The following is a 57,671-nucleotide window of genomic DNA, read 5'->3' as shown; positions in this document are numbered from 1 at the left end:
CCCACCTGGGGCAACATCATGGCCGAGGGCCGCGACTTCATGCGCGATGCGCCCTGGATCATCACCATCCCCGGCATCGTGCTGATGATCACCGTGATGGGGCTGAACCTGCTGGGCGACGGTCTGCGCGACGTGCTCGACCCGCGGCTGCGGATCCAGCAGTGAGCCTGCTGGAGGTCCAGGGTCTCACCACCGCCTTCATGACCGGGCGCGGCGAGGTGAACGCCATCGAGGATGTGTCCTTCTCGCTGAAGGAGGGCGAGATCCTCGGCATCGTCGGCGAATCCGGCAGCGGCAAGTCGGTCACCGCGCTCAGCATCATGGGGCTGCTGCCGTCCCCGCCGGCGCGCATCGCGGCCGGGCAGGTGCGCTTCGAGGGGAAGATGCTCACCGGCCTGTCGGAGCGGCAGATGCGGCCCATCCGCGGCCCTGGGATCGGCATGATCTTCCAGGAGCCGATGACCTCGCTCAACCCGGTCTTCTCGATCGGCGAGCAGATCATGGAGACCATCCGCGCGCATGAGCGGCTGCCCCAGGCGCAGCTGCGGGCCCGCGCCGTCGCCATGCTGGACAAGGTGGGAATCCCCGCCGCCGCGCGCCGGCTGGACGACTATCCGCACCAGATGTCCGGCGGCCAGCGCCAGCGCGTGATGATCGCCATGGCGCTCGCCTGCCGGCCGAGACTGCTCATCGCCGACGAGCCCACCACCGCGCTTGACGTCACGATACAGGCGCAGATCCTCGACCTGCTGATGGATCTGCGCGACGAGTTCGGCATGGCCATCATGATCATTACCCACAACATGGGCGTGATCGCCGAGACGGCGGACCGCGTCCTGGTGATGTATGCCGGCCGCGTCATCGAGGAGGCGCCGGTTGCGCGCGTTTTCGACCACCCCCAGCATCCCTATACGCGGGGCCTGTTGGAATGCGTGCCCTCGCTCACCGAGGACAAGCCCCGGCTGGTGGCTATTCCCGGCACCCTGCCGGAGCCGTCGCGGCGCCCGCCCGGCTGCCGCTTCGCGCCCCGCTGCGCCTATGCTGAGCCGGCCTGCACCGAAGGCGTGCCGCTGCTGGAAGCCCTGGAGCCCGCCCACACCGTCGCCTGCTTTCGCGCGCGGGAGCTGTTCCCATGACCCGGCCGCTCGTCGAGGCCGTCGGCCTGGAGAAGGATTTTTTGATCGGCGGCCGTGGTTTCTTCGGCCTGTCGCCCGCCGTGAAGCTGCGCGCGGTGGATGCGGTCTCGCTCAGCATCCTGCCGGGTGAGACGCTCGGGCTGGTCGGCGAGTCCGGCTGCGGCAAGTCCACCCTCGGCCGGCTGCTGCTGCGGCTGATCGAGCCCACGGGCGGCGCGATCCGCTTCGACGGGCAGGACATCACCGCCCTCGGCCGCGGCCCCATGCGCGCGGTGCGCCGCGGCATGCAGATCGTCTTCCAGGACCCCTACGGCGCGCTGAACCCCCGCATGACCGTGGAGGATATCGTCGGCGAGCCGCTGGCCATCCACGGCACGCCATCGGGCGAGGCGACGCGGCGCGAGGTCCGCGCGATGCTGGAGCGCGTGGGCCTGCCGGCGCGCGCCATCGACCGCTTCCCGCATGAATTCTCCGGCGGTCAGCGCCAGCGCATCGGCATCGCCCGCGCGCTGATCCTGAAGCCGAAGCTGATCGTCTGCGACGAGGCCGTCTCCGCGCTCGACGTGTCCGTGCAGGCGCAGATCGTGAACCTGCTGCAGGACCTCCAGCGCGAGATGGGGCTGACCTACCTCTTCATCGCGCACGACCTCTCCGTCGTCCGGCACATCTCGGACCGCGTGGCGGTGATGTACCTCGGCCGCGTGGTGGAGGTGGCCTCGAAGCACGCCATCTACGGCGCGCCGCTGCACCCCTACACCCAGGCGCTGATCGCGGCCGTGCCGGCCAGCCACCCCTCCATGCGCTCGCGCGGGCGGCGGACGCGCATCGCCGGCGACATCCCCAGCGCCATCAACCCGCCCTCCGGCTGCCGCTTCCACACGCGCTGCCCGCATGTGATGCCGGTCTGCCGCGAGCGCTCGCCCGCGCTGCTCGAGGCCGCGCCCGGCCACCAGGTGGCCTGCCATCTCATGGAAACCCCATCCAGCCATGCCTGAAACGCCCCGCCCCTCGCGCCTCGTCCCGGAAGTCGACTTCACCCGGGACGGCAAGCAGACCGGCTACATCCGGCTGTTCCACTCCACGCATGACAGCGCGTACGGCTTCCTGCCCATCCCCATCGTCGTCGTGAAGAACGGCGAGGGCCCGACCGCCCTCTTCACCTCCGGCAACCATGGCGACGAGTACGAGGGCCAGGTCGCGCTGACCAACCTGGCGCAATGGCTGGAGCCCGGGATGATCCAGGGCCGCGTCATCCTCCTGCCCATGGTGAACTACCCGGCGGCGCTGATCGGCCGGCGGGTCTCGCCCATCGACGACCTGAACCTCAACCGCATCTTCCCCGGCGACCCCGATGGCACGGTGACGCGGCAGATCGCGCATTTCATCGACAGCGAGCTGATCCCGCTGGCCGACCTCGTGATCGACCTGCATTCGGGCGGCTCCTCGCTGAACTACATCCCCTGCGCGCTGGCCCGGCAGTCGGAGGATCCCGCGCTGTACCAGAAGCAACTGGCGGCGCTGCGGGCCTTCGGCGCGCCCTTCACCTACATCCAGGGCGGCGCGCAGGGGCAGGGCGGCGACCAGACGCTGGGCAGCGGCGCCGACCGGCGCGGCCGCATCGCGCTCGGCACGGAGTTAGGCGGCAGCGGCACGGTGAATCCATCGGGGCTGGCGATCGCCGAGCGAGGGCTGCGCAACCTGCTGGTCCATCTCGGCATCCTGCCCTCCGAGCATTGGCAGGAACCGCCGGTGCCCACGCGTTTCCTGGATGTCCGGGGCCAGGACTACTACGTCTACGCTCCGGAGAATGGCGTGTTCGAGCCGCTGGTGGCGCTGGGCGACACCGTCGTGGTCGGGCAGCCGGCGGCGCGCATCCACACGCCCGAGACACCTTGGCGGGCGCCCCTGGAGCTCGCCTTCAACGCCGCCGGCATCGTGATGTGCCAGCGCATCCCGGCGCGGACGAAGCGCGGCGATTGCCTGTTCCACCTGGCAAGCGATCTGGAAGTGGAATGAAGGATTTCCGCAGCCTCTGCTGAGGCTATCCCGGGTTCTGCAGGTTCCCGCGGAGGGTGGCGCTCGTGTATTCGGTGCGGAACAGGCCGCGGCGCTGCAGCTCCGGCACCACCATCCGGCCGAACTCCTCGAACATGCCGGGGAAGACCGTGGCCCAGAGGATGAAGCCGTCGCAGGCGCCCGACCTGAACCAGTCCTCCATCTGATCCGCCACCGACTTCGCGGTCCCCACGACGAGGCCCCGCGGCCGGCGCAGCGCCTCGAAGAAGCTGATGCCCTCGGCACGCGCCAGCTGGGAAACGCGCTCGCGCGAGCCCTGGATGCCGCCGTTGCCCGCCGCCGCGATGACCTCCTCCTCGGTCTTCATGTCCGTGAGGTCCACGCCGAGCGTGCTGGAGGCCCAGGCGAGCACCAGATCCTGGTCGACCAGTGAGGTCAGATAGGCCGCCTTCTCCCGCGCGATGGAATCCGTCTCGCCCAGCACGACGCCGATGGAAGGCAGGACCTTGCAGGCCTCCGGCGGCCGATCGAAGCCGTCCATCAGCGCGCTGACGTCGTTGCGGTAGGCCGCGGCATCCGCCTTGCCGTGCGCCGAGCAGAAGATCATCTCGGCCCAGCGCGCGGCGAAGAGCTTGCCCCGCGGCGAGGATCCGGCCTGCAGCAGCACCGGCCGCCCCTGCGGCGAGCGCGGGATGGAAAGCGGGCCGCGCGTGCGGACGTACTTCCCCTCGTAGTTGGCGTAGCGGACCTTGGAGGGGTCGGCGAAGACGCCGCTCTCGCGGTCCATGACCAGCGCGTCCGCGTCCCACCCGTCCCAGAGGGCGTCGCAGGCCTCCAGCACCTCGTCGCCGCGGTCGTACCGCTCCTCCTTGGGCGGCAGGCCGTCGAGGCCGAAGTTCTGCGCCTCGAACTCGGTGGCCGAGGTGACGACGTTCCAGCAGGCGCGCCCGCCGCTCACATGGTCGAGCGAGGCCATGGTCCGGGCCAGGTGGTAGGGCGTCTGGAAGGTGGTCGAGAGCGTGGTCCCCCAGCCGATGTGCCGCGTCACGCGCATCATCTGCGGGAGGATGGCGAGCGGATCGAGATAGGTGATCTGGCCGCCGCGGCCGAGATGGGTCCCGAAGCCGTCGCGGTGCGTGTCCGCGATGCCGAAGGTGTCGGCGTAGAAGCCCGCGTCGAAGCGGGCGGCCTCGAGCACGCGGGCGAGGTGCTCGTAGCGCTCCGGCGTGAAGATGTCGTGCAGGTCGGATTCAGGATGCCGCCAGGAGCCGGGGAGGTTCGCGGTCGGTCCCGTCTTCAGATAGGCGACGAGATGCATCTTGCGGCTGGTCATCGGGCGTTCGGATCCTCGCGCCGAAGACGGGGCCCACAGAGGTCCGCGTGATGGCGGGCCGATCAAAGCAACGGTCATGCTTCGAACAAAGCGGCCCTCGCGGATCGCCTGGGACGTGGCAGCATCTCCTGCCGCCTTCATGGGCACAGGCCGCGCGGCGCTGCCCGCCGTCACGGCATGTCGTCGCCGGCCGCGGCGGGAGGGGCGCGGCCGGGCCTCTGCCCGCGCTGTGCCGGCGTGCATGATCGGCTCCACACCCGCTCAAGGATGGCCGTCCATGCAGCCCACCCGCCGCTCCGTCCTCGCCGCGGCCGCCCTGGCATCGGGCATGGACAATGCGCTCGCGCAAGGCCAGCCGCGCCGCGGCGGCACGCTGCGCGTCTCCATCAACCAGCGGGTGACGACGCTCAATCCGCTCAAGCACATCATCAACCCGGACTATGTCGCGGGAGAGCTGCTCCATGCGGGCCTGACCGCGCTCAGGCCCGATATGTCGGCCGAGCCGGACCTCGCGGAGAGCTGGGAGGCCAGCGCGGACGCCAGGACCTGGCGCTTCACCCTGCGCGACGACGTCTTCTTCCATCATGGCCCGAAGGTGACGGCGGCGGATGTCGTGGCCACCTTCCGCGCCATCCTCGACCCCGCGACCGCGAGCCCCGGCCTGCGCAATGTCGGCCCGATCACGAAGGTGGAAGCGGTGGACGAGCGCACCGCCGTCTTCACCCTGTCGGGCCCCTTCGCCGACTTCCCGGTGAACCTCGCGCAGTTCAACGCGCGCATCCTGCCGGCCGAGATCCTCGCGCGCGGCATGGCGGAGCTCGACGCCGGCGATTTCGGCGCGGGCCCCTTCCGCCTCGCGCGCTACGAGCCGGGCCGCATCCTGCGCGTCGAGCGGTACGACCGCTATCACCGGCCGGGCCAGCCCTATCTCGATGCGGTCGAGGAGGTGCTCTTCCCCGACCTCGCCGGCGAGGCCGCGGCGCTCGTCAACGGCGAGACCGACATCATCAACCAGGTGCAGACGGCGGAGTACGCGCGGCTCTCCGCGACGCGTGGCATCATGGGCCTGCGTGAGCCCTCGGGGCGCTTCTACAACTTCATCCTGCGGATGGATCAGAAGCCCTTCGACGACGTGCGGGTGCGCCGCGCCCTGCAGCTCTGCATCGACCGCCAGGCGATGCTCGATCTCGTGGCCGAGGGCTATGGGCGCATCGCGCAGGACACCCCGCTGAGCCCCGAATACCGCTTCGCGACCGGCGCCGCCGCGCCGGCGCGGGATCCGCGCGCGGCGCGGCGGCTCCTGGCGGAGGCCGGTTACCCCCGCGGGCTGCGCGTCACGCTGCCCGTCGCCAACCGCCCGGCGGCGCGCACGCAGCTCGCCGTCGCGCTGAAGGAGATGGCGCGCGAGGGCGGCTTCGAGATCGAGGTGCAGACGGTCGCCTGGGAGACCTACCTCGCCAATGTCTGGCGCAAGGCGCATTTCACCGTCGGCAGCTTCAACATGCAGCCGCACGAGGATTCCATCCTGACGCTGCTGCTGACCTCCGATGCGCCCTGGGCCGACACGGCCTGGAACAACGCCGAGTTCGACCGCGCCGTCTACGGCGCGCGCGAGACCCTCGACGAGAACCGCCGCCGCGAGCTCTACGCCGAGGCGCAGCGGCTGATGGCGCGCGACCTGCCCTACCTGATCCCCTTCTACGAGGATCTCCTGGCCGCCCGGCGCAGCTGGGTGCAGGGCTACCGCCTGCATCCGCGCGGCGGGCTGATGATGCTCCACCAGGTCTGGCTCTCCGAAGACTCGCCGCGCCGCGGCTGAGATGGATCTTTCCTCCCTGGCGCGGCGCCTCGGTGGCGTGCTGCTGACCTTGCTGCTGACCAGCTTCGTCATCTTCGCCGTCACCGAGATCCTGCCGGGCGATGCCGCGCAGATGATGCTGGGCGAGTTCGCGACCGAGGATCAGCTGGGCGCGCTGCGCGCCCAGCTCGGCCTCGATGCGCCCTGGTGGAGCCGGTACCTGTCCTGGCTCGCCGGCGTGCTGCGCGGCGATTGGGGCCGGTCGATCAGCCTGCACCAGCCCGTGGCCGCCCTGGTCTGGGAGGCGACCTCGCGCTCGCTGATCCTCGCCGCCGCAGCGCTGACGACGGTCACGGTGATCGCGGTGCCGCTCGGGGTGCTGGCGGCCCTCAAGCGGGGGAAGAAGACGGACCTCGCGGTCGGCACGATCTCCGTGCTCGGCATCTCCGTGCCGGAATTCGTGACGGCCACGCTGCTCCTGGTGCTTCTGGCGCGGCCGGAGATCGGCCTCTTTCCCGCGAGCGGCTGGCCGCAGGGCGAAGGGGCCTCGATCGGGGAATATGCGCGGCACATGATCCTGCCGGTGCTGGCGCTGGCGATCGTGCTGACCGCGCATATCGTCCGCCAGACGCGCAGCGAGATGGTGGATGTGCTGACCGCCGATTTCGTCCGCACCGCGGAGCTGAAGGGACTGCCGCGCCGGCGCGTGCTGTTCCGCCACGCCCTGCCCAACGCGCTGGTGCCGACGGTGACGGTGATCGCGCTCGACGTCGGATACCTGATCGGCGGCATCCTCGTGGTGGAGGAGATCTTCGCCTTTCCCGGCGCGGGGCGGCTGATGCTCGTCGCCATCCAGAACCGGGACCTGCCACTGATGCAGGGAACGGTGCTGGCGCTGGCGATGGTCTACGCGGTCTCCAACATTCTCGCGGATGTCGCGCATGTGGCGCTCGACCCGAGGATCCGCGATGCGCGGTGAGTTCTGGTCGGGCCTGGTGGCGCGGCCGCCCGGCGCGGTGGGCGCGCTGCTCCTGCTCCTCATCGTCGCCATGGCGGCGGCCGGCCCCTTCCTGGCCCCCTACGACCCCGCGCAGTTCCATGCGAGCGCACGGCTGGCCGGCCCGAGTGCCCAGTTCTGGCTCGGCACCGACCAGTTCGGGCGGGACCTGCTGTCGCGGCTGCTGCATGGGGCGCCGTCCACCATCCTCTTCGGCGTCGCGGCCACCGCGATCGCGACGGTGCTCGGCACGGCGCTCGGGCTTGTCTCGGGCCATTTCGGGGGCTGGGCGGACGCCGTGCTGATGCGGGCCAATGATTCGCTGCTGGCCCTGCCGACGTTGGTCTTCGCCCTGCTCGTCGTGACGGTGCTGGGCCCCTCCGCGACCCATGCGGTGCTGGCCATCGCCGTCGCGACCACACCGCACATGGCGCGCATCGCGCGCGGCGTCACGCTCTCGGTCACGCGGCGAGACTATGTCAGGGCCGCGGTCGCGCGCGGCGAGCGATGGTGGTTCCTGCTGCTGCGGGAGATCCTGCCCAATGTGGGCGCCGCCGTCATCGTCGAGGCGACGATCCGCGTCGCCTTCGCCATCATGGCCGGCGCGACGCTCTCCTTCCTCGGCCTCGGCGCGCAGCCGCCGGCGAGCGACTGGGGCCTCATGGTCGCCGAGGCGCGGCAATACATGTTCCGCAATCCCTGGATGGTCGCGGTGCCCGGCGGGGCGATCGCGCTGGTCGCGGTCGGCTTCAACCTGTTCGGCGACGCCCTGCGCGACGCGCTCAACCCGAAGGCCGGCGGATGAACGGACGGCCCGGCCTCTCCGTGGAGGGCCTCTCGCTCGACTACGCGATGCCGCGCGGCCCCCTGCAGGTGCTGCGGGACGTCTCCATCGCCGTGGCGCCGGGCGAGCTGCTGGCCCTGGTGGGCGAGAGCGGCTCCGGCAAGTCCACCATCGGCTATGCCTGCGCCGGCTGGATGGCCCCGAACGCGCGGCGCATCGCCGGGCACATCCTGATCGACGGGCAGGAGGTCCGCACGGCCGATCGCGGCCGCCGCGTCGCCATGGTGTTCCAGGACCCCGGTGCTTCCCTGAACCCCGCCATGCGGCTGATCGCGCAGGTCACCGAGGTCCTGACGGAACTGCAGGGCATGAGCCAGGGCGACGCCGAACGGGAGGCGATGGCCCTGCTCGCGCGCGTGCGCCTGCCGGACCCCGCGAACCTCGCCCGGCGCTATCCGCACGAGGTCTCCGGCGGTGAGAAGCAGCGCGTGCTCATCGCCATGGCGCTGGCGGCGCGGCCGCTCCTGCTGGTCTGCGACGAGCCGACCACCGCGCTGGATTCGACCACGGCGGCCGGCATCCTAGATCTCATCGCCGCGCTGCGGCGCGAGGAGGGGCTCGCCGTCCTCTACATCACCCACGATCTCGGCATCGCGGCGCAGGTCGCCGACCGCGCGGCGGTGCTCTATGCCGGGCGCGTGGTGGAGCGCGGCCTGGCGGCGCGGGTGCTGCGCGCGCCGACGCATCCCTACACCCGCCTGCTGCTGAACAGCCTGCCCGACCCGCATGGGGAGGAGCGGCGCCTGCCCGCGCCGCTGCCCGGCAGCCCGCCGGACCTGCGCTCGCGCCCCGAGGGCTGCGTCTTCGCGCCGCGCTGCCCGCTGGCGGCCGAGGCCTGCGCGGCACCGCCGCCCGTCGTGGCCGCGGAGGGACATGAGGTCGCGTGCTGGCGGGCGGTGGAGGCCGGGCGCCTCGTGCCGCCGCGGGGGCTGGCGGCGGTGCGGGCCGCGGCGGGGGCGCCCCTGCTGGAGGTGCGCGACCTCGTGGTCATGCACGGCCGGCGGCGGCTGTTGGGGCCCGACCGGCGCGTGCGGGCGGTGGCGGGAATCTCCTTCGGGATCGGCGAGGGCGAGTGCTTCGCGCTGATCGGGGAATCCGGCTGCGGGAAATCCTCCGCACTGCGCGCGCTGGCCGGGCTTTCCCCCTTTTCCGGCCATGTGACCTTCGGCGGCGAGACGCTGGACGGCGGCGCGCGCTTTCCGGCCTCCTGGCGCCAGGCGATCCAGCTGATCTTCCAGCAGCCGGACCAGTCGCTCAACCCGCGCATGCGCATCGGCACGATCCTCGGCCGTCCCCTGGCGCTGTACGGCGGCCTGTCGGGCGCGGCGCTGCGGCGGGAGACGGCGGCCTGGCTCGAGCGGGTGCGGCTGCCGGCCGCCTATGCCGCGCGCTTCCCGCACGAGCTCTCGGGCGGCGAGAAGCAGCGCGTGGCCATCGCCCGCGCCTTCGCCGCGCGCCCCAGGCTGGTGCTCTGCGACGAGGTGACGAGCGGTCTGGACGTCTCGGTGCAGGCCGCCATCCTCGACCTGCTGGCCCGGCTCCGGCAGGAGACGGGCGTGGCGCTGCTGATGGTCGCGCACGACCTCAACATGGTGCAGCAATTCAGCGATCGCCTGGCCGTGATGTATCTCGGCCGCCTCATGGAGATGCGCGAGCTGCGGGAGCGCCTTGCCCCGCCCATGCATCCCTACACCGAGGCGCTGCTCGCGGCGGCCCCGATCGCAGACCCGGCGGTGCAGGTGCGTCGGGTGCGGCTGGAGGGACCGCTGCCGAGCCCGGTGAGCCCACCGCCAGGTTGCGCCTTCGCGACGCGTTGCCCGCGATGCCTCGGTGCGACCTGCGACGAGCCAGCGCCATGGCGCGATCGAGGTGGCAGGGATGGCCTGTCGTGCCACATCGCCCTGGAGGAGCTCGCCCGCGTTCCGCCGATCTGGCGCCGGGAATGATGACGAAGCCGAGGGCTGCCTGGAAAACGCCAAAGGCCCGCCGTTGGTGCGGCGGGCCGATTGCAAGTTAAGCTGGATGCGGGGACACGCACCCGACGATCCCAATACATCGAGGTGCCCATTTGACCCCCAGTCCGTTTGATGAAACTGACGACGAACCTGGCGGGTCGTGGCCGAAAGTGGAATGGCGGCTTCAAACCGCCGCACCCATGGAAGCAGACGTGGTGCCAACGTAGCGAAGCCAGCCCTTGCCCTCCGGCGGCGATATTAAGTTTGGAGGCAGCAACTCATGGCGGACGAAATTGCGACTGAACGCTCTGCTCGAAGCACGGCAAATAGCGGCATGACCTAAACCAGATCGCCGCCGGTGAATCCGGGGCGGTTCTCGGCCGACTGCGCCGGCACCGCAGGCTTCCAGCCGCTTCCTCCCAGCCATTCCATCGTGCGCTCGACAGCGTCGTCCGTGTCCGGTGCATCCCATGCCGGACCGGCGAAGACGGAGGGCTCGACGCGCAGGAAATGCCCGCCCAGAAGCTGGCTGCACTGGGCAGTGGCCGCTGCCGCGCCGGCCTGGAGGAAGAGATCGATCAGCACCAGCGGATTGAACGGGTCGAGCATCCACTGGCGATAGCCCCAGCTGGCCGAGCCGTCCTGCAAGCGGGGCTCAAGGTAATGGGTTTTGCCCGCCAGATTGCGGGGCGCGCCGATGGACAGAAGGCGAAGGTCGTCGAGTTCCTTCCTGTCGGCGAGCGCGGCGGTCACGGCGAGCATGGCGGGGTTGTTGCAGGCCACCGCGCCATCGACATAGGCCGGCCCGATGCCTGCGCGGCTCTGGTGGATGGGATATTGCAGCGGCATCGCCATGCTGCGCAGGACGACGTCGGCAATCGGCTCGACTCGCCCCACGTCGCCGGGGAAATTGGTGAAGGCCTGCGGCTTCCATTGGCGCCCTGTCTCCTCGGAGCCGCTGTCGAGCTGGACCGTCGAGACGAGGACGGGCCGGCCGATGTCGGCCAGCGTGGCGCCAGGGCCGAAGATCTCGTCGCAGAAGGCAGCGATGTTCCTGGTCGCAAGGGCTGCGTTGTTGCCGAGCACCGTGCCGGCGAGCGACCACGGCGTCCGGTCCTCATGCGCCTCGTCGTCGAAGCGCAGGATCGCCTCGAAGGCGCGGACCGGATCGTCGAACCAGGCCAGCAGCAGCGCGCCGACAGCCCCGCTCCCCGTGCCGACGAAGAGGTCGATGTTGCGGATGACGCTGTAGTCGGCGATCTCGCCGCGCCGCTCCAGCGCGGAGAGAAACACGCCGGCCTTGTCGCCATGGCCGCCGTCCAGAGACAGGATGCGATATGTCATGCGCGTATGTCCTCTCGATAGGCCGCAAAATTCGAGGCGGGACATCCCGCCATTCGCCGGGCGCACGGGCCGGGGAACGAGTCATCCGCGCCGTGTCTTCTGCCCTTCATGCCGCCTTCGCGGCCGGGCTTCCAGCTTTTCCCGCCTCCATGGCCGTGTCGAGGCAGGGCCTCAGCCGCGTCGCCAGGGCGCGGGCGCCTTCCGGATCCAGCATGATCGACATGTGGTTCCCATCGAGATCGATCCGGAGCGGCGGCGGCGTGACGTGGCGGCTGAGCTCGCTCTCCAGCGGATCGTCGGCGCCGAGCCGCGATCCCGCCCGGAACAGCACGGCCTTGGCGCCGATCGTCCCCGGCCGGTAGCGGTAGCCCATCACCGTGTTGAGGTTGAACATGCGCAGGGAGCGGGCGACGTTCCTCCAGAAATCGAGCCCGAGCCTGAGATCCCGCATCTCCGCCGGCAGGCTGATGCCGATCAGCCGCGCGAGCATCACGAGCTCCCGGTAGGAGCGCGGCATGCGCACCTGGCTGACATAGGTGCCGATGCGCCACAGCCCCCTGGCATGGTTCCAGGGATTGCGCGAGCGGATGAAGTTGTCGCTCTCCATCGCCGCGCAGTCGAAGAAGGCGAGCAGGGCCACGCTCTCCCCGGCTTCCTCGACGAGCCGCGCCATCTCGAACGCCACCGGCCCGCCCGAGGACCAGGCGCCGATGCGATAGGGGCCCGCGGGCTGGCAGGAGCGCATCGCCTCGACATAGAGGCGGGCCAGCTCCTCCACCGAGCGGACCGGGTCGCGCTCGCCGAGCAGGCCTGGAGCCTGGAAGCCGTAGAACGGCTGGTCCCGGCCGAGGCTTCCCGCCAGGTGGAGGTAGCACCAGGGGCTGCCGCCGGCGGGATGGACGCAGAACAGCGGCGGGCGTGATCCTTCGGCCTGGATCGGCACGAGGCAGTCGGGAAGCGGGGGAAGCCCCTCCCCGCGCAGCGCCTGCCGTCCGATCCAGCGGGCCATGGCGGCGAGCGTGGGCGCCTCGAACAGCGCGGGCAAGGAGAGCTCGACGCCGAAGGCTTCCCGCACGCGATGCACCAGGCGCGCCGCGAGCAGGGAATGTCCGCCCACGGCGAAGAAATTGTCGGAGGGCCGCAGATGGGGCCGGTGGAGCAGCTCTCGCCAGATCGCCGCCAGAAGCTCTCCCACCTCATCCGCCATCCCCTCCTCCCGGCCTGCCGAGCCCGCCAGGATGTCCCGGTCCACGGCGCCGTCGGCGACGCGGGGCAAGGCCTCGAGAACGCTCACACGGCACGGCACCTCGGTGCCGAAGCGGTCGAGGATCGGGCGGCCAGGCTCCCCGCCGCCGCGCGGCGCCACGAAGCCCGCGAGCTGCATGAGCCCGGCCGGCGGCGTGCCGAGGCGCGCCCGGATCCGCGGGTTGGCGCCGTCCAGCCCGATCGCCAGCGACGGCAGGCCGGCCGCCAGGGCGCCGTCGAGGCTGGCCAGCGCCTGGGCGGGCGGCAGGGCGCGATAGCCCCGGGCGGCCGCGAATTCGCCGTGCCCCATGGCGGCGCTCATGCCGAGATCCTGCCAGCGGCTCCAGTGCAGGGTGAGCATGCGGACCGGGCCGCTCACCCCCTCCAGTGCGGCGTTGCCGGCGGCATAGGCGCCGGCCGCCGTGGCGCCGAACATCGCGTTGACCGACGACCAGTTGACGATGAAGGCGTTGGGCCGTCCGGCCATGAGCCGTTGCAGGACGGCGCCGCCCACCGCCTTCGGGCGGAACGCGGCGAGGAGGCCTTCGGGGGTCTCCTCGGCCAGCGGGAGGGCGGAACCGATGCCGGCCAGATGGAAGGCCCCTTCGAGCGGCCCGCCGAAGGTGGCTTCCGCCTCGGACATCGCGGCCGCCATGGCGGCTTCGTCGGCGACGTCGGCACGGCGGTGCAGGATCCCCGCGCCGCCGGCGCCTTCGCCGCGGCCGACGATGAGGATCCTCGCCGCGCAACGTTCGGCGAGATGGCGGACGACCGCGCGGCCGAGGGCGCCCTGCCCGCCCGTGACCAGGTACCGGCCGCCGCGGCGCAGGGGCACGGCCTCGCCTTTCGCGGCGGCGGGATCGACGGCCTCCAGGCGCGGCACGAGCCGCCGGCCATCCCGGCGCCAGGCCGCCTCCCGCTCGCCGTCGTCGCGCAGGATCTCTTCCGCCATCCGCCGGAGGGCGGCTTCCGGCTCGAGATCGCCGAGGTCGATGTGCCGCGCCGCGAGGTCCGGCCACTCCAGCTCCGCCGTCCGCAGCAGGCCGCGCAGGCCGGCCGCGACCGGGTCGGAGAGCTCACCGCCGGGGAGCCCGCCCCGCGTCGCCACCGTCAGGCGGACGGGCCGCCCTGCCGCTCCGAGCGCCTGGACGAGCTCCAGCACCGGGCCGAAGGTCGCCGCCGCGCGCGTGCCCAGGGCCTCCGGCGTTTCGCCCTGCGGCGAGAAGCCGAGCCAGCGAAGATCGGCCACCACGTCGGCGGCAGGCAGCGCCTCTCCGGGCGCGGCGAGGAGGCTGGGCACGCCCGAGGCCGAAAGCAGGTTCCGCAGCGCGGACGCCGCCCCATCGGCGCCGCCGAGGACGAGCACGGCACGCGGCAGGATCTCGGGCGGCTCCAGCCGCGCCGGGACCCAGATCTCGCGGTGGAACCAGGCGGGCACGGCGCGGGACGCCGCCCGGGCCTCCAGCCGCGCCAGCAGGTCGTCCCGCAGGCGCGTCCGCTGGATCTTGCCGCTCGTCGTCTTGGGGAAGGCAGGCTCGGAGAGCGGCACCACATGGGCGGGGGCAAGGCCGGCGCGCGAGGCCACGTCGGCGCGGACGGCCTCGGCGACGGCGGCGGGATCGGCGCCGTCGCGCGGCACGAAGAAGACGGCTAGCGCCTCGCTTCCCGTCTCCGGGTCGGCGACGGAGCAGGCGGCGGAGAAGGTCGCGCGCACACCTTCCACCGCATTCACCACGTCCTCGATCTCGTGGCAGTAGAAGTTGGCGCCGTGGACGACGATCATCTCCTTCTCGCGACCGGTGAGGACCAGCCGGCCGTCACGCATGAAGCCGAGATCGCCGCTGTTGAACCAGCCGCCGCCCACGAAGGCGTCGCGGTCGGCGGCGGGATTGTTCAGATATCCTGGCGTGATGACGTCGCCCCGGATCTGGAAGCGGCCGATCACGTCCTCCGGGAGCTGGCGGCCGTGCTCGTCGGCGATGCGGATGGCGACGCCGGGCACCGGCGCCCCGAGCCGCACGAAGTCCACCGCCTCCGGATCCCCGGCGGCCGCGGAGCGGAGCCGGCCGCCCAGCGAGCCCTTGGCGACCCGGATGACCGAGCCTTCGGGGTCGAAGCCGGTCTCGTAGGTCATGCAGGTGCAGGCCTCGGCCATGCCGAAGGCCGGCTGCAGGACCTCCGGCGTCACGCCGAAGCGAGCGGTGGCGCCGAGGAACTCCCGGCTGACCGCGAGCGTCACCTGCTCTCCCGCGTTCATGAGGCTCTTCAGCGAGCCCAGGTCCCAGCGGCGCCCCCCCGCGCGCTTCACGGCGTCCGCCGCGAGCTTGAAGCCGAAATTGGGCGACCAGCCCCGCGTGACGCCGTGGCGCTCGATCAGGTCGAACCAGAGGAGCGGGTCGGCGAGCACATCGCCGGGCGCCGCCTGGACCTGGTCGCAGCCGAGATACACGTCGCGCAGATGCCAGGTCAGCATCGGCACCACATGGTCCATGGGCAGCCAGTTGAGCGAAACGTCCCGCCCGTCATACCCGACCGCCCGGACCGAGCCATGGATATGCGCCACGACGCCGCGATGGGTGATCTGGATGCACTTCGGAAGGCCTGTGCTGCCGGAGCTGAGCTGCAGGAACAGCACATCCTCGGGACGCGCGGCATGGACCTGCGTCGCCGGGACATGGGCCGCCGGGACATGGGCCGCCAGGCCTTCGAGGTCCAGCACGGCGAGCGGCGCGGCGGCGAAGCGCTCCAGCCCCGCCAGGTCGCCGTGCAGCGCCTGCGGCGCGAGCACCACGGGGCGCTCCAGCAGCTCCCAGGCATTGAGCAGCTTGGAGACAAGCGCGGTCCGCCCGGCGAAGGTGGTGCTGACGGCAATGGTGACCGGCCGCAGCCCGGCCAGCACGCAGCCCCAGAAGGCGGGCAGATGGCGGCGCAGCTGCGGGATCTGTAGGATCGCGGCGTCGCCCGGCTTCAGCCCTGCCGCGGCCAGCCCGCCGGCGATCCGCAGCGCCTCCGCCAGCAGGGCCGCATGGGTCAGCGTCTCCGGCGCGCCGCCGCCGGTGGCCGCGAAGGTGATGCCTTTGGCCGGGTGGCGCGCCGCGGTCCGCAGGAGCGCGTCGGTCAGCGTCCGCGGCGCGTCCTCCGGGAGGTCGAGCGGCCCGCCATCGGCGAAGGCCGGCGGGCCGTCCGGAGGCTGCACCCTGTCCGGCGGTGGATCGGCCGGTCTGGACATCGGAAGCGGCGGCAGCAGGACGGACGCCGCCATGTCCTGCGCCGCCGCCGTCTGTTCCAGCACCGCAGCTTCGCGCGCACCGGCAGGGCCGGCGAGCGCAGCCTCCCATTCCCGCGCCGCAAGGGCGTCGACGAGCGGGACGGCGAGCAGCGCCGCCTCGTCCACCTCCCCGGCCCCGGTGAAGGCCAGGTTCGACACGGCGACCCAGTCGTCCGGGCGCTGCCAGGGGGCGAGGCGCGCATCGGCAAAGGCCCGCCAGGCCGCCGGATCGGGCTCGCCGAGGGCGACCGCATAGGCGACCAGCCGCTCCTTCCCCTCGACGTCCCGGCGCGGGACCACCCGGCAGCGATCCACGCCGGGCAGGTCCGACAGGGCGGCCTCGATGGCCCGCAGGCCGATCCGCAGGCCGCCCCGCCCGGCCATCCGCCGCCCGCCCGGCCGGAACTCCAACCGACCATCGGCCCGTCGCCGCATCCGCTCGCCCGTCGCGACCGGGGAAGCCGTTCCGCCGGGGAGCAGATGAGCCTCTCCCACCGCCCCGGGCGGCACGGGGCGGCCCTGGGCGTCGAGAAGGCGCAGGTCGATGCCGAGGAGGGTCAGGCCGCCGTCGTCCGGCTGCAGCAGGATGGCTCCGCCGGCCTCGGGCAGCGACCAGAAAGCGCCCGGCGGCGGCGTCAGCCCGGGGCGCGGGGTCATGACGGCCGTCGCCCCGCAGGCCAGCGGGTGGAGCAGGAAGGCCACGAAGCCGGCATCGTGCAGGCTCCGGTCGGACAGGACGGCGTCCGCCGCCGTGAGCGGCCATGCGCCGGCGAGCCAGGCGAGGCGCTCCGCCATCGCCTGCCGCGGCATCGCCACGGGCCGCGCATCGGGCCACAGGATGGCGGCCGGCGGCGGCGCGCCCTCTGCCGGGGCGCCGCCATGCAGGGTCTCGATCCCGTTCCGGCCGATCACGGCGTCGAGCCCGGCCCGCATGCGCGCGAGGCGCAGCGGGGCGTCATCCGGTTCCAGCGGGCAGCAGACGGCGCCGGCCCTGAGGATGCCGATCAGCGCCGCCGCCTGCGCCGCGCCGCGCTCCAGCGCCAGGCCGACGCGCGCGCCCTCGGCCACGCCCCGGGCGGAAAGCTCCGCCGCCCAGCGGGCGGCCTCGGCATCGAGCGCGGCATAGGTCAGCACCGTCGCCCCGGCCTCGATCGCGGGATGGCCGGGCGCCTGCCGCACCTGCCGCCCGAACAGATCGAGGAAATCCTCCGCGCGCCCCTGCCCTCGCCCTTGCCCCTGGACCAGCAGCCGCGCCAGCAGCGCGCGCTTCTGCGCGGCGGAGAGCTCGGTGGCGGGGCCCGCGGTGCTCATGGGATGCGGTCGGCCTCCGCCTCGCCCATCCCGCGCAGCAGCGCCTCGACCTCCTCGTCGCTGAGGTTCTCGACGCTGCTGAGCGCCGCGGCAAGATCCGCGGACCAGGCGGGCGCGGACGCGGCGTCGCCCGGCAGGGCCAGGCGCGAGATCGGCGTGCCGGGAGCGTCGATCATCTCCTGGAGCAGATGGGCGAACTGCTTCTGGATCTGCTCGATCGTGGCGCGGTCGAACAGGTCGGCGTCGTAGATGAAGGACGTCGACAGGCCCTGCTCCAGCTCCCAGACATGCACCTCGAGGTCGAAGCGGACGGTGCCGTTGTCGAAGTCCCAGAGGGGGGCGATGCGGAGCCCGTCCGCGTCGAGGTCGGCGGCGGGCACGGCGCGCTGCAGCACGAGGATGATGTCGCAGAGCGGGTTGCGGCCCGGCGCGCGCGGAGGATTGAGCTCCTCGACGAGGCGGTCGAACGGGACGTCCTGATGGGCGAGGCCATCGCGCACCGTGGCCGCCACGCGCGCCAGGCCGTCGCGGACGGAGGGATCGCCGGAGAGGTCGCTGCGGAACACCACCATGTTGGCGAAGAAGCCGATCAGCCCCTCGATCTCGGGCCGGTCGCGGTTGGCGACCAGCGAGCCGACGCTGACGTCGTCGGCGCCGGTGAGCCGGTGCAGCAGGATCTGGAAGCCGCCCAGCAGCACGGCGAACAGGCCGGTGCCGAGGGAGTGTCCCAGCGCCTTGAGCCCCTCCGCCAGCTCCCGCGGGAGCAGCACGTTGAAGGACCCGCCCCGGTGCCGGGCCGTGGCCGCGCGCGGCCGGTCGGTGGGAAGCTCGAGCGCCGGCGGAGGGCCGGCGAGCTTTTCTTTCCAGTAGGCCAGCTCGGCGCCGAGGCGCGGACCGGCGAGCCAGTCGCGCTGCCACACCGCGAAGTCGGCGTACTGCACCGGCAGCGCCGGCAGCTCCGCGACACGCCCCGCCCCCATGGCCCTGTAGAGGGCGCCGAACTCCTGCACGAGCACCACCACCGACCATCCGTCGACGATCACGTGATGCATGGCGACGATGGCGCGGTGCAGCTCCTCGCCCAGCCGGAGCAGCGTCACCCGGACCAGCGGGCCATGGGCGGGATCGAAGACCCGCGCCGCCTCGCGGCCCGCCAGCCGCCCGGCCTCGGCGGCGTGCTCCGCGCCATCGAGGCCGGACAGGTCGATGAGCTCGATGGGCAGCTCCACCGCCTCGGCGACCCGCTGCACCGGCTCGGCCCCGGCCGCGCCAGGATGGATGCTGGTGCGCAGCGCGCCATGCCGGGCCGCGATCGCCCGGAAGGCGGCCTCGAACACGGCGGGATCGAGGCGCCCTTCGAGGAAGAGCGAGAAGGTCACCGTGTAGAAGGCCGAATGGGGATCGGCCTGGGTCAGGAACCACAGCCTCTGCTGCGCGAAGGACAGGGGAGCCTCCGCGCGCCCCAGCGGAACGATGCGCGGGACGGCCTGCCCGCCGCCGGGCGCCAGCTTCGCGCCGATCACCGCCGCGATCTGGCCGAGGCTTCCGGCCTCGATCAGCTCGGCCGCCGGCAGGTCGATGTCGAGCTCCGTCCGGATGCGGTTCCTGAGCTGGATGCCGACCAGCGAATCAAGGCCCAGCTCGGCCAGCGGCTGGTCCACCAGGATGGCCTCGCCCGGCTCGAGCCTCAGGAGGCGGGCGACCACGCCGTGCAGGTAGGACAGCACGCTCGCTTCGCGGACCGCCGCCTCGGCGGAGCGCAGGGTGGCCCGCAGATCCGCGAGCTTCTCGGCGTCCGCCGCCTGGCGGGCGAGGTCCCGCTCCACCTCCGCCAGCAGCGAGAGCCGGCGCGGCAGCCCCTCGAAATAGAGCGGCCATGCGAAGGGCACGACGGCGACTTCCGGGGCGCTCTCGCGCATCAGCCGGCCCAGGATGCGAAGCCCCGTCTCGGGCGGGATGGCGCCGCCGTGGGAGAGCTGCGCCGCGACGGCCCTGCCGGCGGCCATGCCCGTCTCCGACCAGCCGCCCCAGTTGACGGCCAGCGCCCGGAGGCCGAGCGCCCGGCGGCGATGCGCCAGCCCGTCGAGGAAGGCGTTGGCGGCGGCATAGTTCGCCTGGCCCGGCGCGCCGAGCAGCGAGCCGAGCGAGGAGAACATGACGAAGAGGTCGATGTCGCGCGCGCGGGTCGCCTCGTGCAGGTGCCAGGCGCCGTGGACCTTGCCGGCGAAGACCGAAGCGATGCGGGAGCGGTCGAGCGCGGTCAGGATGCCGTCGTCCAGCACCCCGGCGGCGTGGACGATGCCGCGCAGCGGGGCCGGCCCCGCGTCGATCGCCGCGATCATCCGGTCCACCGCGGCCCGGTCGCCGACATCGACGGAGAAGACTGCCACCTCGGCGCCCATGCCGCGCAGGGCCGCGACAGCGGCCTCGGCCTCCCCGCCCGGCGGCGTGCGGCCGGCCAGCACGAGATGGCGGGCGCCGTGCTCCACGAGCCAGCGCGAGACGAGCCGGCCGATCCCGCCGAAGGCGCCCGTGACGAGATAGGCGGCGTCGGAACGGATCGCGGCGCCCGTCCCGCCGGGCTCCGGCGCCGCGAGCACCAGCTTGCCGACATGGTTCGCCTTCTGCATCAGCCGCATGGCGTCGAGCGCCTGCGCCGCGGGATAGGCGGTCGTCAGGGGCAGCCCGAGCCGGCCCTCACCGATCAGCGCCAGCGCCTCGCCCAGGAGCCGGCGGACCAGCTCGGGCTCCTGCGTCGCCGTCTCGTCGAAGTCGACGATCGCGTAGCCGATGTCGGGCCGTTCCTCCCTGGCCTGCCCGGCGCTCCAGATGTCGCGCTTGCCGATCTCGACGAAGAAGCCGCCCGGCCTCACGACGGACAGGCCCGCCGGGATCGCCTCGCCACCCAGGCTGTTGAGGACGATATCCACGCCCTGCCCGCCGGTCGCGGCCATCACCTCCCCGGCGAAGTCGATCCTGCGCGAGTTCATCACGTGGCGGATGCCCATCTCCCGCAGCAGCGCGTGCTTGTGCGGGCTTGCCGTCGCGAGGATTTCCGCCCCCGCCATCTGCGCGATGCGGATCGCGGCGATGCCGACGCCGCCGGTGGCGGAATGGATGAGGACCCTGTCGCCGGCCTTGATGCGGGCCAGGTGGCTCAGCCCGTACCAGGCGGTGAGGTAGACGATCGGCAGGCCCGCGGCGTGCACGAGCGGCATCCCGGCCGGCTTGCGGAACACCACGGCGGCCGGAAGCGTGACATGGCTGGCGAAGAGCCCGTGGTGGAGCGCCACCACCTCGTCGCCCACGGCAAGGCCGGCGAGGTCCGGACCGACCCGCACGACGCGGCCCGAGCATTCGCCGCCGAACGGCCCCGCATCGCCGGGGTAGAGGCCCATGGCGCTGAGCACGTCGCGGAAGTTGAGCCCCATGCCCACGACTTCCAGCTCGACCTCGCCGGGCTCGGGCCGGCGCCGCTCCAGCGGCAGGATCTCCAGCCGGTCGAGGCCGGCATCCGGCGACCTCTCGATGCGGTAGGGCGTGGCCGGCAGCTCGAGGCGGCTCCTGTCGGCCTCGCTCTCCTCGTGGCGGCGCAGCCGCGCCACGAAACGCCCGCCGCCGCGCAGGGCCACCTGCTGCTCGCCGCCGATGGCGCAGAGCTCCGCGGCGACCGTCCCGGCATCGGCGGTCCCCGCGGGGTCGAGGTCGAGGGAGAGGCAGGGCATGCCGGGGAATTCGTGCCAGATCGTCCGCATCAGGCCCCATGAGGCGGCCCCGGCGAGGTCCGCCACGCCCTCCTCCGGCAGGACCGGCTGCGCGCCGCGGGTGACGAGCGCCAGGGCCATGCGGTGGCCGGGATCCGCCTCCGCCAGGGCCTGCGCCAGCTCCAGCAGACCGGCGGCAGCCCGCTCCGCCGCAACGGGCGCATCGCTGTCGGGCTGCGGCAGGGCGCGCAGGTCGGCGACGCCGGAAAACGGGCCTGCCGCCGCCAGATCCCTGGCGCCGGTGAGCAGGACGGCGGAGCCGCCACGGGCGGCGATCGCCTCGGCGAGCGCGCGGTCGAACGCGCCGCCGTCGCCCAGCACGGCCCAGGCGCCGGGGGCCTGCCCCCCCGCCGCGGGCAGCGGCGGCGCCGCTTCCCACCCGGTCTCGTAGAGCCAGTTGTCGAGCGCATCGGCCTGCAGCACCACCTCGCGCGTCACGCGGCGGGACTGGAGGCCGGCCATCTCCGCCACCAGCCGCCCCCCCTCGTCGAAGAGGCACAGGGTGGAGGCCTGATCGCCGGGATGCGCCGCGTCGCCGAGCAGCCGGGCGTGGCACGACACCGCCGCCGGCACCGGCGCATGGAGGGTCAGCCGGTCGAGCGTCACGGGCAGGAAGGTGTCGCGGTCGTCGCGGGCGCCGAAGGCGGCGCCCAGCGCCTGGAAGCAGGCATCGGCCAGCGCGGGATGCAGCCGGTAGGCCTCCCCGTCGCGCGCCGGCTCCGGCAGCACGATATGGGCGAGCGTCTCGCCGGGGCCGGCCGACAGCGCGCGGATGCCCCGGAAGGCAGGACCGTAGCCGAGGCCGCGGGCGAGGTAGGAGGCATAGACGGCCTCCGCCTGCACCGGCCCGTCGCAGCGCGCGCGCGCCACTTCGAGGCTCTCCCCCGGGGTGTCCCCGGCGGGCGCGGCCTTCACCGTGCCGTCGCAGTGCAGCGTCCACGCCTCGCCGGCCTCGTCGCCGCTGAACATCCGGAACCCGAATTCCCGCGGCCCCTGGGGCGAGAACACCGTCTGGACGATGCGGCGCTCCCCTTCCGGAAGGGTCAGGGCCTGCCGGAACCGGACGCCTTCGAGCGTCAGCAGCTCGGTCGCCAGAAGCCGCGCGCCGCCGGCCAGCGCCATCTCCAGATAGGCCGCGGCGGGCAGCACCGCCGCGTCGAACACGCGGTGATCGTCCAGCCAGGCGGGGCTGCGCGCGGCGATCTCCGCCTCGTAGCGGATGTCGGCCGTGCCCGCCTGGCGCAGCCTCTGCCCAAGCAGCGGATGGCCGAGCAGCGGATGGCCCGCGCCGGTCCCCACGCCGCGCGCGGGGCCCGTGGCGCCGCCACCCGGCGCAGGCGCCGTCCAGAAGCGCCGCCGCTGGAAGGCATAGCCCGGCAGCGCCACGCGGGCGTGGCCGCACCCCTTGTCGAAGGCGGACCAGTCGATGGGCGCGCCGGCGACGTAGAGGCGGCCCAGGCTGCCGGCGAGCGTCGCCCAGTCCTGCCCTGCCCGCGCCAGGCTCGGCAGCCATTCGAGCCCGCCGGCCTCCTCCACCGCCTCGCGGCCGAGCGCGCAGAGCACCGGGCGCGGCCCCATCTCGACGAAGCTCCGCACGCCCGCCCCGACGGCGGCGCGGATGCCGTCCATGAACCGGACCGGGGCCATGACGTGCTCGCACCAGTAGTCCGCCCCGGCGAGCCTCTCGCGCTCCAGCCGGCCGGTGACGTTCGAGAGGACCGGCAGCTCGGGCACGCGGTAGCGGACCTGCTCCGCCACGGCCCGGAAGGCGGCCAGCATCGGCTGCATCAACGGGGAGTGGAAGGCTCGCGACGTCGTGAGAGGCCGCACCTTCAAGCCGCGCGCCCCGAAAGCCGCGGCCATCGCCTCGACGGCCGCGCGCGCGCCGGAGACGACCGTGCTCGCGGGCCCGTTGACGGCGGCGACGGACACCGAGGCGGCATGGGGCGCGAGCGCCTCGCGCACCGCCGCCTCGCCGGCGAAGACGGTCATCATCACGCCGTCGCGCGGCAGGGCCTGCATGAGCCGGCCGCGCGCCGCGACCAGGGCGAGCCCATCCTCCAGCGAAAACACCCCGGCGACGGCCGCCGCGGCGTATTCGCCGAGGCTGTGGCCGATCAGCATCCTCGGCGCGACGCCCCAGGACCGCCAGAGCTCGGCGAGCGCGTAGGAGACGCTGAACAGGGCCGGTTGCGCATGGACGGTCTCGTCGATCAGCCCTTCGTCGCCGCCGGCCGGGAACAGCACGTCGAGGAGCGGCCGGCCGAGATGCGGCTCTAGCAGCCGGCTGCAGCGGTCGAGCGTCGCGCGGAAGGCCGGCGACGTCGCATGGAGCTCGGCGGCCATGCCGGCGTATTGCGCGCCCTGCCCGGTGAACAGGAAGGCGATGTCCGGAGCCGCCTTCGCCTCGCCCTGCACGGCCTCCGGATCGCGCCCTTCGGCGAAGGCCCTGAGCGCCGCCTCGATCCCGGCCGTGCCGCGGCCCTGGACCGCGAGCCGCATGGGGAAATGCTTCCGGCCCGCCATCGTATGGGCCACGTCCCCGGGGGAAAGGCCGGGTGCGGCGGCCAGGCGGTCGGCAAGGCGCAGGGCCGCCTCGCGCAGGCCTGCCTCGCTGCGCGCCGAGAGCGGCACGAGATGGACCGGCCGTTCCGCGCCCGCCTGCGGCCGCACCGGGCGCGCCGGCGGCTCCTCCACGATCACATGGACGTTGGTGCCGCCCATGCCGAAGGAGTTGAGCCCCGCCCGCCGCGGCGCGCCCTCCGGGGCCCATTCCGTCCGCTCGGTGACGACGCGGAACGGCGTGCGCGCGAAGTCGATCTCCGGGTTCGGCGCCTCGAAATGCAGGCTCGGCGGGATCACGCCGTGCTTCACCGCCAGCACCACCTTGATGAGCCCGGTCACGCCCGCCGCGGATTCCAGATGCCCCACATTGGTCTTGACCGAGCCGATGCCGCAGGGGCGCGCCCGTCCGGCCGACGCGCCATAGGCCTGCGTCAGCGCCCGCACCTCGATCGGATCGCCGATCGGCGTCGCGGTCCCATGCGCCTCGACATAGCCGATGGTCTCCGGCGCCACGCCCGCCTGCGCAAGCGCCGCGGCGATCACGCGGGCCTGGCCCTCCACGCTGGGCGCGGTGAAGCCCACCTTGCGGGCGCCGTCATTGTTCACGCTCCAGCCGCGGATCACCGCGTGGATCGTGTCGCCCTCCGCCAGCGCGTCCTCCAGGCGCTTGAGCGCCACCACGCCGACGCCGCTGCCGAAGACCGTGCCCTGCGCCCGGGCGTCGAAGGTGCGGCAGTGCCCGTCCGGCGAGGCGATGCTGCCTTCCTCGTAGAGGTAGCCGGCCTTGAGCGGCAGCTTGACGGTGACCCCGCCGGCCAGCGCGACGTCGGCCTGGAGGTTGAGCAGGCTGTCGCAGGCGAGCGCCACCGCCGTCAGCGAGGTCGAGCAGGCGGTCTGCACGCCGATGCTCGGGCCGCGCAGGCCGAGCTTGTAGGAGACGCGCGTCGCCAGATAGTCCTTGTCGTTGCCGAGCACCGTCTCCAGCGCGCTGGAGGAGCCCAGGTCCCCGTGCAGGTTGAGCAGGCCGTAGGTGCTGAAGCTGGCGCCACCGAAGACGGCGATCTGGCCGGGGAACCGCTCCGGCACCACGCCGGCATCCTCCAGCGCGAGCCAGGCGTGCTCCAGGAAGAGGCGCTGCTGCGGATCCATCAGCTCCGCCTCGCGCGGGCTGATGCCGAAGAACGCGGCGTCGAACAGGTCGGCCCCGTCGAGGCAGGCGCCGGCCCGCACGTAGTTCGGCTGGCGCAGCACCTCGGCGGGGATGCCGGCCGCCAGCAGCTCGGCCTCGGTGAAGCGGGCGATGCCCTCCCGGCCATCGAGCAGGGCCTGCCAAAACGTCCCGATGTCCGGGCTTCCGGGGAAGCGCCCGCTCATGCCGACGATGGCGATGCCATCCTGGGGCGCGTCACTCATGGCCTGCGTCCGTCTCCTGCAGGCCGGCGCGGCGCCGGGCCAGGCGGCGGCTGCGCCCGGCGCGCGCGCGTTCCGCGCGGGCGAGGACGTCCTCCGCGTCGTGGCCCTCGCCTTCGCCGGCGAGATGAGAGGCCAGCTGGCGGATCGACGGGTTCTGGAAGAGGTCGACCAGCGGGAAGGCGCGACCGAGATCGGCCTGGAGCCGCCGGTGCAGTTGCACGAGATGCACCGAGTTGGCGCCGAGGTCGAAGAAGTTGGCCTCGGTCCCCGGCGCGTCCTGCTGCAGCACGGAAGCGAGCGCGGCGGCGATGGCCGTCTCGACCCCGCCGGAGGGCGGCCCGCCCGCATCGGCCGGGCGCCTCGCCTCCGGCGGCGGCAGCGCCGCGCGGTCGATCTTGCCGTTGGCGTTCTGCGGCAGCCGGTCGAGGAAGACGAAGGCGCGGGGGACCATGTAGTCCGGCAGCTTGCGCGCCAGCCAGGCGCGCAGCGCCTCCGGGCCGGCGCCGTGCTGCGGCGCCTCCTCCGGCGCCCAGCCTTCCATCTGCGCGGCGCTCACGGCGCCGCCGGCGAGGCTGTGGAGCACGGCATGCCCCTCGTCCAGCCCGAGCGCCGCGCGGGTCCCGGCCTCGTCGATGAGGCCGAGGGCGCAGAGACCAAGGGAGACGTCCGCCGCGGCATCGGCCAGGAGCTGGCCCATCTGGCCGGCCTCCAGGAGGCAGAAATCCCGCCAGAGCGGGCCATAGAGCGGCTCCACCGCCGCCCGCTTTCCGACGAGCACAACGGAGAAAGTGGCGGCCTCCACGATGCCGCGATTGGCGCGCGGATAAAGCCGGGTAAGGTCGCCTTCCGCCCCGACCCGGACCAGCCGGTGCCCCGCCGGGTCGTAGTAGTAGGCCCCGCCCTCGAGGCCCCGCACGGTGCCGGGCTTCACGGCGAGATAGAGCTGGACCGGGTAGAGGCTGCCCGCGGAGGGATAGCGCATCTTCGGCAGCGGCGCGCCGGGCACGGGCATCGGCTCCAGCGCCCCGAGCCACTCGGCGATCTGGGCGAGCGTGACCGCCCCCGGCACGAAGCGGCGGATGCTCTGCCGGCGGAGCCAGCCGAGCCGGCGTGCCTCATCGAAGCCGCGCGACGCGAGCGGCACGGCCGCCGCTTCTTCCGGCAACGCGCGCAGGCCTCTGCGGTCGAGCTTGAAGGTCAGGCGGGCGACGGGGTCGAGCAGCACGCCCTCGGTGCCGAGCTCGGAGCCGACATCGGCGCCCGCCTCCTCCGCGCGGACGACATAGGCCGCCAGCATCCGCCCGCCCGCGGCATCCGCCGGCGCGGCGACGACCGCCTCGGCCACCTCCGGATGCTGCCGGAGCGCCGCCTCGATCTCGCCGAGCTCGATGCGATAGCCGTTGATCTTCACCTGGTTGTCGCGCCGGCCGAGGAACTCGATGTTGCCGTCCGGGAGGAAGCGCCCGTGGTCGCCCGTGCGGTAGAGCCGTTCGCCGGTGCGCGGATGGGTGATGAAGGCCGCCGCCGTGGCGTCCGGGTCCTTCCAGTAGCCCTCCGCGAGGCCCATGCCCCCGATGTAGAGTTCGCCCGGAACCCAGTCCGGCGCTGGCTCCAGCTCCCCGTCGAGGATGTGCGCGGTCTGGTTGGCGAAGGGCTTTCCGTAGGGAATGGAGCGCCAGGCCGGATCCACCTCGCCGATCGGATAGACGACCGCGTTGATGGAGGTCTCCGTGGCCCCCCCCTGCCCGTGGATCGCAATGGGCCCGGCCAGCGCGCGAATGCGGTCCGGCAGCGGGACGGGAATCCAGTCGCCGCTCATGATGACGGTGCGGAGGTCCGCGGGCCAGCTCCCGGAGGACGCCTCCAGCGCCTCCACGAACAGCTGCATCAGCACGGGAACCGATTGCCAGATGGTGACGCGGTGCGTGCGGCACATCTGCGCCATGTGGGCGGGGTCGCGGAGCCGCTCCGCATCGGGCACGACGACGGCGCCGCCCGTGGAGAGCGGCGCAAAGATGTCGAAGACCGAGAGGTCGAAGCCGAGCGCCGAGAGCGCCAGCGTCCGCTCGCCCGGCCCCAGCCCGTAGCGCCGGGCGAAGTCGCCGATCGTGTTGGCGATCGCCCGCTGGCCGATCATCACCCCCTTCGGCCGGCCGGTGGAGCCCGAGGTGAACAGCACATAGGCGAGGTCGTCGAGGCTCGCCGGCGCGGGAGGGACGGCGGCGGGATCGCCAGCCAGGGCGTCCACGGCGATCACCTCGATGCCGGCCGGAACGGCCAGCTCCGCCGCGATGCCGGACTGGGTCAGGACGACGGCGACATCGCAGTGGCGGAGCAGGTACTGCCGGCGCTCCTCCGGCAGGTCCGGATCGACGGGCAGGTAGGCGGCGCCCGCCATCAGCACGCCGAGCACGGCGGCGATCTGCTCCCAGCCCTTCCGCATGGCCACGGCGACCAGCCGGCCCGCGCCCTGCCCGCGTGCCTGCAGCAGGCCGGCGATCTCCGCGGCACGGGCATGGAGCTCGCCATAGGTGACCGACCCGGCGCTCGTCACCACCGCCACGGCGTCGGGACGGATGCGCGCCTGGTTGCGGAAGCCCTGCTCCAGCCGGCCCCGCGGCGGAGGGCCGGCGGTGTCGTTGACCGCCGCGCGGCGGTCGAGCTGCGCCGGCGGCAGGAGGTTTTTGGGCGGCCCGGTCCAGGCCTCCTCCGAGGTGGCGAGGCGCTCGACGAGGCCGCCATGCGCCTCCGCCATGGCGTCGAGGAAGCCGGGCGGGAAGATCGCCTCGACCGCGTCCCAGTTGAGGACGAGCTCGCCGTTCCACTCCATCACCTGGTGGTCGAGCCAGACCTGCGGCGTCTGGGAGACGCTCTCCACCACCTCGCCGAAGCGAGTTGTCCTTTGGCCCGCCGGATCGATGTCCAGCGCGCTCGTGAACACGACCGGCATGAGCGCCGAGGTGCCGCTGCGGCGCTTCCGGGCCAGGGCGCGCAGCACCTCGATGCCGCTGATGAAGCGGTGGTCCAGATCGTCCCAGAGCCGGGCCTGCAGCGCCCGTGCACGCTCCTCGAAGCCCATCGGGCGGGAATGATCCGCCTCCAGCAGGGTGAGCGTCGTGAAGTCGCCCATCAGCCCCGCGACGTCCGGATGCAGCGGGAGGCGGTTGAAGGTGGTCAGGTTGAGGGTGAAGTGCCGGCTGCCGCTCCAGCGCGACAGGATCTCGGCATAGGCCGCGATGAGCACCAGCGACGGCGTGAGGCCCGCTTGCGCCGCCCGGGCCTTGAGCGCTTCCCATAGCGCGGGGGCAAGGCGGCGCGACCGGCGCGTGAAGCCCGGCCGGCTGCGTGCCGCCAGCGAGCGGTCGACCGGCAGCTCGGGCGCGGGCGGCAGTGAATCGAGCCGCGCGAGCCAGTAGTCGCGCGAAGCCCGGTAGGACCCGCCCTCGTGCAGCCGGCGCTCGGCCATGACGTAGTCGCGGAAGCCGATGGCGAGCGGCGGGCGGAACTCGCCGCCCTCATAGCCGCGGCGCCATTCGTCGAAGAGGAGGAAAAGGCTCGCGGCATCGGCAATCAGCGCATCGACGCCGACATGGAGGCGCACCCTGCCGCCGTCGAGCAGGCTCGCCTCGATGTGGAACAGCGGCCAGCGGTCGGGCTGCAGCGTCTCGCCCGTCATGGCCTGGCGCTTGGCCGCGAGACGCGCCGCGGCGGCCTCCGGGGGCAGGCCGCGCAGATCCTCGACGGCAATGGCGTAGCGCGGCACCTCCGGCAGCACCTGCTGCCGCTGCTCGGAGAGGATGACGGCGCGCAGCATGTCGTGGCGCGCGACGAGCCGGTTCCAGACGGCCTCGATGCGCGCCACGTCCCAGCCCGCCTGCTCCAGCTCCAGATAGATCTGCGTCGCCGCCTCGCCCAGCTCGAAGGCGGCGTTGCGGCCCATCCAGTAGGCTTCCTGGATAGGCGTCAGCGGGAAAGGCTCGTGCCAGGAGGCCGGGTCCGGCACGATCTGCGGGAGCGCGGTATCCTCCGCCTCCGGCTTCGCATCACGGTCGATCCGTTCCGCGAGCCGCGCGATGGTCGGAGCTTCGAAGAGGGTCCGCAGCGGCAGGCCGGCGCCCAGCGCCTTGCGCAGCTCCGCCACGAGCAGCGTCGCGAGCAGGGAGTGCCCGCCGATGCGGAAGAAGTCGTCGTGGATGCCGATCCCCTCGCGCCCAAGCACGGCCCGCCACACCCCGGCGACGCGCTCCTCGGTCGCGCTGCGCGGGGCCTGCGCCTCCGCCGGCGGCGTGCGCGCCGGCTCGGGCAGGCGCCGCCGGTCGAGCTTGCCGCTGGACGTCATCGGCAGCGCATCGAGCAGCACGATCTCGGCCGGCACCATGTGGTCCGGCAATTGCCGGATCAGCGCGTCGCGCAGGGCCTCGGCCGTGACCATCGCCGGGATGGGCCGGGGCCGGGGCGTGGAGCCCGGACGCTCGCCCCTGCGGGCATAGACGTAGAAATTGCTTCTCGCGCTGTCCTCGAGGCGCCAGTCCTGATCGACGGCGACGAGGAATCCCTGCTCCTCCAGCAGCCGGCGGATGGCGTCGAGCCGGCCATCCACGTCGTGGACCTCCAGCGCGACCTGCCGGATCTTCGGCCAGTCCTCCGCGTGGATGCCGGCAAGGACATCGGCCTCGGCCTTCTCCACGTTGATCTTCAGGAGGTCGATGCGCGCCACGCCCGCCCGCGCCATCACACCGGACAGGGTGTCGAGCTCGACGGGAAGGTAGCGGAGGCTGAGCCGGTCCTCGATCAGCTCCTGCAGCCCTGCCGCATCGAAGGCGGCCTCGTCGCGCTCGTGCCGGCGCACGAAGGAATGCACCACCGCGCTCTCCGCCTCCCGGTCCGCATAGAGGCCGGAGAGGATCGAGAACCCGGGATAGAAGGAGAAATCCTGCCTCCCCGCACTGTGCGAGAGCCCCGTCGGATGGAGCACGGCGTCGGCGCCGTACAGCGAGAGGTTGGTCTTCAGCAGCGCGAAGACCTCCGGGTTCGGCTCGAAGGCGTGCAGCTTCACGCCCGGCGCGGCGAAATGCGCGGAGAGGGAGAACAGCCCGATGTTGGCGCCCACGTCGAACACCAGATCGCCGCCGCGCAGCTCGATTCCGTGCCGCAGATAGGCGTCGCGCTCGAACATCTCCTCGTAGAGGAAATCGGTCTCGTTGCGGTTGAGCCCGACCACGGCGAGCCCGTTGGGCAGGAGATGCCGCTGCCGCCCCTCCACCACCGGCGCGCGCCCGGGTGCCACGGCCGCATAGGCGACGAGGTGCCGCTGCACGCCCTCGCCCCGCGGCACCACCGCAGCGTCGGTCACGCCGTCGCATTGCCGGAGGAGCGCCGCAACCTCGCCCGGCTCGACGCGGTATCCGCGGAGCTTGATCTGCTCATCCGTGCGGCCGAGGAAGACAAGCCGGCCGTCCGCGCGGCGGCGCACGCGGTCTCCGGTGCGGTAGACGGGGCCGGGATCGAAGGGCAGCGCGATGAAGCGCTCCGCGGTCAGGCCCGGATCGCCGCGGTAGCCGAGCGCGACGCCGGCCCCGCCCACATGCAGCTCTCCCGGCATGCCGCGCGGCACCGGGCGGCCTTCGGGATCGAGGACATAGGTGCGGAGGTTGGCCAGCGGCAGGCCGAGATGCGGCTCCTCGCCCTCGATCCCGGCGGCCGTCACGTCCACCGTGCATTCGGCGGGGCCGTAGAGGTTGAAGAAGCGCGTGCCGGCCACGGCGGAGAGGCGGCGCCAGAGGCCGGGATCGATCGCCTCCCCGCCGACGAGGACAGCCAGGGGAGCCGCCCTGCCCGGCTCGGCCAGCCCCTCATTCAGCAGCATCCCCAGATGGGTCGGCGTGGCGTCGAGCACGTCGATGCGCCGCTCGCGGACATAGCGCACGAGCTCCGCAGGGTCGGCGCGCACGGCATCGGGCAGGACGTCGAGCGTGTGCCCGGCCAGGAGCTGGACGATCTGCTTCACCGAGGTGTCGAACGCCGCCGGGCCGTTCACGGCGACCCGCAGAGGCCGGTCGGGCAGGCGCGAATAGACGGCCTCGCCGAGGGCATGGAACAGGTTCAGCACCGAGCCATGACGGATCGCGACGCCACGCGGCCGTCCCGTCGAGCCGGAGGTGTGGATCACGTAGGCGAGGTCGTCCGGCCCCCCGGGGACCGCCGGCGCGGTCCAGGGCTCGTCGCCTTCCGCGGCCGGGTCGCAGACGATGGCGCCGAAGGCCCCGGCGCCCGCGGCGATGATGACGCGGGCGCCGCTCTCCGCGACGAGACCCGCCTGCCGCGCCGGCGGCCATGCAGGATCGAGCGGCACATAGGCGGCCCCGGCCTTCAGCACGCCCAGGATGGCCACGATCAGCCCCACCGAGCGGTCCAGCGCGATGGCGACCGGCTCGCCCGGCAGGACGCCCTGGCGGATCAGCCGGTGCGCCAGCCGGTTCGCGGCCTGCGCCAGTTCGCCGTAGCTGAGGGACCGCTCGCCCGAGGTCACGGCCGTGACCTCGGGCACGCGGGCCGCGATCTCGTCGAAGGCGGCATGGAGGGTGCGCGCAGGCCCGAAGTCGCGCAGCGGACCCGCCCCGGCCGCGCATTCCCGCGCCGCCTCGGCCTCCGACAGCAGCGCGAGCTCCGACAGGCGCGCCTCCGGCCGCGCCAACATGCCCCTCACCAGGGCCTCGTAGGCGCCGGCCATGCCCTCGACGGTCGCCCGGTCGAAGAGCTCCGCCGCGTATTCGAAGGTGGCCGTGAGCCGCTCGCCGTCGTCCTTGATGGACAGGCCGAGCTCGAACTTGCTCGTCCCCGGGTCGAGATCGAGATAGTCGACGCCCAGCCCTTCCGGGACGATCTCCGTGGGCAGGCGCTGGACGTCGAACATCACGGCGGTGAAGGGCGCCGGCGCCAGGCCGCGTTCCTCCCGCAGCCGCGCGATCAGCCGGTCATGCGGATAGAGCCGGTGGGCCTGGGCCTGCGCCGCCCGCTCCCCCACATCGCGGAGATAATCCCCGAGCTCGGCGCCGGCCGGTGCCCTCAGGCGCAGCACGAGCGTGTTGATGAACAGCCCCACCGCGCCCTCGAGCTCCGGCAGGTCGCGCGTGGTGCTCGGCACCGAGAAGACGACCTCCTCCTCGCCGCCGCAGCGCGCCAGGAGCAGGCCCCAGGCGGCGGCGAGGATCGTGAAGACCGTCATCTGCCGCAGCCGCGCCGTGGCGCGCACCGCTTCGCTCAGCGAGGGATCCCAGCGGAGCACGACGCGCCCTCCCGCCGGGCCACGCAGGGGCGGCCGGGGCCTGTCGAAGGGAAGTGCTGCCGGCGGCGGCGCCTCCGACAGCTGCTCCTTCCAGAAGGCCAGCTCGCCGTCGAGCGCGCCGCTTTCGAGGCGCTTCCGCTCCCACGCGGCGAAGTCCGCGTATTGCGTTGCCGGCTCGTCGCGTTCCGCGCCCTCTCCTGCCTGACGCCGATAATCGGCGAAGATGCGGCGGAACAGGCCGGCCACCGACCAGCCGTCCAGGATGATGTGATGCGCGACCAGCAGGAGCACGCAGGCATCCTCTGCGGTCCGATAGGCGGAGAGGCGCAGGAGCGGAGGCGCGTCCAGGTCGAAGGGCCGGAGGATCTCCGCCCGGATGGCCGCGTCCACCGACGCCTCGCCCTGGCCCAGGAGATCGTGCCGGACCAGCGGCACGGCGCAGCCTTCCGCGATGACCTGGCGCGGGCCCTCCGACGTCTCGGCGATGCCCGTCCTGAGGCTCTCGTGCCGCCGGACGAGCTCCGCCATCGCGCGCTCGATCCGGCCGAGGTCGAGCGCGCCGCGCACCCTGAGCGCCACGGTCTCGTTGTAGGATGGGTCGCGCGGGGCGAGCTGGTGCTCGAACCAGAGACGCTCCTGCGCGAAGGACAGGGGGAAGCTGCGGCCGTCGCGCGGCTGGCGCGGAATCTGCGCTTCGGCCGCCGGCACGGTCTGACCCAGCCGCCGCGCGAGCAGGGCGCGGCGCTCCGGCGAGAGGCGCGCGAGGCGGTCGTCGAGATTCATGGTCCCGCCGCACCCTCGGGGATTTCGAGCAATGCTTCCACCGCGTCGGCCGGAAGGCTCTCGATCTCGTCGAGCAGCGCGGCGAGCCGATCGTCCCGCGCCAGCGCCTGGTCGAGGCCTTCTGCCAGCCGCGCGACGGTGCCCGTGAAGAGTTCGACCATGGTGAGCTGCACGTCGAACCGGCGCCGGAGGCGGTTGCGGATCTCGACCGCCATGATCGAGTCCATGCCGAAGGCGGTCAGCGGCCGCATGGGATCGAGCCGGCCCGCATCGAGCCGCAGCACGGCCGCCACGATGCCGGCGACGGCCCTCGACAGCTCGGCCTTGCGCTGCGACGCGCCCATCAGCAGCAGCCCGGCGAGATCGGCCTCCCCGCCTTCCCCGGAGGCAGCCGGCCGGAGCGCCGTCTGCAGCCGCTCCAGCCGGGGCGAGGCGGGCTGGAGCGCCCAGTCCGCGTTCAGCACCATGGCCTGGGGGACGCCGAGCGCGAGCAGCCGGTCGAGCGCCTGCATCCCCTGGCCAGGGGTGATGCCCGTCACGCCGGACAGACCGGCGCGCCCGGCGAGCCCGAGCCGCGCGAAGAGGCCGATCTCCGCCCAGGGGCCCCAGTCGATGGACAGCGCCGGCAGGCCCGCCGCGTGGCGATGCCGCGCGAGCGCGTCCTCGAAGCCGTTCGCCGCGGCATAGGCCGCCTGGCCGACCTGGCCCATGACGGCGCTCGCCGAGGAGTAGAGCACGAAAAAATCGAGCGGCAGGTGCCGCGTGGCCTCGTGCAGCGCCCAGGCGCCGGCGACCTTGGACTGCATCACCGCATCGACGTCCTCCCCGGTCATGCGGAGCAGCAGGGCGTCCTGCACGATGCCGGCCGCGTGGACGACGCCGCGGATCGGCGGGAAGCCTTCCTCCTCATAGCTGCGCAGGAATTCCCCGAGACGTGCCGCATCCGCCACGTCGAAGCTTTCGAGGTGAACCGAGACACCCTGGGCCTCGAGCGCGCGGACGGCCTCGGCGCGCTGGCCCGCGGCGCTGGCCGGGTCGAGGCCGGCCCAGATGCGCCGCGCCGGCAGCGGGGTGCGGCCCACGAGGATCAGCCGCCGCGCGCCGCGCTCGGCCATCCAATGCGCGGTCGCGAGCCCCAGCCCGCTCAGCCCGCCCGTGACGAGGTAGCTCGCATCCGCTCGGAACCCGACCGGCTCCGGCCGGACCTCAGGCCGGGGCAGGCGGTCGAGGCGCGCCACGAGCCGCCGTCCGCCGCGCCAGGCGATCTCGCGGTCCGTGGCCGGCGCCGCGAGCTCCGCCGCGAGGGCATGCCAGTCGGGCGCCGCGCCCGTGTCGCACAACCCGCCCCAGATCTCCGGATGCTCGATCGCCACCACGCGGCCGAAGCCCCACAGCGCCGCATCGCTCAACCCTGTCGGCGTCGTGGGCGCTTCCGCCACGGCCCCGCGGGTGACGAACCAGAGCCGGGCCTGCGACGCCGTGGACACCAGCGCCTGGACCAGGGCCAGGGCGCCCTCCACCAGGCCGGCGCGCACCGCCGCCGGCACGTCCTCGCGGGCCGGCGCGCCGATCTGGACGACGCCGCGAAGGCCGGTGCCGATCCCGGCCATCATCCGCACCCCGTCGGCCGCCGTGTGCGCGACATGCGCCGTGCCGCCCAGCCGCCCGATCTGCTCCGCCAGCGCCTCCGTTTCCGCGGCGACGTCGCCGATCAGCAGCCAGGCGCCGTCGCCCGCCGCCGCCCCGTCCGGCCGCGGCATGCCCTGCCAGTCGAGCCCATAGAGCGCGTCCTCGAGGGCCGGCTCCGCGGCGCCGATCTCGTCGACGCGCGCGAGCTGCAGGCCCTCGACGCGCAGGCAGACTTTGCCATCGCCATCGAACATGGCCAGATCGGCCTCGATGACCGGCGCGCCGATCTCGGCGTCCGCTTTCAGCACCGCGCAGACGCGGCAGCTCCCCGGCGCAGGCGCCGCGACAACCAGGCGCCGGACCGCGCGCGGCAGATAGACCGGACGCACGGCTTCGCCGGCAACGGCGGCCGCCGCGACGGTCTGGAAGGCGGCGTCCAGCAGGGCCAGGTGGACGCCTGCCGCGGGCTGGCCCGCCTCGTCCGGCAGCGTCACCTCGCTCCAGACCGTCCGGCCGAGCGTGGCCAGCGAGCGCACGCCCCGGAAGGCCGGGCCGTATTCGAGCCCGCCCTCCGCGAAACGGGCATAGAAATCCGTTGCCGCAACGCCCGCCGCTTCCGGAGGCGGCACGGGCGCCGCCGGCAGGGCGCCGCATGGCGCGGGATCCCTGTGCACGAGCGCGCGGGCATGCAGCGTCCATTCCCCGCCGGCGGCGGGCCGGCTCAGGATCTCCACCTTCGCGGCACGGTCCGCGATGCGCGACAGCAGGACCTGCAGCCGCTGCGGCTGCCCGCCGGGAAGCAGCAGCATCCTGTCGAAATGCGCCTCGGCGATCTCCGCGCGCTCCCAGCCGAGCCCCTGCCGCGCCGCCGCGGCGGCCATTTCGAGATAGGCCGCTCCAGGAAGCACGGGGACGCCGCGGATGGCGTGGTCGGCGAGCCAGGGCAGCGTCCACCCGTCGATATCCTGCTCCCAACCGTGCAGGCCGCCGCGGGCCGGGGCGAAATGCGCGCCGAGCAGCGTGGCGCCGCCGCGCCGCCGCGCTTCCGCCGTGCCGCCGGTCGCCTCCGCGATCTGGTCCACCCAGAAGTGCTCGCGCTGCCAGGGATAGGACGGCAGCGACACGCAGCGCGCGCCGGCCGGCAGGAGCGCCGAGACGTCGAAGGCGCCCCCATGCGCCCAGACCGCACCGGCCAGCCGGCGCATCGCGGCGGCGCCCTCCTGCCCACGGATCAGGCTCGGCAGGGCGATGCCCCCGGCTCCTTCATGCTGGAGGTTCTGGCGCAGCGCGCCGACCATGACCGGATGGGGGCCGATCTCGACGAAAAGGTCGTAGCCCTCCCGCGCCATCGCGGCCGCGGCCTCCGCCACGCGAAAGGGCTCGCGCAGGTTGCGCCCCCAATAGGCCGCGCCGAGCCCTTCGCCGCCTTCGTATCGGAGGGTGACCGTGGACAGGAACCGCGCCGCCCCGGCGGGCTGGGGCGCCAGGCCGCGCAGGGCGGCGACCAGCTGCGGCCGGAGGTCGTCCATGACGGGGCTGTGGGCCGGCACGTCGATGTTGTCGATCAGGCGGCAGAAGACGCCCTCCGCCTCGAGCTCTCCGATCAGCGCGCGGAGGGCGTCCGCGTCGCCCGCCACGAGGGTCGAGGTGAAGCTGGTGGTCCCGGCCACGCCGATCCGGTCGAGGCGGCCCGCCAGGCGGTCCGTCAGCTCCGCCGCCGGCAGGCCGACGACGGCATTGAGCCCCTGGCCGCTCCTGGTGCGCATCAGGCGGGACCGCTCCAGGATGACGCGCGCCGCGTCGTCGAGAGAGAGAATCCCGGCCGCCTGCGCGGCGGCGACCTCGCCCATGCTCTGGCCGAGCACGGCCTCCGGCCGCAGGTTCCATGAGGCCAGCAGGGCGGCGAGCGCGGCCTGGACGGCGAAGATCACCGGCTGGACGATGTCGATCTCCTCCAGCCGCGAGGCTTCGGGGGAAGCGCGAAGCTCCCCGGTCAGCGACCAGCCGGCCATTTCGGAAAAAATGCGGTCGCACGCCTCGATGACGTCGCGGAAGACGGGCTCGCTCTCATGGAGATCGCGCCCCATGCCGAGCCAATGGCCGCCCTGGCCGGAGAAGGCGAAGGCCAGCCGACGGCCGGCGGCCGGCGCTTCGCCCTCGACGACGAAGGGCTCGTCGCCGCCGGACAGATGATTTTCCAGCCGGGCAGCCATCTCGGGCGCCGTTCGCGCCACGGCGGCGAGGCGATGCGGATGGTGCCGGCGCCGCCGGGCCGCCGTCATGCAGATGTCCGCGAGCTCTGGCGCGCCAGGCGCGCGCAGATAGGCGAGATAGGCGCTTGCCAGCGCCCGCAGCGCCCCGGGCGAGGCCGCCGAGAGGGGGAGCACCAGCGGCGGCCCGTCCTGCGCCGGCCCACGCTTCGCAAGCGGTGCGGGCGCTTCCTCCAGCACCACATGGGCGTTGGCGCCGCCGAAGGAGAAGGCGCTGACGCCCGCGAGGAGCGTCTCGCCGGGAAAGGGGAATGGCTCCGCCTTCGTGGGCACCTTCATCGGGAACGGCGCTTCGGCCAGCGCCGGGTGCGGCGTCTCCAGATGCAGGTTGCCCGGCAGCAGCCGGTGCTTCAAAGCCAGCGCGGTCTTGATGATGCCGGCGATGCCCGCGGCCGATTCCGTGTGCCCGATATTGCTCTTCACGGAGCCGACCAGCAGCGGCCGCCCCGGCTCGCGCCCGCCGGACAGGACGGCGGAGAGGGCCTGCAGCTCGATGCGGTCGCCGAGCACCGTCCCGGTGCCGTGCGCCTCCACGTAGTGCAGCCTCCCGGGCTCGATGCCGGCCTTGGCGCAGGCCTCCCGGATCAGCTTTTCCTGGGCCTGTCCGTTGGGCGCGGCGATGCCGTTGCTCCGGCCGTCGTGGTTGACCGCGCTCCCACGGATGACGGCGTAGACGCGGTCGCCATCGGCCAGGGCGTCGGACAGCCGCTTCAGCACGACCATGCCGGCGCCTTCCGATCGTGCCATGCCGCTCGCGGCGGCGTCGAAGGTCCGGCAGCGGCCCTGCGGCGACAGCACGCCCATCCGCGAGAAGCAGATGTCGGGCGCCGGCACGAGGTTCACGGCCACCCCGCCGCAGAGCGCCAGCGACGCCTCGCCGTTGCGCAGCGTCTGCACGGCGAGGTGGAGCGCCATCAGCGAGCCGGAGCAGGCGGTGTCCACCGTGAGGCTCGGACCGTGGAGATCGAGCAGGTAGGAGACGCGGTTGGCGATGATGCTCGTGGACGTGCCGGTCCCGGTGCTGGCGGAGACCCAGCGGTCGTCCGCGGTGATGAGCTGGTTGTAGTCGTTGGTCAGGGTCCCGACGATCACGGAGGTTCTGCTGCCCGCGAGCCGGTCCGTGGGGATGCCGGCATCCTCGATCGCCTCCCAGGCCGTCTCCAGCACGAGCCGCTGGCGGGGATCGATGAAGGGCGCCTCGCGCGGGCTGATTCCGAAGAAGGCGGCGTCGAAGCGGTCGAGGCCGGGCAGATGCCCGCCATCGCGGGTGATCGTCTTGCCGGGCGCCTGCGGGTCGCGGCTGTAGAGCGCAGAGATGTCCCACCTGTCGGCCGGAACGGGGCCGAGCGGATCGCGGCCTTCCACCAGCAGGTTCCAGAACTCCTGGAGGTCCCCGGCTCCAGGGAAGCGGCACCCCATGCCGATGATGGCGACGGGATCGTCCTGCCCTACCCCCTGGCCCTGCTCCAGGCTCGCCACCCTGGCGCGCAGGTCGCGGATCGCGCGCAGGGCCCGTTCCATCGTGTTGCCGTCGTCGGGCGTGGCATCGGACATGGCGGGCCTCAGTAGTTCAGGGCGCGCAGCTCCGCGAGGAGCTCGCCCTTCAGGTCCGGGGCGCCGGAAGGGGCCTCCCCCGGCTCCTCACGGCCCCGCTCCTCACGGAGGGTCCATTTCATCACATCCTCGGCGAGATGGGCCACGAGCGCGTCTACCGTCGGGAAGTCGAAGGCCAGGGTCTGCCGGAGCTCGACGCCGAGCTTGCGGTCGAGCTCGGCCTTCAGCTCGAGGTTCATCAGCGAATCGAAGCCGAGCTCCTCCAGGGGCCGCGCGGGATCGACGGCCTGGCCCGGCGGCAGCTCCAGGAGCGCCGCCACCAGCCGGCCCGCATGCGCCCGCAGGAGCCGGCGCCGGTCGGCCAGGGGCGCCCGCTCCAGCTCGGCCCGCAGGGCGGGCGCCTGCGCCGGGACGGCGGGCGCCGCGGCCCGCGGCGGCATGCGTGCGGGCCCTTCCGGCAGAACGGCGACCTGCCCCTGCCGCTCCAGCAGGAGGCGGTCGAGCACGGCATCCGCCGCCGCCGGGTCGATGCGCGCGATCCCCTCGTCCCGGAGCGCACGGGCCATGCCCTCGCCGGCCCAGGGGCCCCAGTCCACCGCGAGCGCCGGCAGCCCCAGCGCGGCGCGGTGGTGGGCGAAGGCGTCCAGGGCCGCATTGGCCGCGGCATAGTTCGCCTGGCCCGGCGTGCCGAGCAGGCCCGAGGCCGAGGCGTAGAGGAGGAAGAAATCCAGCGGATCCTCCCGCAGCGCCTCGTGCAGGTGCCAGGCGGCCGTCAGCTTGGGCGCGAGGACCTCGGCGAAGCGCGCCTCGTCCTGCCGGGCGATGACGGCGTCGTTCACCAGGCCGGCGGCGTGGATCACGCCCGAAAGCGGGGGCAGCCCGGCCCGGAGCCGCGCCACCTCGGCCCGCACGCCGAGGTCGGCCTGCCTCACCTCGACCTCGGCGCCGAGCTCCCGCAGCGCCTCGACGGCCTGGTCCGCCTCCGGCGAGGGCGGCCGGCGGCCGGCCAGCACGACGCGCCGCGCCCCGCGCGAGACCAGCCAGCGGGCGGCGTGCAGCCCGAGCGCGCCCAGTCCGCCGGTCACGAGATAGACGCCGTCCGGCCGGATCACGCCGCCGCGTCCGGCCGGGGCCTGCCAGAGCACGATCTTGCCGATGTGGCGGGCCCTGGCCATGTGCTGGAACGCCGCCCCTGCCCGGTCGATCGGGAAGAGCTCGGAGCGCAGCGGCGCCAGCGTGCCGTCCCCGAGCCGGGCGGCCATCTCGGCCATCATCGCGGCGACCAGAGGCTGGTCCTGCTTCACGTCCCACAGGTCGAACGGGAAATAGGCGATGCCCCGCCCGAGCTCCTCCACCTGCCGCCGGGACCAGATGTCCATCCGGCCGATCTCGACGAACCTGCCGCCGTCCGCGAGCGCGGCGAAGCTCGCGGCGATGGCCTCGCCGCCCAGGCTGTTGAGCACCACGTCCACGCCCCGGCCGCCGGTCAGGCGGCGAATCTCGCCGGCGAAGTCGGGCCGGCGCGAGTCGAAGAGGTGGGCGATCCCCTGCCGGCGCAGATGGCCCCACTTGCCCGGGCTCGCCGTCGCGAAGATCTCGGCGCCCGCCCGCTTCGCGACCTGGATGGCGGCCTGGCCGACGCCGCCGGCCGCGGCGTGGATCAGGACGCGCTCGCCGTCCTTGAGCCCGGCCAGCCGGTCGAGGCCGTAATGGGCGGTGAGGAAGGCGAGCGGCAGGGTGGCGGCGTCGCGGAACGAGAGGCCGGGCGGCTTCGGCACCACGAAGGCCGCCGGCACGCTCACCCGGTCCGCGAGGCTGCCCACCGTGAGCCCGGCGATCACGGGCTGGCCGGGGCGCAGCCCGGCGACATCAGCGCCCACGGCCGTGACGAGGCCGGCGCATTCCAGGCCGTAGGGCATGCGGGCCGCGGAATCCGCCAGCAGCCCCATGCCGTGCAGGACGTCCCGGAAGTTGAGGCCGCTCGCCATCACCCCGAGGGTGACCTCGCCTGGGCCGGGCGGGGCGCCGGCGAAGACCGGCAGCTCCACCGGCCGGGCCGGCCCCTCGGCGGACAGCTCCGCCTGGAACGCCTGGCCCTGGCGGAAGGCGATCTCCTCGCCGGAGGGCGCCTCGGGGAGGAAGCGGGCCAGCTCGCGAATGGGAGGGGCTTCGCCGGCGTCGAGGTCGAGCCGGGCGATCCGCAGGTCCGGGTATTCGCGGGCGGCCACGCGCGACAGCCCCCAGAGGCCGGCCTCGGCGACGGCGGGCACCTCCTCCATCCCCACGCGCTGGCTGCCGCGCGTGACCAGGACGAGCCGCGCGCCGGAGCGCCCGGCCGAGGGGCCGAGCGCCTGGACGAGACGCAGGTGCCGGCCATAGGAGGCCGGGACGCCGCCCGCGGCATCCGCCGCCATGAGAGCGAGATCGGCGACGACGCCGCCCGGCATGGCCTCCGCGATCCGCCGATGCAGCGCGCCGGCGTCCTGCGTCTCTTCCTCGCGGAGCAGCGTCACGGCATGGCCCTGCCGCCCCAGCGCCTCCGCGAGCGCGGCGAGGGCTGCCGCATCGTCGCCGGTGAGGACGAACCGGCGCGCAGGGTTCCCGCCGGCCGGCAGCGGCGCCGGCTGCCAATGGAAGCGAAGGAGGCGCGGCTCCGCGACGGCTCCGGCGCGCGGCTTCGAGCGGACGAAGGCCAGCCCCTCGATCTCGGCCACGACGCGGCCTTCGGCCAGCACGCACAGGTCCAACTGCGCCCGCTCGCCGTCGGCAGCGCGCAACCTCGCCACCACCGTCGCGGCGGAGCCGGCGGCCCCATGGACGCGGAGGCGGTCCATCCCGGCCGGCAGCCAGCTCGTTCCTTCCGGCAGCCCGGGCAGGATGGCGCTGCATCCCACGAGGCCGCCATCGAGCAGGGCCGGGTGCAGCAGGTAGCTCTCCGATGGTCCCGCGGCATCGGGCAGGGTCATGGCCGCCAGGGCTGCCTCGCCGCGGCGCTCGACCCATTCCAGGCTCCGGAAGGCGGGGCCGGGCTCGATGCCCTGGCGCGCCAGGGTGGCGTAGATCTCGGCGCCCTCGATGCGCTGCGCCAGTGTTGCCTCCGCCTCGGGCGGGGCCATCCCGGCGGCGACATCGGCGAGACGGGCGGTCGCGTGGAGCGTCCATTCGCCGTCCACACCGGGCCGGGCATAGAGGCTCCAGCCGCCATCCTCCGCCACGACCGTCTGGATCTCGGTCCCGTCTCCCTCATGAAGCGGCAGGGGCCGCAGGAGCGACAGCCGCTCGACGGCGCTGGTCCGGCCCGGACGCGCGGCGAGGGCATTCTGCGCCGCGATCTCGGCGAAGGCCGACGCCGGCAGGAGACTTTCGCCGCCCACCCGATGATCGCGCAGATAGGCATGCGCAGGCCCCAGCGTCAGGACGAAGCGCCGCTCCGCGCTGCCGGCCAGGGACAGCGCGGCGCCGGCGAGGCCGAAGGGAACTTCGGCAACATCCGAACGGGCTGCGGGCCGCTCGATGAAATGGCGCTGCCGCTCGAAGGGATAGGACGGCAGCGCGATCCGCCGTGTGCGGCCCGCGGCATGCACCCTCGCCCAGTCGATCGGCGCGCCCGCCAGATGGAGCCGGGCGAGCAGGCGGCAGGCTTCCATCCGGGTGAGCGGCTTCTCCACATCCAGGACGAGCACGTTGCCGCCGAGCGCCGCCATGGCCGCCTCCGGGTCCGGCGCCTGGCCGAGCTGCTGCCACCAATAGGCCGGGCTCGTCGCCTCGGCCCCGATCGCACGCCCGAGCATGCCGGAGACCAGGGGGGTGCCGGGAGGCGAGAGATGGAGCGCCCGCAGCGCCCGCAGAAAGGCGAAGCGGCCCGCCTCGCGGTCGGCCTGGGCGAGCGCCGCCTCGCGCGCCTGCAGGAGCTGCCGGGCCTCGCCGAGGCCGAGGACGCCGGCGCAGCAGGCCGCGGCGATCTCGCCGAAGCCGAAGCCGATGACATGGGCCGGATGGAGGCCGAGGGCTTCCAGCTCCCGGGCGGCCGAGAAGGCGTCGGCAAGCCGCTCCGCGCCTCCCGCCCCTTTGTCGGGGAAGCGAAACACGAGGGCGGGCGGGCGGACAGGAGCCGCGACCGGCGCCAGCGGCCCCCGCAGCTGGCGCACGAGCCCTTCGACATCCTCGAAGACGAAGGCTGCGCGCACCGGAAACATGGCCCGCCCGATGTTGAGCGTGGCGGCGACGGCGGCGGGATCGATGCCGGGCCGCGCCTCCAGCGCCGCCGCGTGGCGTTGAGCCAGGGCGCCGAGAGCCGCCTCGGACCGCGCCGAAAGCGCCAGCGCCCAGGGCCCCTGCCCCCGCACCTCCTCACGGAGGAGCGGCGGCGCCTCGATCACCATGTGCACGTTGGTGCCGCTCATGCCGAAGGCGCTGATCCCCGCGCGCCGAGGCTCGGGGCCGCCCCAGGGCCTGGTGCCGGTCGCCACCTCCATGCCGAGCCCGTCCCATGGCATCAGCGGATTGGGGGAGGCGAAATGGAGGTTCGCGGGGATCTCCGCCCGGTTCACCGCCAGGGCCGCCTTCACGAAGCCGGCGACGCCCGCCGCCGCCTCCAGATGCCCGAGATTGGTCTTCACGGAACCGATCACCAGCGGGGCCGCGCGCTCGCTCCCATAGGCGTCGCCGAGCGCCCGCAGCTCGATCGGATCGCCGAGCCGGGTGCCGGTCCCATGGGCCTCGACATAGCCGATCGAGCGCCCGTCCACCCCCGCCTCCGCGAGCGCCGCCCGGATCACCGACCGCTGGGCGGCTCCGTTCGGCGCGGAGATGCCGTTGCTGCGCCCGTCATGGTTCACCGCGGAGCCGCGGATGACGGCGATGACCGGATCGCCCGCCGCGAGCGCGTCGTCGAGCCGCCGCAGCGCCACGACGCCGCAGCCCTCGCCCCGCACGAAGCCGTCCGCGTCCGCGCTGAAGGTCCGGCAGCGGCCGCTCGGCGACAGGGCCCCCATGCGGCAGAGCCCGAGGGTGATCTCCGGCGAGAGCGCCAGGCTGACGCCGCCCGCCAGCGCCCGGTCGCATTCGCCGGCGCGCAGGCTGCGGCAGGCCAGGTGGATCGCCAGCAGGGAGGAGGAGCAGGCGGTGTCGACCGCCAGCACCGGCCCGTGCAGGTCGAGGTGATAGGCGATGCGCCCGGCGGCGAGGCTGCGCATCATGCCGAGGCCCGCATGCCCGTCGATCTCGGCGGCGGCGCGCCGGTAGAGCCGCTCCTGGGCGTAGTCGTCCGAATAGATGCCGATCCAGACCCCGGTCTGCGAGCCGGCGAGGGAGGCCGGAGACCAGGCGGCGTTCTCGATCGCTTCCCACGCCACCTCGAGCAGCAGGCGGTGCTGCGGATCCATGGACGCCGCCTCGCGCGGCGAGATGCCGAAGAAGCCGGCATCGAAGCGGTCGATGCCGTCGAGGACGCCCATGTGCCGGCTGTAGGAAAGCTCGCCGCCCACGCCTTCCCCACGCTCCTCGGGGATCGGGCGGACCGCGTCGGTCCCTTCGCGCAGGAGCCGCCAGAAGCTCTCGGCGTCGTCCGCGCCGCCCGGCAGCCGGCAGCCGATCCCGACGACGGCCACGGGCTCGGCGGGCGGCGTGGGCACCGGTCAGGCCACCGCGGGCGCCGCCCGCCGCGTGGCGAGCACCTCGGCGCCGGCCAGGCGATCCACCAGGGCCGCCAGCGTTGGGGCCTCCCAGGCCAGCGTGGGCTCCAGGGCATGGCCGAGATGGAGGGCGAGCTCGCGGGCCAGCGCGACGCCGAGCACGGAATCGAGCCCGTATTCGGCGAAGGCGCGCTCGCGCTCGATCTCCTCCGCGCGAAGGCCGAGGCGCCGCGCCAGCCAGCCGGCGACCCAGGCTTCCGCCTCTTCCGGGGAGCGCCGCCCCGGAAGAGGGGCCGCTTCCGGCCGGCTGGCCGCGGCCCGCAGCTCCCGCTTCAGGATCTTGCCCGTCGGGTTGCGCGGCAGCGCGCCGGCGAACTCGATGACGGCGGGCACCTTGTAGGCGGCCAGCGACCGGCGGCAATGCGCCTCGATCTCCTCGGGCGCCTCGGCGCAGCCGGGATGCAGCACGAGGCGGGCCCAGACCTCCTCGCCCAGGAAGGGATCCGCCACGCCGTAGACCGCCGCCTCGGCGACGGAGGGATGGCCGTGGAGCGCGTTCTCGACCTCGGCCGGATAGACGTTGCGGCCGCCGACGATGATGAGGTCGCTCAGCCGGTCCTCGACCGAGAGATAGCCGTCCGCGTCGAGCCGGCCGATGTCGCCGGTGTGCAGCCAGCCGTCGCGGATGGTCCTCGCGGTCTCGTCCGGCCGGTTCCAGTAGCCCAGCATGACGTTGGGGCCGCACAGCACGACCTCGCCGGCTTCTCCTGCCGGCAGCACGCGGCCGTCCCGGGGATCGACGACGCGCAGCTCGACGCCGTCGATGGCGGTGCCCACCGTGCCCGGCCGGAGCAGCTCCGCATGGTTGTAGGTGGCGAAGGGGGAGCACTCGGTCTGCCCGTAGCCCTGGTGGATGGGCAGGCCCATGCGGCGGGTCCAGCGCTCCTCCACCTCGCGCGGCAGGGGCGCCGCGGCGGAGAACCAGTAGCGCACCGAGGAGGTGTCGGCCGCGCCGACATGCTCCTCGAGGGAGAGGAAGGTGGTCGGCACGCCGAACACCATGCTCACGCCATCGGCGCCGAGCGAAGCCAGCACGGCCTCCCGGTCGAAGCGTGAGTGGAGGACGATGCAGGCGCCCGCGCAGAAGGCCGCATTCATGATGGCGTTCTGGCCGAAGCAGTGATGCAGCGGCAGGAACAGCAGCAGCCGGTCCTCCGCCCCGACATCCATGTAGCGGACCTTCGAGCGCGCGGTGAAATCGACGTTGCCGTGCGACAGGACGACGCCCTTCGGCCGGCCCGTCGTCCCCGACGAATAGACGATCACGGCCGGATGGCTGGCATCGACCGTGGCCGGCGCGAGCGGCTCGCCGCCCGGCGCGTCGGGCGTGAGGCGGAGGATGCCGCGCTGCTCCAGGACGCCGGCGGCGGCCTCGCCGGCAAAGGCCGCACGGGCGCCGCTGTCGGACAGGATGAAGGCGATCTCCTCCTCCGCCAGCAGCGGATTGATGCAGACGGCGACCGCGCCCAGGCCGAGGATGGCGAGATAGGCGAAGACGAAGCCGGGAGAGTTCGGCAGGAGCAGCGCCACGCGGTCGCCGCGGCCGATGCCCTGCGCGGCCAGCATGCGCCGCAGGCGCGCGGCCTGCGCGCCGACAGCCCCATAGGTCAGCGTGTCACCCTGATGGACGAGGCAAGGACGGCCGGCCGCGGCACTATCGACGAAATTCGCGACGTTCAGATTGCCGTTGTCCGCCGCCATGGGAATGGCGCTCCCGATGCCAGTTCTCGTTCAGAGACAAGCAGTTCCATGACCCAAGCGGACGCTACAAGTCGCCCCCGGCGCCCGTCAAGCCGCTTCACAGAATGGTACGGTTCAGGCCAGGCTCAGGGCCGGATATGCTCGAAGCGCAGCACGGCCAACCGCGCCCGCACCGCCAGCGCCCCGGCCAGTCCGGCGGCGGGGGCGAGATCGCGCAGAGTCCAGGCCTCCGCCTCTTCCGGCGCGCCCGAGATCTCGATCAGGCGGGGCGCCTCGCCCGCCGCGAACTCCACGCTGAAATCCGCGAAGCGCTGCAGCAGCCCGCGCCCGAGCGCCTTGGCGAAGGCTTCCTTGCGCGTCCAGGCGCGGAAGAAGGCCTCCTCCCGCGCCGCCCGCGGCACGGCGGCGAAGGCGGCGATCTCACGCGCGGAGAAATTGTCCGCAACGATGCCCGCCATGCCGTCGAGCGGACGAAGCACCTCGATGTCTATCCCCACCGGCCGGTCGGCGATGGCGATGGCGACGTGGCTGTCGCTGTCGCTCAGATTGAAATGGGGGCCCGCGGTCAGCTCCGGCTTGCCGTGGGGACCGGAGGAGAAGCGCAGCGTGGCCGGGTCCTTGCCGAGGTACCGGCTGAGCAGCAATCGCAGAAGGCCGCGGCGGCGGAGGAAGCGATCGCGAAGAACCGCGGTCGCGAAACGGTCCGCGCGCGCGGCCTCCTCCACGGACAGGAGCGTTTCGAGATGCGGCTGGTCGCCGGCGAGCGCATCGAGGTCCGCATGCCAGACATGGACCTCTCCGACCGCGAGCGCGCATGGGTCCGGCAGGCGCCCGGCCAGCATCCTCAGGCGCCCGGCCGGAAGCGGTCGAACAGACCGCAGATCTCCGTCACCAGGGCCGTCCGATGGGCATTCTGATAGAAATGGCCGCCCGGATAGAGCGTCACGCCGGAGAAGACGCGTGCATGTGCCCTCCAGCCATCGAGATCCTCGGCGGTGACGCTGTCCGCGTCGCCGCCGAAGGCATGGATCGGGCAGTCGAGCGGATCGTCATGCCGGAACTCGTGGGTCTCCACGGCTGCCAGGTCGGCCCGCAGGATGGGCAGCATCAGCGCGACGAGTTCCGGATCCTCGAACACCGCCGCCGGGGTGCCGTCGAGCGCCTTCAACTCGCGGATGAGATCGCCGTCGGACAGGCGGTGCAGCGGAGGCCGGCGGCGTGGCAGATGCGGCGCCGCCCGCGCGGAGACGAAGAGGGCCACGGGCGCGGGCGCGCCGAGGTCGCGCAGGCGGCGCTGCGTCTCGAAGGCAAGGAGGGCGCCGAGACTGTGCCCGAACAGCGCATAGGGCCGGTCCAGCGCAGGCCGGAGCGCGGCCGCCAAGGCATCCGCGATCCGGTCGAGCCTTTGCAGGGGCGCCTCCCGGATCCGGCCGCCGCGGCCCGGAAGCTGCACGGGAATGATGCCCAGTCGCGGATCCGCCGCGCGACGCCATGGCATGTACGCGGCGGCGCTGCCTCCCGCATAGGGCAGGCAGAACAACCGCGCGGGGCTTTCGGCGGCGGCGGGAAAGCCCAGGAACCAGGGGGACGCGTCCGGTGCCGTGATGTCCGTCATGATCCCCGCTCAGGCACCCGCGACACGATGACTTGCCAAGGCGTGGGCCGGCATCGACACGGCCCGGCCGGACCTCAGGCGTTGCAGACCAGTATCCATTCCCGGAGAATGGGTAAAGCATCCATGGATTCCCGGCGGACGCCGTCTCATGAATGGGCGCCCATGCGGTCACTCTTCCAGCGCCCAGGCGCCATGCCGAGGCCATGAGGAAACAGCCTTCATGAAGCTCCACAACCTGCCCGCCGTCATCGTCGGCGAGCAGCCGCTCACGCCTGCGGACGTCTGGACCGTGGCGCATGGCCATGCGCGCGTTGAGCTCGCCTCCTCCGCCGCGTTCCGCGACCGGATCGAGGCCGGCTCGCGCCTGCTGAACGCCCGCATCGCAGCGGGCGAGCGCATCTACGGCGTCAATACCGGCTTCGGCGAATCGGTGGTGACGGAAGTGCCGGCGCATCTCGCGGACGACCTCGCGGCCAATCTCGTGCGGTTCCATGGCGTGGGCACGGGCGCCCCGCTGGACGAAGCCGAGTCCGCGGCGGTGCTGACGGCCCGCCTCGCCTCTCTCGCGGCGGGCTGGTCGGGCGTCCGGCTGGAGGTGCTGGACCGCCTGGCGCAGCTGCTCGGCCGGCGCATCCTGCCCGTCATCCCCAGCGAGGGGTCCGTGGGCGCGAGCGGCGACCTGACCCCGCTGTCCTATGTCGCCGCCGTGCTGGCGGGAGAGCGCGAGGTCCATGCCGGATCGGGCATCGTCCCCGCGGCCGAGGCGCTGGCGGCCGCGGGACTGGCGCCGGTGACGCTGGGGCCGAAGGAAAGCCTCGCGATCATGAACGGCACCAGCGTGTCGGTCGCACTCGCGGCCCTCGCCTTCGAGCGCGCGCGCTGGCTCGCGCGGCTCGCGGCAGCGCTGACCGCGATGGCGAGCGACGTCACCCGGGGCAATCCCGCGCATTTCGATCCGCGGATCTTCCGGGCCAAGCCGCACCCGGGACAGTTCCGCTGCGCCGAGTGGATCGCGGGGGACGTGGAATACAAGGCCGGCACGCCCCGCGAAGGGCGCCTGCAGGACCGCTACTCCATCCGCTGCGGCCCGCATGTCATCGGCGTCCTGCTCGATGCGCTCGACTGGATGAAGCCCTGGCTCGAGACGGAGCTGAACGGCGCGTCCGACAACCCGCTCATCGATCCGGAGACGGGCGATCCGCTGTTCGGCGGCAATTTCTATGGCGGCCATGTGTGCTTCGTCGCCGACGGGCTCAAGAACGCCGTCGCCAATGTCGCCGACATCCTCGACCGGCAGCTGGTGCTGATCTGCTCGGCCTCGACCAGCAGCGGCCTGCCGGAGAACCTGGTCGGCGCGGAACCCGCCGCACGCGCGGCGCATCACGGCTTCAAGGCGATGCAGATCGCGGCCTCGGCCCTCACGGCGGAAGCGCTCAAGGCGACCATGCCGGCGAGCGTCTTCAGCCGCAGCACCGAGAACCACAACCAGGACAAGGTCAGCATGAGCACCATCGCGGCGCGCGACTGCCTGCGCGTGGTGGAGCTCACCGAGACCGTCTCGGCCATCTGCCTGCTCGCGCTCGCCCAGGCGGTCGACCTGCGGCGGGACGAGGGCTGCCACGCCCGCGGCCGCGCGCTCCGCGACGCGGTCCGCGCCGTGGTGCCCTTCAACGACCGGGACATGCGCCAGGACGGGCACATCGCCCTGGTGAAGGAGATGATCCGCAACCGCGCGCTGCCGCTGGACTTCGCGTGACGCGGCCGGCGCCGACGCCCGGCATGCGCCGGCGCGCGCGGGCCGTGCGCGGCCTGTTCACCCGGATCATGCTGCACCTGTTCTGGTGGGACATCCTGCTCGCGGCCGGCCCGCTCCGCCGCTTCCGGAGGCCGTCCGCGCCGCGATGGGCCCGCCTCGCCCGCCTCTACCGCGCGGAGGCTGAGCGCCTCGGCGGCGTCCTCATCAAGCTCGGCCAATATGTCGGCGCGCGCGTGGACATCGTGCCCAAGGAGGTCACGGACATCATGGCGGGCCTGCACGACGCCGTGCCGCCAGCGCCCGCCTCCGCCATCGTCGCGCAGCTGGAAGCCGATTTCCTGCTGCCGATGGCGGAGCTGTTCCGCAGCTTCGACCCCATCCCTCTCGGCGCGGCCTCGCTCGGCCAGGCACACCGGGCCGTGCTGCCGGATGGGCGGGCCGTCGTCGTCAAGGTGCTGCGGCCCGGCATCCACGAGATCGTCGAGAGCGATCTCTCCATCATCGGCCGCGCGATCCGCCTGATGAAGCGCGTGCCGAGCATCCGCCGGCGCGTGAATCTCGATCTCCTGGCGCAGGAGTTCGTCACCGTGACCGGGCGCGAGCTCGACCTCGTCGCCGAGGGCCGCAGCAGCGAGCGCTTCGCGCGCCAGTTCGCCGAGGATCCCGATATCCACGTGCCGAAGATCCATTGGTCGCGATCGGGCCCCCGCACGCTCACGATGGAGGACGTCTCCTACGTGCCCATCACCGACGTGCTCGGCTACGAGGTGGCCGGGGTGGATCGCCATCGCGTCGCGAGCAAGCTGATGGATGCCTATCTGGACCAGATCTTCCGGTTCGGCTTCGTCCATGCGGATCCCCATCCCGGCAACCTCTTCGTGCAGCCGCTGCCGGCGAAGGACGAGCGGCACCTGCCGGCGCTGCCACCGGCCGGCCCGGTCCCGAGCCACCTGCCCTACCTTCCCGGCAGGCCGTTCCGGCTGGTTTTCATCGACTTCGGCATGGCCGTGCAGATCCCGCCCCATGCTCGGCAATCACTGCGCACCTATGCCGCCGGGCTCGCCACGCGCGACGCCTACACCATCGTCCAGTCCTATGTGGAAGGAGACCTGCTCCTGCCCGGCACGGACATCGAGGAGCTCGAGCGGATGACCGCGACGATGCTGAACAGGTTTCCCCACGCCTTCGTCGGGCAGGTCCGCACGGCCGAGCTGCCCGAATACGGGCAGATCTTCGCGGACTACCAGTCGCTGCTCTACAGCTCGCCGATGAAGCTCCCGGCGGAGCTGCTGTTCGTGTTCCGCGCCATGGGAATCTGCTCCGGCACCGTCGCCGCCATCGACCCGGGCTTCGATCCGGCCGAGCGCTTCATGCCGCTGGCGCAGCGCCTGGTCACGGACGAGCTCACCCCCGATGCCGACCGGCTGAAGCGGCTGTGGGCCTTCGGCCTGCGCCTGCCCGCGCGGCTCGACAACCTGATGACGCAGCTGGAGCGCGGAAAGCTGCGCGTGCGCGTCAGCGCGGACCGCCACGGGGACGGCGCGCGCTCCCGGATGCAGTCGGCGAATCAGCTCGGCATCGCGCTCGTGGCAGTGGGGGTGATGGCCTGCGCGGTGCTGCTCGGCCCGCACGGCGAGATCGTCACGACGCCGACGGGGCTCGCCGTGCTGGCGATCGCCGCTATGGCGCTCCTGCTGGGGCGCCGGCGCTGAGGGCCGCCGTTCCGCCAAGGATCTCATCGACGAAGGACACGAAGCGCGCCGGGGCGTCGTAGCCCGCGAGCACCCGCTCCAGGCGCTCCGCATTCGCCTTGTACTGCGGCCCATCGAGCATCCGCGTGGCGGCATCCCGCACCGCTTCAGTGCCCGCCTCGGCCTCGAGGAGGCATTCGGCCACGCCGTGCCGTACCGCAAGGCGGGTGAAGACGAGCTGGTCGGCGTTGCTCGGGATGGCGAGGAAAGGGGCGCCGCCCGCCAACGCCTGGTAGGCCGACGACGCGCCCCCGCTGCAGATCACGAGCGCCGCCCGCCGCGCGGCTTCCTCGCCGGGGATGAAATCGGAGACGAACAGGTTGTCGGCGGTCGACGCTACGGCCCCCTTGTCCGTGGTTCCAACCATCACGCTGACGGGCAGGTCGACGAGCGCCGCGACGATGCCGGCCAGCAGGGACGGCTCCCCGGAACTGCCGAGGTTCACGTAGACGAGCGGCCTGTCGGCAGGCACCTGCCCCCACCAGGGGGGCGCCGGCCGCGACGGCGTCCACTGGATCGGCCCGATATGGCGGTGCAGCGGCGGCGGATCGCGCGTGGGGTTGATCTCGGGGATGTCCGGATGGACGACATAGTCGCCGTCCGTGAAGACCTCCTTCAGCGTCAGCCCGACGGGGGGCAGCCCGTGGCTCACCCGGGCGATGTTGTGCGGCAGGCCCACCAGCATGCTGCCGACCGGCGTCAGGGCACGGGCGACCCGGTCGGCCATCTCGCGCCCGAGGAGGCCGGTCCAGGGATTGTTCACCACCTCGAGGGGCACGTCCGAGAACGGGCTCCAATGGGCATTGATGATGTTGACGTAGGGCACGCCGAGGCGGCGCGCGCTGATGGACAGGGACTGCCGCATGTCCCCGACCACGAGCCGCGGCGCGAGCAGCCGCATGAGGCGCGTGTCCTCCCGCACGTAGTCCGCGAGCGTGCCGGGGCTGAACAGCGGCTCGTTCCGCTTCAGGATCTGGGCGTTCGTCGCCGCGTCGATCGAGGAACGGAGGGGAATGGTGCGGTAGGGCCTCTCGCCCATCAGCGCGTCGAAGCGCGGATCGCAGGCGAGCGTGACCGGGTAGCCCGCCGCATGCAGCGCATCCGCCAGCATCTTCGGCCGCAGCACGTGCGTCAGCGTCACCGCCTCCCCGATGAAAAGGACATGGGGCTTCATCTCATCGCTCCTCGCTGGCTGGGCCCGCGCCCCTGCGCAGGATGCCGTTGGCCTGGATCTCCTCGAGCATGGCGCGGTAGGCCTCGCCGGACCGCGGCTCGCCCCCGATCCAGCGGGCCAGTTCGGCGACGCCGTCGCAGAGCGACACTTCCGCCTCGAATCCGAGCGCCTGCCGGGCCAGCCGCGTGTCGGCGAAGCAGCAGCGGATATCGCCGAGGCGCGACCAGCCCGTGACCTCGACCGCCGCCGCGACGCCGAGCCCGACGCACACCGCCTCCGCCATCGCGCGGATGGTGGTCGCCACGCCCGAGCCGATGTTCACCGGCCCTCCCGGCGCGGGAGCATCGAGCGCGAGCAGGTTGGCACGGGCGACGTCGCGCACCGAGACGAAGTCGCGGGTGGGCAGGCCGTCCTCGAAGAGCTGGATCGGCAGGCCGTCCTGGCGGCGGGAGAAGAAGACGTTGGCGATGCCCGTATAGGGATTGCCCCATGCCTGGCGCGGTCCGTAGACGTTGAAGTAGCGCAGGATCACGAGGCCGACGCCGAGGCCCCTGGCGGCCTGCGCCGCCAGCTGCTCCTGGAAGAGCTTGGTCGTGGCGTAGATCGACTGTGGCTTCGGCTCCTGCCGCTCGTCGGTGGCGATGGCGGCGACGGCGCCACCGCAGAGGGGGCAGCGCAGGTGCCACCGGCCCTGGTCGAGCTGCTCGCGGGAGCGCCCGGGCGGCGCGACGGGGCCGCAATCTCGACAGAGATGGGCGCCCTCGCCATAGACCGCGCGCGAGGAGCCCAGGACCACCCGCTCGACACCGCCACGCAGGCCGACGGCATCCCACAGCGCGGCCGTGCCCGATACGTTGACGTCCAGGTAGTCCTGCAGCCGATACATGGAACGGGCCGTGCTCGTCCGCGCCGCCAGGTGATACACGGCGTCGATCCCGTCCAGGGCCCGGGCGAGCGCGTCCGGGTCGCGCACGTCTCCCTTGCGCCGCTCCACCGCCGCATGGAGATAGGCGGGCCATGTGCCGGAAGGGCCGTGCACCTCGGGATCGAGGCCATCGAGAACGCGCACGCGGTGACCGGCCTGCAGCAGCGCCTCGGCCGTGTGCGAGCCGATGAAGCCGGCACCGCCGACGATCAGGACCCTGCGTGCCATCGGCTCCCCTGCCCCGGCAGGGCCTCCTCGGCGACACCCCCGAGCAGCGCCCGGATGTCGGGACGGACGGCCTCTCCGGCGGGAAGGGCACGAGGGCGCGAGCCGGCCGGTCGCTCTGGATTCAGGGTCGTTGACAAGGCGACCTCGGCCCGGATATCCGCATCGTGAGTGCTTCTGCGCCTTGCCCAATGACTGGCATGTCATTCTGCGGCCGGCCCTGCGGACAGGCAACAGGAGCGCTCCTGCAGGAATGCATGCACAGGCAGCGCCGATGACCGACTTCCTGCTCGTCCACGGCGCATGGCACGGCGGCTGGTGCTGGAAGCGTGTCGCCGCCGCCCTGTCGGCAGCGGGCCATCGGGTCTTCACCCCCTCGCTGACGGGGCTGGGGGACCGCCGCCACCTCCTTGGACCGCAAACCGGCCTTTCCTCCCATGTTGCCGACATCCTGGCGGTGATCGAGAGCGAGGAACTGTCCGACATCGTCCTGTGCGGGCACAGCTACGGCGGTGCCGTGGCGCTGCTGGCTGCCGACCGCGTCCCCGGGCGCGTCGGCGCGCTGGTGCTGATCGACGCCCTCTTCCCCGAGCCGGGCCGCTCGCTGCTCGACGTCGACGGCGAGGAGCGGCGCAACCTCATCCTGTCCCGTGCGGTGGAAACGGAGCACGGCGCCGTCCTGCCGCCCGCGCCGGCTGCGATGTACGCGCTCGCCTCGCCCGAGGACGCCGCCTGGGTCGACCGGCGCTGCGCGCCTCATCCGCTCCGGACATTCCAGGACGCGGCGGAGCTGACCGGGGCGTGGCAGGGGGTCCCGCATCTCGCCTATGCGGCCACGCTGCGCTTCCGGCCGCCGGATTTCCGCGCCATCGCGGCACGTCTCGCCGATGGCGGACGCTTCGCCGTGAGCACGCTGGATACCGGCCACGAGGCCATGATCGACGGCCCGGCCGAGACGGCGGCCCTGCTGGTGGACGCCGGGAGGGCGGCCGCGGGCGGCATGGGAGAGGCGGCGGCGGCGTCGGCATGAGCGCCGCCGATCCCGGCGAGTCCGGCGACCATGCCGCGATCGCGATCCCGAAGCGGCGCTTCCACCTCGCCCTGGCAGGCCTGCTCCTGGTCATGTCGCTGAGCGCGCTCGATTCGAACATCGTCGGACCGGCCTTGCCGCGCATCATCAGCGACCTCGGCCAGGTGGGCGAGCTGTCCTGGGTGCTGACGATCTTCCTGCTGACCAGCACCGCCGCAACGCCCGTCTACGGCAAGCTGAGCGACATGCACGGGCGGCGCCCGCTGGTCACCGTGGCGGTGCTCATCTTCCTCGCGGGGTCCGCGCTCTGCGGACTGGCCCAGTCGATGCCGCAGCTTCTCGCCGGCCGGGCCTTCCAGGGCCTGGGCGCGGGCGGCCTGATGACCCTGACGCAGATCACCATGTCGGACCTCGTCTCGCCCCGGGCACGCGGCAGCTACCAGGGCCTGTTCGGCGCCGTGTTCACGCTCGCCAGCCTGGCCGGGGCTCCGCTTGGCGGCCTCATCACCGAGGCATGGTCGTGGCGGTGGATCTTCTACGTCAACCTGCCCTTCGGGCTCGCCGCCCTCGCCCTCATCTGGATGGGCCTGCCCCCCGGCCGACGGAGCTCGGAGCACCGTATCGATTTCGCCGGCATCCTCATGGTCCTGACGATCTCGACCTGCCTGCTGGCGGCGCTGAGCCTGGGTCCCTCCCTGGGCTGGGGCTCGGCCTTCGTGCTCGGGCTCCTCGCCGTGGCCCTGGCGCTGGGGGTGGCGCTGGTGCCCGTGGAGAAGCGGCATCCGGAGCCGCTGTTTCCCCTATCCGTGATCAGCAATCGGATCTGGCAGGTGGCGACGCTGGTATCGGCCGCCATGACGATGGCGGTCTTCGGCGCGCTCGCCTTCTTCCCCCTCTTCCTGCAGGTCGTGACCGGCCTGTCGCCGGCCGCATCGGGCCTCGTCATGACGCCGATGGCCGCAGGGCTCACCCTGTCGCTGCTTCTCGGCGGCCGCCGGATCTCCAGAACCGGGCGCTACAGGCGGCAGACCCTGGCGGGTGTCGCCACCGTGACGCTGTCGCTCCTCTCGCTCGGCTGGGCGACGTCGGCGAGCCTCGGCGACATGGCGGCAGGGCTGATGGCCGCCCTGCTCTTCTTCGTCGGCGCGGGGCTGGGCCTGTTGATGCCGGGCCTGACGGTCGCGCTACAGAACGCCGTGCCGCCCGGCGACATCGGGACGGCGACCTCCAGCTCGGGCTTCTTCCGCTCGCTCGCTGGCGCCTTCGGGATCGCGGCCGCGGGCGCCATCGTGGTCGGGCAGCTGAGCCTCGCCGGCCATTCTCCGGGCCATGAGCCGGCGAGCCTCGGGCTCGGCGAGATCGTGGGACTCCCGGACGCGGCGCGGCAGCTGATCATGGACCAGTATCAGGGCGCCATCGTCATCGGCTTCCTGGCGGCGGCCGCGGTCGCCCTGGGCGGGCTCCTCCTCGCGCTGGGGCTGGAGGAGAGGAAGCTGTCGGAGGTTCCCGGCAAGCCCACGGATTCAGCGGCCTGACGACGGCCCCGCCTTCGGCGCCATCCACCCGATGTTGTCCAGCTGCTCCAGCGTCAGGTCGAGGCTCACCTCGGCGGCCATCGCCTCCTGCTGCCGGTTGACCTCCGCCTGGGGCCGGCTGGCCGCGGGCTCGACATCCGCGGTGAGGGTAGGGTCGAGTCGGACGAAGCGATCCTCCAGGATGCGGCTGATCTGATAGTTGGTGGACTGCAGATTGGCATCCATTACCAGCCGGATCAGCGCCATCGGGTTGTCGCCGGCGAGGAGCCACTGGCCGTAGCCGACATCGCCGCGGCTCAGCGACATGTAGGCGTTCGAGATCCCCTGGCCGACCGACAGGATCAGCGTCCGATCGATCTCCGCGCCGAGGTAGTCGCGTGCCAGGGCCAGCGCGCACATGCTGGGATTGTTGGCGTAGAGGCCGCCGTCGACGCGTCCCTGGAAGGCCGGATGCAACACCGGGAGGGAGCTCGAGCGCAGGACGACGTCGGCGAGCGCCGGCGAGCGGGAGCCTTCCTCCGTGTCGAGATTGTGGGCGATCTCGATCGACCAGTGCCGCCGCTTCTGGAGGGAGATCTGGTTGTCGAGCGACACGGTCGGGATGACCACCTTCCGCTTCAGATCCTGAAGGCGGATCCCGCCGAACAGCATGCGGGCCTCGGCGTGGAGCTGCTCATGGGTGAGGAAGGCGCAGCCACCGGACATGGCGAACAGCGTGCGTGGCGAAAGCGGGCTCGCGCCGGCGAAAGGCTTCCAGCGCCGCCACAGCTCGATGGCCCGGTCGACCCCTTCCTCCACAGTGGGAGCAGCCGCAATGGCGCCGCTGGTCACGGCCCCGGCTGAGGTGCCGGCAAATATGTCGACGCCGTCCAGCAGGCCCGGGGCGGCCTCGATGAGCCTTTTCAGCAGCATGCAGCAGACCAACGGGCGCACGCCGCCGTCCAGGGAAAGGATCTTTACAGTCGTCATGATCTGCCAGAAGCCATGCCATGAGAGCCGGAGACGCGGTCATGGCCACAGGCGACTGCGTCTGCCGGGTACCGTGCCGGACGGAATTGATAATTGGAAGCGGCCACTTATGATAGACGCCGCAGCGCGTCGGCGAATACCCCGCTTCCGGGGCGAGAGGTTCAGGGGACATGCTGGAGATCTCACGGCTCATCGAGAGCGGCGTGGTCGTACTCGCCGTCAGCGGCAAGCTGAACATCGCGGGAGCGGCACTTCTGGAGCAGGAGCTGGAAGGCTGGTACGCCGGAGGAGGCGGCAGCCTGCTCCTGAATCTGCGTCGTGTCAGCTATCTGAGCAGCATGGGGCTGAGGGTGCTCATGCGCTTCACGCGAGACGCCAGGAAGGCCGGCAGCGACCTGATCCTGGTCTCGGTGAACGACGCGATATTCCCTGTGTTCGACATCACCGGCTTCTCACGCCTTCTCACCTTCGCCTCGAACGAAGCAGAAGCTCTTCAGCTGCTCGTCGCGAGGCCATCGGGCGCATGAGGCGGCGGGGCTCTCCCGCGCGGGCCTGATGAACGGGAACACCGCGCTCCTGGTGATCCGGAAGCGGTGAACCGCTTCAGCCGGCCCCGATGCCCGCCCATCCAGACAGCTTCACTCTATGGCAAAGAGCCGCCTGCGGAGCGGGATCTCCGAGACGGCGGCCAAGGCTCTGCTGATGCTGGAGATTTTGGATGCGGGGACAGGATTTGAACCTGTGACCTTCAGGTTATGAGCCTGACGAGCTACCGGGCTGCTCCACC

26 protein-coding genes (1 of these 26 running past the window's edge) are annotated in these 57,671 nt (G+C 72.9%); 13 read left to right on the top strand and 13 right to left on the bottom strand.

The genetic code is table 11. The annotated features are described in order from the left end of the window. The 4 genes in view from AC1ROY_RS20735 to AC1ROY_RS20720 are tightly spaced (each overlapping or abutting the next) and all read left to right on the top strand, a layout consistent with a single transcriptional unit that may run on beyond the window. A protein-coding gene (locus AC1ROY_RS20735; RefSeq protein ID WP_493150781.1) for an ABC transporter permease crosses the window boundary here: on the top strand, window positions 1-165 show its end. Its footprint begins 711 nt before the window's first position; only the last 165 of its 876 coding nucleotides appear in the window; its start codon lies off the left edge, out of view; the stop codon is at window positions 163-165. After that, complete coding sequence (locus AC1ROY_RS20730; protein WP_493150780.1) at window positions 162-1,136, top strand: ABC transporter ATP-binding protein; 975 nt, start codon at window positions 162-164, stop codon at window positions 1,134-1,136. Before AC1ROY_RS20735 ends, AC1ROY_RS20730 begins: the two co-directional genes overlap by 4 nt. Next, a complete protein-coding gene (locus tag AC1ROY_RS20725; protein ID WP_493150779.1) occupies window positions 1,133-2,131 on the top strand; it encodes an ABC transporter ATP-binding protein in 999 nt (332 codons plus the stop codon). Before AC1ROY_RS20730 ends, AC1ROY_RS20725 begins: the two co-directional genes overlap by 4 nt. After that, a complete protein-coding gene (locus tag AC1ROY_RS20720) occupies window positions 2,124-3,152 on the top strand; it encodes a succinylglutamate desuccinylase/aspartoacylase family protein (protein WP_493150778.1) in 1,029 nt (342 codons plus the stop codon). Before AC1ROY_RS20725 ends, AC1ROY_RS20720 begins: the two co-directional genes overlap by 8 nt. Window positions 3,153-3,177: 25 nt before the next feature. On the opposite strand, the gene AC1ROY_RS20715 is transcribed toward AC1ROY_RS20720, so the two are convergent. Then, a complete protein-coding gene (locus AC1ROY_RS20715) occupies window positions 3,178-4,485 on the bottom strand; it encodes an NtaA/DmoA family FMN-dependent monooxygenase (RefSeq protein WP_493150777.1) in 1,308 nt (435 codons plus the stop codon). A 277-nt stretch (window positions 4,486-4,762) separates the two neighbouring features. Between AC1ROY_RS20715 and AC1ROY_RS20710 the strand changes: the two genes are divergently transcribed. Genes AC1ROY_RS20710 through AC1ROY_RS20695 form a run of 4 tightly spaced genes read left to right on the top strand, consistent with a single transcriptional unit; the run spans window position 4,763 to window position 10,070 of the window. Next, a complete protein-coding gene (locus AC1ROY_RS20710; protein WP_493150776.1) occupies window positions 4,763-6,304 on the top strand; it encodes an ABC transporter substrate-binding protein in 1,542 nt (513 codons plus the stop codon). Window position 6,305: 1 nt separating this feature from the next. Further along, window positions 6,306-7,262, top strand: coding sequence for an ABC transporter permease (locus AC1ROY_RS20705; protein WP_493150775.1), 957 nt, complete (start codon window positions 6,306-6,308; stop codon window positions 7,260-7,262). After that, complete coding sequence (locus AC1ROY_RS20700) at window positions 7,252-8,085, top strand: ABC transporter permease (protein WP_493150774.1); 834 nt, start codon at window positions 7,252-7,254, stop codon at window positions 8,083-8,085. The genes AC1ROY_RS20705 and AC1ROY_RS20700 overlap by 11 nt, the downstream gene beginning before the upstream one ends. After that, window positions 8,082-10,070 carry a dipeptide ABC transporter ATP-binding protein gene (locus AC1ROY_RS20695; RefSeq protein WP_493150773.1) on the top strand — a complete coding sequence of 663 codons (1,989 nt, stop codon included), beginning with the start codon at window positions 8,082-8,084 and terminating at the stop codon, window positions 10,068-10,070. Before AC1ROY_RS20700 ends, AC1ROY_RS20695 begins: the two co-directional genes overlap by 4 nt. Window positions 10,071-10,418: 348 nt before the next feature. On the opposite strand, the gene AC1ROY_RS20690 is transcribed toward AC1ROY_RS20695, so the two are convergent. From AC1ROY_RS20690 to AC1ROY_RS20650, 9 genes are all read right to left on the bottom strand, one after another. Continuing rightward, window positions 10,419-11,468 (bottom strand): patatin-like phospholipase family protein, encoded by a 1,050-nt coding sequence (locus AC1ROY_RS20690; RefSeq protein ID WP_493150772.1) that lies wholly within the window; start codon window positions 11,466-11,468, stop codon window positions 10,419-10,421. 61 nt (window positions 11,469-11,529) lie between these two features. Continuing rightward, window positions 11,530-17,247, bottom strand: a complete 5,718-nt coding sequence (locus AC1ROY_RS20685; protein ID WP_493150771.1) for an SDR family NAD(P)-dependent oxidoreductase — start codon at window positions 17,245-17,247, stop codon at window positions 11,530-11,532. Then, entirely contained in the window at window positions 17,244-24,989 is a 7,746-nt protein-coding gene (locus tag AC1ROY_RS20680) for an SDR family NAD(P)-dependent oxidoreductase (protein WP_493150770.1), read from the bottom strand. Before AC1ROY_RS20680 ends, AC1ROY_RS20685 begins: the two co-directional genes overlap by 4 nt. Next, window positions 24,982-33,057: an amino acid adenylation domain-containing protein gene (locus tag AC1ROY_RS20675; RefSeq protein ID WP_493150769.1), complete on the bottom strand. Its 8,076-nt coding sequence runs from the start codon at window positions 33,055-33,057 to the stop codon at window positions 24,982-24,984. The genes AC1ROY_RS20680 and AC1ROY_RS20675 overlap by 8 nt, the downstream gene beginning before the upstream one ends. After that, window positions 33,054-38,510 carry an SDR family NAD(P)-dependent oxidoreductase gene (locus AC1ROY_RS20670; protein ID WP_493150768.1) on the bottom strand — a complete coding sequence of 1,819 codons (5,457 nt, stop codon included), beginning with the start codon at window positions 38,508-38,510 and terminating at the stop codon, window positions 33,054-33,056. Before AC1ROY_RS20670 ends, AC1ROY_RS20675 begins: the two co-directional genes overlap by 4 nt. Before the next feature lie 8 nt (window positions 38,511-38,518). Beyond that, window positions 38,519-44,143 (bottom strand): type I polyketide synthase, encoded by a 5,625-nt coding sequence (locus AC1ROY_RS20665; RefSeq protein ID WP_493150767.1) that lies wholly within the window; start codon window positions 44,141-44,143, stop codon window positions 38,519-38,521. A 3-nt stretch (window positions 44,144-44,146) separates the two neighbouring features. Next, the gene (locus AC1ROY_RS20660; RefSeq protein ID WP_493150766.1) at window positions 44,147-45,904 is read right to left on the bottom strand and encodes an AMP-binding protein; all 1,758 of its coding nucleotides are present in this window, start codon (window positions 45,902-45,904) and stop codon (window positions 44,147-44,149) included. A 125-nt stretch (window positions 45,905-46,029) separates the two neighbouring features. Continuing rightward, window positions 46,030-46,746, bottom strand: a complete 717-nt coding sequence (locus AC1ROY_RS20655) for a 4'-phosphopantetheinyl transferase family protein (protein WP_493150765.1) — start codon at window positions 46,744-46,746, stop codon at window positions 46,030-46,032. A 2-nt stretch (window positions 46,747-46,748) separates the two neighbouring features. Beyond that, window positions 46,749-47,519: a thioesterase II family protein gene (locus tag AC1ROY_RS20650; protein WP_493150764.1), complete on the bottom strand. Its 771-nt coding sequence runs from the start codon at window positions 47,517-47,519 to the stop codon at window positions 46,749-46,751. A gap of 220 nt (window positions 47,520-47,739) precedes the next feature. Between AC1ROY_RS20650 and AC1ROY_RS20645 the strand changes: the two genes are divergently transcribed. Together AC1ROY_RS20645 and AC1ROY_RS20640 are read left to right on the top strand one after the other, a co-directional pair. Further along, window positions 47,740-49,275: an HAL/PAL/TAL family ammonia-lyase gene (locus tag AC1ROY_RS20645; RefSeq protein WP_493150763.1), complete on the top strand. Its 1,536-nt coding sequence runs from the start codon at window positions 47,740-47,742 to the stop codon at window positions 49,273-49,275. Further along, window positions 49,272-50,987: an ABC1 kinase family protein gene (locus tag AC1ROY_RS20640; RefSeq protein ID WP_493150762.1), complete on the top strand. Its 1,716-nt coding sequence runs from the start codon at window positions 49,272-49,274 to the stop codon at window positions 50,985-50,987. The genes AC1ROY_RS20645 and AC1ROY_RS20640 overlap by 4 nt, the downstream gene beginning before the upstream one ends. On the opposite strand, the gene AC1ROY_RS20635 is transcribed toward AC1ROY_RS20640, so the two are convergent. Together AC1ROY_RS20635 and AC1ROY_RS20630 are read right to left on the bottom strand one after the other, a co-directional pair. Next, window positions 50,956-52,200, bottom strand: a complete 1,245-nt coding sequence (locus AC1ROY_RS20635) for a nucleotide disphospho-sugar-binding domain-containing protein (protein WP_493150761.1) — start codon at window positions 52,198-52,200, stop codon at window positions 50,956-50,958. The two genes, AC1ROY_RS20640 and AC1ROY_RS20635, sit on opposite strands and share 32 nt — an antisense overlap. A 1-nt stretch (window position 52,201) precedes the next feature. Then, the gene (locus AC1ROY_RS20630; RefSeq protein ID WP_493150760.1) at window positions 52,202-53,353 is read right to left on the bottom strand and encodes an NAD-dependent epimerase/dehydratase family protein; all 1,152 of its coding nucleotides are present in this window, start codon (window positions 53,351-53,353) and stop codon (window positions 52,202-52,204) included. A 271-nt stretch (window positions 53,354-53,624) separates the two neighbouring features. Here AC1ROY_RS20630 and AC1ROY_RS20625 point away from each other — a divergent pair, with 271 nt between their 5' ends. Beyond that, the gene (locus AC1ROY_RS20625) at window positions 53,625-54,380 is read left to right on the top strand and encodes an alpha/beta fold hydrolase (RefSeq protein WP_493150759.1); all 756 of its coding nucleotides are present in this window, start codon (window positions 53,625-53,627) and stop codon (window positions 54,378-54,380) included. Continuing rightward, window positions 54,377-55,915, top strand: coding sequence for an MDR family MFS transporter (locus AC1ROY_RS20620; RefSeq protein ID WP_493150758.1), 1,539 nt, complete (start codon window positions 54,377-54,379; stop codon window positions 55,913-55,915). Before AC1ROY_RS20625 ends, AC1ROY_RS20620 begins: the two co-directional genes overlap by 4 nt. On the opposite strand, the gene AC1ROY_RS20615 is transcribed toward AC1ROY_RS20620, so the two are convergent. Next, on the bottom strand, window positions 55,904-56,884 hold the full coding sequence (locus tag AC1ROY_RS20615; RefSeq protein WP_493150757.1) for a patatin-like phospholipase family protein: 981 nt from the start codon (window positions 56,882-56,884) through the stop codon (window positions 55,904-55,906). The genes AC1ROY_RS20620 and AC1ROY_RS20615 overlap by 12 nt on opposite strands. A gap of 170 nt (window positions 56,885-57,054) precedes the next feature. Between AC1ROY_RS20615 and AC1ROY_RS20610 the strand changes: the two genes are divergently transcribed. After that, entirely contained in the window at window positions 57,055-57,411 is a 357-nt protein-coding gene (locus AC1ROY_RS20610) for an STAS domain-containing protein (RefSeq protein ID WP_493150756.1), read from the top strand. The last annotated feature ends 260 nt before the right edge of the window (window positions 57,412-57,671 follow it).

Source organism: Roseococcus sp. GW821-FHT12F05 (assembly GCF_058806835.1).
This window is presented reverse-complemented; position numbering and strand designations above follow the sequence as displayed.

Excerpts from the sequence above, each read along its gene's own strand:
- AC1ROY_RS20670 (WP_493150768.1), bottom strand. The coding sequence starts at position 38,510 with ATGTCCGATGCCACGCCCGACGACGGCAACACGATGGAACGGGCCCTG.
- AC1ROY_RS20635 (WP_493150761.1), bottom strand. The coding sequence starts at position 52,200 with ATGAAGCCCCATGTCCTTTTCATCGGGGAGGCGGTGACGCTGACGCAC.
- AC1ROY_RS20650 (WP_493150764.1), bottom strand. The coding sequence starts at position 47,519 with ATGACGGACATCACGGCACCGGACGCGTCCCCCTGGTTCCTGGGCTTT.
- AC1ROY_RS20645 (WP_493150763.1), top strand. The coding sequence starts at position 47,740 with ATGAAGCTCCACAACCTGCCCGCCGTCATCGTCGGCGAGCAGCCGCTC.
- AC1ROY_RS20705 (WP_493150775.1), top strand. The coding sequence starts at position 6,306 with ATGGATCTTTCCTCCCTGGCGCGGCGCCTCGGTGGCGTGCTGCTGACC.
- AC1ROY_RS20620 (WP_493150758.1), top strand. The coding sequence starts at position 54,377 with ATGAGCGCCGCCGATCCCGGCGAGTCCGGCGACCATGCCGCGATCGCG.
- AC1ROY_RS20610 (WP_493150756.1), top strand. The coding sequence starts at position 57,055 with ATGCTGGAGATCTCACGGCTCATCGAGAGCGGCGTGGTCGTACTCGCC.
- AC1ROY_RS20715 (WP_493150777.1), bottom strand. The coding sequence starts at position 4,485 with ATGACCAGCCGCAAGATGCATCTCGTCGCCTATCTGAAGACGGGACCG.
- AC1ROY_RS20725 (WP_493150779.1), top strand. The coding sequence starts at position 1,133 with ATGACCCGGCCGCTCGTCGAGGCCGTCGGCCTGGAGAAGGATTTTTTG.
- AC1ROY_RS20675 (WP_493150769.1), bottom strand. The coding sequence starts at position 33,057 with ATGAATCTCGACGACCGCCTCGCGCGCCTCTCGCCGGAGCGCCGCGCC.
- AC1ROY_RS20660 (WP_493150766.1), bottom strand. The coding sequence starts at position 45,904 with ATGGCGGCGGACAACGGCAATCTGAACGTCGCGAATTTCGTCGATAGT.
- AC1ROY_RS20625 (WP_493150759.1), top strand. The coding sequence starts at position 53,625 with ATGACCGACTTCCTGCTCGTCCACGGCGCATGGCACGGCGGCTGGTGC.
- AC1ROY_RS20630 (WP_493150760.1), bottom strand. The coding sequence starts at position 53,353 with ATGGCACGCAGGGTCCTGATCGTCGGCGGTGCCGGCTTCATCGGCTCG.
- AC1ROY_RS20695 (WP_493150773.1), top strand. The coding sequence starts at position 8,082 with ATGAACGGACGGCCCGGCCTCTCCGTGGAGGGCCTCTCGCTCGACTAC.
- AC1ROY_RS20700 (WP_493150774.1), top strand. The coding sequence starts at position 7,252 with ATGCGCGGTGAGTTCTGGTCGGGCCTGGTGGCGCGGCCGCCCGGCGCG.
- AC1ROY_RS20720 (WP_493150778.1), top strand. The coding sequence starts at position 2,124 with ATGCCTGAAACGCCCCGCCCCTCGCGCCTCGTCCCGGAAGTCGACTTC.
- AC1ROY_RS20615 (WP_493150757.1), bottom strand. The coding sequence starts at position 56,884 with ATGACGACTGTAAAGATCCTTTCCCTGGACGGCGGCGTGCGCCCGTTG.
- AC1ROY_RS20655 (WP_493150765.1), bottom strand. The coding sequence starts at position 46,746 with ATGCTGGCCGGGCGCCTGCCGGACCCATGCGCGCTCGCGGTCGGAGAG.
- AC1ROY_RS20685 (WP_493150771.1), bottom strand. The coding sequence starts at position 17,247 with ATGAGCACCGCGGGCCCCGCCACCGAGCTCTCCGCCGCGCAGAAGCGC.
- AC1ROY_RS20690 (WP_493150772.1), bottom strand. The coding sequence starts at position 11,468 with ATGTCCCGCCTCGAATTTTGCGGCCTATCGAGAGGACATACGCGCATG.
- AC1ROY_RS20680 (WP_493150770.1), bottom strand. The coding sequence starts at position 24,989 with ATGAGTGACGCGCCCCAGGATGGCATCGCCATCGTCGGCATGAGCGGG.
- AC1ROY_RS20710 (WP_493150776.1), top strand. The coding sequence starts at position 4,763 with ATGCAGCCCACCCGCCGCTCCGTCCTCGCCGCGGCCGCCCTGGCATCG.